We start from the raw sequence: 56563 nt of genomic DNA on the forward strand, positions 1-56563 counted from the left end.
GTGAAACGATGCATCGCCGATGGTAGTGTGGGGTTTCCCCATGTGAGAGTAGGTCATCGTCAAGATTAAATTCCAAACCCCCTGTCTGCTAACGCAGACAGGGGGTTTGTTTTTGTGGGCAAAAAAATCCAAGGGATTAGGGCTCTTTATTTTTAAAGAGCGTTTCCTGTGTTTGTGAAAGTGTTTTTGGCAGATCTGCCAGCATCTCCGATAACGCAGTAATGCTTTGGGGGGGCTGGGTATGCAATGGTCTAGCGCATAGCTATCATGCCTCCCTCATTGTGAGGTGATACGTGAATGCTAACGTTGTTGGAACTCCTTAAAGATGGTCGATTTCACTCGGGGCAGGCCTTGGGTCAAGCCCTCGGTATAAGCCGAAGTGCTGTATGGAAGCAGTTGCAGCACTTAGAGTCAGACTTGAACTTATCTATTCATAAGGTTCGCGGTCGTGGTTATCAATTAGCTTCACCGCTAGTGCTGCTTGATTCCGAGCAGATCCCCTCTACACCTTGGCCAGCGTTCATTCATCAGACCCTGGACTCAACAAACGCCGAGGCCTTGCGTTGTGTGGGCCGAGGTGAGGTCGCTCCTTTTATTGTTTTGGCGGAGCAGCAAAGTGCGGGGCGAGGTCGCCGAGGTCGTAAGTGGGTCAGTCCGTTCGCAGAAAATATCTACTACAGTCTCGTGCTGCGCATTGAGGGGGGGATGCGTCAGCTTGAAGGACTTAGTTTAGTTGTCGGTCTGGCTGTATTAAATGCGTTACGCGATATCGGCACTATTAATGCCGGCCTCAAATGGCCAAATGATGTGCTCGTGGGTAGCAAAAAAATCGCTGGCATTCTGCTTGAGTTAGTCGGTGATCCAGCGGACGTCTGTCATGTTGTGTTGGGCATTGGCATCAACGTCAATATGAAGTCGGCCGAAGAGGTTGATCAGGCATGGACGTCTATTCGTTTGGAAACTGGTCGCTCTATTAATCGTAATGAATTCATTGTCATTCTTAATAACAGGCTGCATCAATATTTGCAGCAGCATGAGATGCAGGGTTTTTCTGTTATGCAGTCTGAGTGGGAAGAAAATCATCTATGGCAAGGGAGGGATGTGTCGTTAATCGCAGGTACTCACAAGGTCGACGGTAAAGTTCTTGGCATTGATCGACAGGGTGCTTTGCGTATAGATGTGGCCGGTACGGAGAAAGTATTCAGCGGTGGCGAATTGAGTTTGAGGTTGCGCCATGATTCTTGAATTGGACTGCGGCAATAGCTTTATAAAGTGGCGTGTACTTAACGGTAATGTCTCGGTCTGTGGGGGAGTTGCAGATTCAAATGCTGCGCTGGTTAGTGCTGTGTCGGCGCACGCAGGATTGGGTATACGCGGTTGTCGTTTGGTGAGCGTGCGAAGTGATGAAGAAACCGCTGATCTTATTTCTATACTTGAGACCAGCTTTGGGCTGGAAGTACTCAGCGCCCAGCCAGCGCGAGCTGTGGCAGGAGTTAGAAATGGCTACGACGACTTCAAGCGTTTGGGTTTGGATCGTTGGGTAGCACTGTTGGGTGGGTTTGAGCTGGCCAAAGGTGCGTGCTTGATACTTGATTTCGGCACAGCAGTAACCTCTGACTTTGTAGCGGCTGATGGTGCTCACTTGGGTGGGTTCATTTGTCCTGGATTCCCCTTGATGCGCAGCCAGCTGCGCACCCATACGCGGCGTATCCGATACGACAATGTTTTAGCAGAACAAGCATTACACAGTTGTACTCCAGGTCGGTCTACTGCGGAGGCCGTCGAGCGTGGTTGCTTGTTGATGTTGCGAGGGTTTGTCATAACCCAGTTGCAACTTGCGCATGAGTATTGGGGGGATGACTTTGTCGTATTCCTTACTGGCGGCGATGCTGGCCTTGTGGCAGATGTGGTGCCAGATGCGAAGCTTGTTCAGGATCTAGTCTTTGTCGGTTTGGCGGTTGCTTGTCCCATGGCGTGAGGTTTCTATGCGTTGGCTGTTTCTGCTCCTTGTCGTGCTGAATGTTTTTTACTATGTATGGCATAAGCTCGAAGCTCCATTGAAGATCAGGGAGGTCCAGTCGATATCAGAGTCTGTGGAGGGCAGGCGCACAATCCAATTGCTTAGCGAGGTGCAGCTCGCGGTCTCTTTGGCTAATTATCAGAAAGCGTCCGGTTCTAGCGGATTCTGCATTTATCTTGCTGATATTAATGATGCTGGGCAGGTGCGCAGCTTAGAGCTGAAGCTGGCAAGTCTCAATTTAAGGCTTGTGCGAGTAACTCCTCTAACCGCGGAAATTGAAGCAGTTCGCTATCGTGTTGCTCGGAAAAGCCCGCTGCAGGTAAGTGAGGAGTTAATGCAGGGGCTTGCTAATGAATTCAATGGCTTAATATACAAAAAAAGCAGGTGCTAGGGGTTGCGGCTCTCCCTTTCTTTGCATAGAATGGCGCCCGCTCCACAGTGAACATCTAAAGGTGAACACGAAGTGGAGTGAGTCGATTTTCTAACTTGATGATTTTGTTAAGAAAAGTGATTGACAAAGAGTTGGGATGCTGTAGAATCCCGCTCAGCTCAGGAGGGGTTCCCGAGCGGCCAAAGGGATCAGACTGTAAATCTGACGTCTACGACTTCGAAGGTTCGAATCCTTCCCCCTCCACCATATTTGTACAAATCAGCATGATTTGCGGGTGTAGTTTAGTGGTAGAACCTCAGCCTTCCAAGCTGATGATGCGGGTTCGATTCCCGCCACCCGCTCCATTTGTGCTGGCTTGAAGGTAGATTTTGCTCTTGTAGCTCAGTTGGTAGAGCACACCCTTGGTAAGGGTGAGGTCAGCGGTTCAAATCCGCTCAAGAGCTCCATATAACAAGGCAGATATGAAAATATCTGCCTTTGTTTTAGCGGGTTGTAAAGCTTGTCTGGGGTGTTTGCTGGTGGTGCTCTGTTTTTGCGCTGCTGCTCCAGTTGGCAATTGCTGTTGTGAGTGGCTTGCATACAGTTGCTTGCAGTTTCTGCTGGGTCCGCTTGGGCCTTTCTGCAAAAGTAATTGCTTTGGTTGTTGAAAAGTCTCTCTCGGGTCGGCATAATCGGCGGCTCGATAATGTTTTAGGTCAGTAGCTCAATTGGCAGAGCGACGGTCTCCAAAACCGTAGGTTGGGGGTTCGATTCCCTCCTGACCTGCCAGATTCTCTCATTGCATCTGGCTTTCTTTTCACAGGATCCTCTTTGATGACTCCCAAGGCTGAAGTTCAAGGCTCTCGCTTCGATCTACTCAAGTGGCTAGCAGTTGTTGCCCTTGTCGTGGTTGGCGTTGTTGGGAATCAGTATTATTCTGGTTCGCCGATCCTGTATCGCGTCATCGCTCTCCTTGTTATTGCTGCTGTTGCTGCCTACATTGGGTTGCAGACCGCTAAAGGCAAGTCGTTCGCTGTCCTGGTAAAGGAAGCTCGTGCTGAAATTCGTAAAGTCGTATGGCCAACTCGCCAAGAAACTACGCAGACCACGTTGATCGTGGTGGCTGTTGTTCTTGTTATGGCGTTGCTGTTGTGGGGTTTAGATTCCCTGCTCGGTTGGCTCGTTTTCTTGATTGTTGGCTAAGGGTGTCCCGTGGCTAAGCGTTGGTACGTTGTGCATGCTTATTCGGGTTACGAAAAGCATGTTATGCGCTCTTTGATTGAGCGTATTAAGCTGGCAGGCATGGAAGATGGCTTCGGCGAGATTCTGGTTCCCACTGAAGAAGTGGTTGAAATGCGTAATGGCCAGAAGCGCAAAAGCGAGCGGAAATTCTTCCCTGGTTATGTGCTAGTTCAAATGGACATGAACGAAGGTACTTGGCACTTAGTCAAGGATACCCCTCGCGTCATGGGCTTTATTGGTGGCACCGCTGACAAGCCAGCGCCGATCACAGATAAAGAAGCAGAAGCAATTCTGCGTCGCGTTGCTGATGGTAGCGACAAACCTAAGCCGAAGACGTTGTTCGAGCCTGGTGAAGTTGTTCGAGTCACTGACGGCCCGTTTGCCGATTTTAATGGCACGGTTGAAGAAGTAAATTACGAAAAGAGTCGCATCCAAGTGGCTGTGCTCATTTTCGGTCGCTCTACTCCGGTAGAGCTAGAGTTCAGTCAGGTCGAAAAGGTCTAGCTGAGCACGCATCCCAACCCCATGGCTTCGGCTGTGGGGTTTTGTCGTCACTGGGATAAACACGCAAGTAACCGGGGAGCCTTTTAATTTAGGCGTCTGAACCCGTAATTGGAGTGCCTCATGGCCAAGAAGATTACCGCTTACATCAAGCTGCAAGTGAAGGCCGCTCAGGCCAACCCAAGCCCACCTGTTGGTCCAGCTCTGGGTCAGCACGGTGTGAACATCATGGAATTCTGCAAAGCTTTCAACGCCCGTACTCAGGGTATTGAGCCAGGCCTGCCGACTCCTGTGATCATCACTGTATACAGCGACCGTAGCTTCACATTCGAAACCAAATCGACCCCTGCTTCGGTACTGCTGAAGAAGGCTGCCGGTTTGACCAGCGGTTCCGCTCGTCCAAACACCGTTAAGGTTGGCACTGTTACTCGTGCACAGCTGGAAGAAATCGCGAAAACCAAAAACGCGGATCTGACTGCTGCTGACATGGATGCAGCCGTGCGTACCATCGCCGGTTCTGCTCGTAGCATGGGCCTTAACGTGGAGGGTGTGTAATGGCTAAGCTGACTAAGCGCCAAAAGGCTATCGCCGGTAAAATTGAAGCTGGCAAGTCTTACAACTTCGTAGACGCTGCTGCTCTGTTGGCCGAGCTGTCGACTGTTAAGTTCAGCGAGTCTTTTGACATCGCTATCAACTTGGGCGTAGACCCACGTAAATCTGACCAGGTTGTTCGTAGCGCTACTGTGCTGCCACACGGCACTGGCAAGACTGTACGTGTAGCTGTGTTCACTCAGGGTCCAGCTGCTGAAGCTGCTCTGGCAGCCGGCGCAGATCGCGTTGGTATGGACGACCTGGCCGCAGAAATGAAAGGCGGCGACCTGAACTATGACGTGGTTATTGCCTCCCCGGACGCAATGCGTGTTGTAGGTCAGTTGGGTCAGATCCTGGGTCCGCGTGGCCTGATGCCTAACCCTAAGGTTGGTACAGTAACTCCCGACGTAGCGACTGCGGTTAAGAACGCAAAAGCTGGTCAGGTTCGTTATCGCACCGACAAAAACGGTATCATCCACACTTCCGTTGGCAAGGTCGGTTTCGACGCTGTCAAGCTGAAGGAAAACGTTGAAGCTCTGGTCGCTGATCTTAAGCGTATCAAACCAGCTTCCTCGAAAGGTATTTACGTTAAGCGCGTCACCCTGAGCACCACTATGGGCCCAGGCTTGGTCATCGACCAAGGTTCTTTGGACGCGTAAAACAAATTGGCGCAGCATGCTGCGCCAATGAAAGATTGGGGTCCCTGCCTGGCGGGGGCTATCCAAGACCGTAGGCGGTGAAAGCCTTAAACCTCAAGCCTACGCAGATGGTGCTCCCGGTTCCTTACCGAATCAGACACCAAAACGACATCCGACTCAGGTTGGATGAAACGGTAACAAGCAGGAGTTAAACCCGTGGCAATTAAACTCGAAGACAAGAAGGCCATCGTCGCTGAAGTCAACGAGGCTGCCAAAGTTGCCCTGTCCGCTGTTGTGGCTGATGCCCGCGGTGTGACAGTAAGCGCTATGACCGGACTCCGTAAAGAGGCTCGTGAAGCTGGCGTTTACGTACGTGTTGTACGTAACACCCTGCTAAAGCGCGCTGTTGCTGACACTGAATACAGTGTTCTCAACGACGTGTTCACTGGCCCTACCTTGATTGCGTTCTCCCAGGAACATCCGGGCGCTGCTGCTCGTATTTTCAAAGAGTTCGCTAAAGGTCAGGATAAGTTCGAGATCAAGGCAGCTGCGTTCGAGGGCAAGTTCCTCGCAGCTAATCAGATCGACGTACTGGCAAGTCTGCCGACCCGTGACGAAGCCATTTCTCAGCTGATGAGCGTGATTCAAGGCGCTACCAGCAAATTGGCTCGTACTCTGGCGGCACTTCGCGACCAGAAAGAAGCAGCTGCAGCCTAAGGCTCGGCAACTCCTTTCAGCGTTTATTGTTTATTTCGATGGCCGCTTAGGCTGTCACCCCAATACAGGAATTAATAGTCATGTCTCTGACTAACGACCAAATCATCGAAGCAATCGGCGAAAAATCCGTTCTGGAAATCGTTGAACTGATCAAAGCAATGGAAGAGAAGTTCGGCGTTTCCGCTGCTGCTGCTTCTGCTGGTCCTGCTGCTGCCGCTGCTGTTGTTGAAGAGCAAACTGAATTCAACGTCATGCTGCTGGAAGCTGGCGAGAAGAAAGTTAACGTGATCAAGGCTGTTCGTGAGCTGACTGGTCTGGGCTTGAAAGAAGCTAAGGCAGTAGTTGACGGCGCTCCAGCTATGGTTCTGGAAGCTGTTGCTAAAGACGCAGCTGACAAAGCCAAGGCTACCTTGGAAGAAGCAGGCGCTAAAGTCGAGCTGAAGTAAGCATCGACCTTGCGTCTCCAGCCCTGGCGTTAAGCCGAGGCTGATGGCTGGTGGCTCTTGCCACCGGCCTTTTTCCGTTACTGGCAACCGACTAGGTTGGTGCTTTTAACGTGCTGTAACCACCCTGTGCGGTGGAGCAAACCAAGGGGTTTGCACGATTTTCTGGCTGCTCCCGTCGGGAGAGGCCAAACAAGCAGGTGACCAAGCTGGGGAACGCTGATGGCTTACTCATATACTGAGAAAAAACGTATCCGCAAGGACTTTAGCAAGTTGCCGGACGTCATGGATGTGCCGTATCTCTTGGCAATCCAGCTGGATTCGTATCGTGAATTCTTGCAGGCGGGAGCGACTAAAGATAAGTTCCGCGACGTGGGCCTGCATGCGGCCTTCAAATCCGTTTTCCCGATCATCAGCTACTCCGGCAATGCTGCGCTGGAGTATGTCGGTTATCGTTTGGGCGAGCCGGCATTTGATGTCAAAGAATGCGTGTTGCGTGGTGTAACGTACGCCGTACCTTTGCGGGTAAAAGTTCGTTTGATCATTTTCGACAAAGAATCGTCGAACAAAGCGATCAAGGACATCAAAGAGCAAGAAGTCTACATGGGTGAAATCCCCCTGATGACTGAGAACGGTACCTTTGTAATCAATGGTACCGAGCGTGTAATTGTTTCCCAGCTGCACCGTTCCCCGGGCGTGTTCTTTGACCACGACCGCGGCAAGACGCACAGCTCCGGTAAGCTGCTTTATTCCGCGCGTATCATTCCTTACCGTGGTTCGTGGTTGGACTTCGAGTTCGACCCGAAAGACTGCGTGTTCGTTCGTATTGACCGTCGTCGCAAGCTGCCTGCATCGGTATTGCTGCGCGCGTTGGGTTATACCACCGAGCAAGTGCTGGACGCGTTTTACACCACTAACGTGTTCCATGTTCAAGGCGAAAGCATCAGCCTGGAACTGGTTCCACAGCGCCTTCGCGGTGAAATCGCGGCCATCGATATTACCGATGATAAAGGCAAGGTTATTGTTGAGCAGGGTCGTCGTATTACTGCTCGCCACATTAACCAGCTGGAAAAGGCCGGTATCAAGCAGCTCGTTATGCCTCTGGACTACGTCCTGGGTCGCACAACGGCCAAGGCTATCGTGCATCCGGCAACCGGCGAGATCATTGCTGAGTGCAACACCGAGCTGACCACTGAAATTCTGGCAAAAATTGCCAAGAGCCAGGTTGTTCGCATCGAAACGTTGTACACCAACGATATCGACTGCGGTCCGTTCGTCTCCGACACTCTGAAGATTGATTCCACCAGCAACCAATTGGAAGCGCTGGTCGAGATCTATCGCATGATGCGTCCGGGCGAGCCGCCAACCAAAGATGCTGCCGAGACTCTGTTCAACAACCTGTTCTTCAGCCCTGAGCGCTATGACCTGTCTGCGGTCGGCCGGATGAAGTTCAACCGTCGTATCGGTCGTACCGAGATCGAAGGTTCGGGCGTGTTGTGCAAAGAAGACATCGTCGCGGTATTGAAGACTCTGGTCGACATCCGTAACGGTAAAGGCATTGTCGATGACATCGACCACCTGGGTAACCGTCGTGTTCGCTGTGTAGGCGAAATGGCTGAAAACCAGTTCCGCGTTGGCTTGGTGCGTGTTGAGCGTGCAGTCAAAGAGCGTCTGTCGATGGCTGAAAGCGAAGGCCTGATGCCGCAAGACCTGATCAACGCCAAGCCTGTGGCTGCCGCGGTGAAAGAGTTCTTCGGTTCCAGCCAGCTGTCTCAGTTTATGGACCAGAACAACCCGCTGTCCGAGATCACCCACAAGCGCCGTGTTTCTGCACTGGGCCCGGGCGGTCTGACGCGTGAGCGTGCGGGCTTTGAAGTTCGTGACGTACACCCGACTCACTACGGCCGTGTATGCCCGATTGAAACGCCAGAAGGCCCGAACATCGGTCTGATCAACTCCTTGGCTGCCTATGCGCGCACTAACCAGTACGGCTTCCTCGAGAGCCCGTACCGTGTGGTGAAAGACGCACTGGTGACCGACGAGATCGTCTTCCTGTCTGCCATCGAAGAAGCTGATCACGTGATCGCTCAGGCTTCGGCCACGATGAACGACAAGAAAGTCCTGGTCGACGAGCTGGTAGCTGTTCGTCACTTGAACGAGTTCACCGTTAAGGCGCCGGAAGACGTCACCTTGATGGATGTTTCGCCGAAGCAGGTAGTTTCGGTTGCAGCGTCGCTGATCCCGTTCCTGGAACACGATGACGCCAACCGTGCGTTGATGGGTTCCAACATGCAGCGTCAAGCTGTACCAACCCTGCGCGCTGACAAGCCGCTGGTGGGTACCGGCATGGAGCGTAACGTAGCGCGTGACTCCGGCGTTTGCGTCGTAGCTCGTCGTGGCGGTGTTATCGACTCTGTTGATGCCAGCCGTATTGTGGTTCGTGTTGCTGATGATGAAGTTGAAACTGGCGAAGCCGGTGTCGACATCTACAACCTGACCAAATACACCCGCTCCAACCAGAACACCTGCATTAACCAGCGTCCGCTGGTTCGCAAAGGTGATCGTGTTCAGCGTAGCGACATCATGGCTGATGGCCCGTCCACCGATATGGGTGAGCTGGCATTGGGTCAGAACATGCGCATCGCGTTCATGGCCTGGAACGGTTACAACTTCGAAGACTCCATCTGCTTGTCGGAACGAGTTGTTCAAGAAGATCGCTTTACCACGATCCACATTCAGGAACTGACCTGTGTGGCGCGTGACACCAAGCTTGGGCCTGAAGAGATCACTGCGGACATCCCTAACGTGGGTGAAGCTGCACTGAACAAACTGGACGAAGCCGGTATCGTTTACGTAGGTGCTGAAGTTGGCGCTGGCGACATTCTGGTTGGTAAGGTCACTCCGAAAGGTGAGACTCAACTGACGCCAGAAGAGAAGCTGTTGCGTGCAATCTTTGGCGAAAAAGCCAGCGACGTTAAAGACACCTCCCTGCGTGTACCTACCGGTACCAAAGGTACTGTTATCGACGTACAGGTCTTCACTCGCGATGGCGTGGAGCGTGATGCTCGTGCACTGTCCATCGAGAAGACTCAGCTGGACGAGATCCGCAAGGACTTGAACGAAGAGTTCCGTATTGTTGAAGGTGCTACTTTCGAGCGTCTGCGTTCTGCTCTGGTTGGCCGTATAGCCGAGGGCGGTGCCGGTCTTAAGAAAGGTCAGGAAATCACTCATGAAATCCTGGACGGTCTTGAGCATGGTCAGTGGTTCAAACTGCGTATGGCTGAAGATGCTCTGAACGAGCAGCTCGAAAAGGCTCAGGCTTACATCATCGATCGCCGTCGTCTGCTTGACGACAAGTTCGAAGACAAGAAGCGCAAACTGCAGCAAGGCGATGACCTGGCTCCAGGCGTGCTGAAAATCGTCAAGGTTTACCTGGCAATCCGTCGTCGCATCCAGCCGGGTGACAAGATGGCTGGTCGTCACGGTAACAAAGGTGTGGTCTCCGTGATCATGCCGGTTGAAGACATGCCGTACGATGCCAATGGCACTCCGGTCGATGTTGTTCTCAACCCGTTGGGCGTACCTTCGCGTATGAACGTTGGTCAGATTCTCGAAACTCACCTGGGCCTCGCAGCCAAAGGTTTGGGCGAGAAGATCAACCTCATGATTGAAGAGCAGCGCAAGGTCGCTGACCTGCGTAAGTTCCTGCATGAGATCTACAACGAAATTGGCGGTCGTCAAGAAAGCCTGGATGACTTCTCTGATCAGGAAATTCTTGATCTGGCGAAGAACCTTCGCGGCGGTGTGCCGATGGCTACCCCGGTGTTCGACGGTGCCAAAGAAAGTGAAATCAAGGCAATGCTTCGTTTGGCTGACCTGCCAGACAGCGGCCAGATGACACTGACTGATGGTCGTACCGGCAACCAGTTCGAGCGTCCGGTAACCGTTGGCTACATGTACATGCTGAAGCTGAACCACTTGGTAGACGACAAGATGCACGCTCGTTCTACCGGTTCTTACAGCCTGGTTACTCAGCAGCCGCTGGGTGGTAAGGCGCAGTTCGGTGGTCAGCGTTTCGGGGAGATGGAGGTCTGGGCGCTGGAAGCCTACGGCGCGGCATACACTCTGCAAGAAATGCTCACAGTGAAGTCGGACGATGTGAACGGCCGTACCAAGATGTACAAAAACATCGTGGATGGCGATCACCGTATGGAGCCGGGCATGCCCGAGTCCTTCAACGTGTTGATCAAAGAAATTCGTTCCCTCGGCATCGATATCGATCTGGAAACCGAATAACACGTGACGCGAATCGAGAGCGGGGCTTTTTGCCCGCTCTCTGCTCCGCCAGGAGGAAAGGCCTTGAAAGACCTACTGAATTTGCTGAAAAACCAGGGTCAAGTCGAAGAGTTCGACGCCATCCGTATTGGATTGGCATCGCCTGAGATGATCCGTTCGTGGTCGTTCGGTGAAGTTAAAAAGCCGGAAACCATCAACTACCGTACGTTCAAGCCTGAGCGTGACGGCCTGTTCTGCGCCAAAATCTTTGGCCCGGTAAAGGATTACGAGTGCCTGTGCGGTAAGTACAAGCGCTTGAAGCACCGTGGTGTGATCTGTGAGAAGTGTGGCGTTGAAGTCGCACTGGCCAAGGTCCGTCGCGAGCGCATGGCTCACATCGAACTGGCTTCGCCAGTGGCTCACATCTGGTTCCTTAAATCGCTGCCGTCCCGTATCGGCTTGCTGATGGACATGACCCTGCGTGATATCGAACGTGTTCTCTACTTCGAGAGCTATGTCGTTATCGATCCGGGCATGACCACTCTGGAAAAAGGTCAGCTGCTGAACGATGAGCAGTACTTCGAAGCGCTGGAAGAGTTCGGCGACGACTTTGACGCCCGTATGGGTGCTGAAGCTGTCCGCGAGCTGCTGCACGCTATCGATCTGGAGCACGAGATTGGCCGTCTGCGCGAAGAAATTCCGCAAACCAACTCCGAAACCAAAATCAAGAAGCTGTCCAAGCGCTTGAAGTTGATGGAGGCCTTCTTGGGCTCCGGCAACCTTCCAGAGTGGATGGTTCTGACCGTTCTGCCGGTTCTGCCGCCAGATCTGCGTCCTTTGGTTCCGTTGGATGGTGGTCGTTTCGCGACTTCCGACCTCAACGATCTGTACCGTCGAGTGATCAACCGTAACAACCGCTTGAAGCGCCTGCTTGATCTGTCCGCTCCGGACATCATCGTGCGTAACGAAAAGCGCATGTTGCAAGAAGCGGTCGACGCACTGCTCGACAACGGCCGTCGCGGTCGTGCTATTACAGGTTCCAACAAGCGTCCTCTGAAATCCTTGGCTGACATGATCAAGGGTAAGCAAGGCCGTTTCCGTCAGAACTTGCTCGGTAAGCGTGTTGACTACTCGGGTCGTTCGGTAATTACCGTAGGTCCGACCCTGCGTCTGCACCAGTGCGGTCTGCCTAAGAAAATGGCTCTCGAGCTGTTCAAGCCGTTCATCTTCGGCAAGTTGGAAATGCGTGGTCTTGCTACCACCATTAAAGCCGCCAAGAAGATGGTTGAGCGCGAGCTGCCGGAAGTTTGGGACGTTCTCGCTGAAGTTATCCGCGAACACCCAGTGCTCCTCAACCGTGCACCGACCCTTCACCGTTTGGGCATCCAGGCGTTTGAACCGGTACTGATCGAAGGTAAGGCTATCCAGCTGCACCCTCTGGTCTGTGCTGCGTACAACGCCGACTTCGACGGCGACCAAATGGCCGTGCACGTACCGCTGACACTGGAAGCCCAGTTGGAAGCGCGTGCGTTGATGATGTCGACCAACAACATTCTGTCGCCAGCCAACGGTGAGCCAATCATCGTGCCGTCGCAGGACGTTGTATTGGGTCTGTACTACATGACGCGTGAAGCGATCAACGCCAAAGGCGAAGGTCGTGTGTTCGCTGACTTGCAGGAAGTTGACCGTGTATTCCGTGCTGGCGAAGCTGCTTTGCATGCCAAGGTCAAGGTTCGCATCAGCGAAACCGTAAACGACCGTGATGGCGGCAGCGTGAGCAACACCCGTATCGTCGACACTACTGTCGGTCGTGCGCTGTTGTTCCAGGTTGTACCAAAAGGTCTGTCGTACGACGTCGTCAACTTGCCGATGAAGAAAAAAGCGATCTCCAAACTGATCAACCAGTGCTACCGCGTGGTTGGTTTGAAAGAGACCGTGATCTTCGCTGACCAGTTGATGTACACAGGTTTTGCTTACTCGACCATCTCCGGCGTTTCCATCGGTGTTAACGACTTCGTTATCCCGGATGAAAAGGCTCGCATCATCGCGGCTGCAACCGATGAAGTGAAAGAGATCGAAAGCCAGTACGCCTCCGGCCTGGTAACTCAGGGCGAGAAGTACAACAAAGTAATCGACCTTTGGTCGAAAGCTAACGACGAAGTTTCCAAGGCTATGATGTCGAACCTCTCGAAAGAGAAGGTTATTGACCGTCACGGCGTTGAAGTTGAGCAAGAGTCGTTCAACTCGATGTACATGATGGCCGACTCCGGTGCTCGGGGTTCTGCTGCGCAGATCCGTCAGCTGGCCGGTATGCGTGGTCTGATGGCCAAGCCAGACGGTTCCATCATCGAAACGCCGATTACTGCGAACTTCCGTGAAGGTTTGAGCGTACTTCAGTACTTCATCTCGACTCACGGTGCTCGTAAGGGTCTGGCGGATACCGCCTTGAAAACAGCTAACTCCGGTTATCTGACGCGTCGTCTGGTAGACGTAGCCCAAGACTTGGTGGTAACAGAAGTTGACTGTGGTACCGAACACGGTCTGCTGATGACTCCGCACATCGAAGGCGGTGACGTTGTTGAGCCATTGGGTGAGCGCGTTCTGGGTCGAGTAATCGCCCGTGACGTCTTCAAGCCGGGTACTGAGGAAGTTATCGTTCCTGCAGGCACTCTGGTAGACGAGAAGTGGGTTGAATTCATCGAGCTGAACAGCATCGACGAAGTTATCGTACGCTCGCCAATCAGCTGCGAAACTCGTTTCGGTATCTGCGCCAAGTGCTACGGTCGTGATCTGGCTCGTGGTCACCAGGTGAACATCGGTGAAGCTGTCGGCGTAATTGCTGCACAGTCGATCGGTGAGCCGGGTACACAGCTGACCATGCGTACGTTCCACATTGGTGGTGCGGCAAGCCGGACCTCTGCTGCTGACAGCGTTCAGGTGAAAAATGGCGGTACCGTCCGTCTGCACAACCTGAAGCACGTTGAGCGAGTAGATGGCTGTCTGGTAGCGGTGTCGCGTTCCGGTGAGCTGGCAATCGCTGATGACTACGGTCGTGAGCGTGAGCGTTACAAGCTGCCATACGGCGCCGTTATTTCGGTTAAAGAAGGTGACAAGGTTGACGCTGGCTCTATCGTAGCCAAGTGGGATCCGCACACTCACCCAATCGTTACCGAAATGAAAGGTACCGTGACCTACGTGGGCATGGAAGAGGGCATCACGATCAAACGTCAGACTGACGAATTGACCGGTATGACCAACATTGAAGTGCTTGATGCCAAAGATCGTCCAGCTGCCGGCAAGGACATTCGTCCAGCCGTTAAGATGGTGGGTGTTGATGGTAAGGATCTGCTGTTGCCAGGTACTGACGTACCGGCCCAGTACTTCCTGCCAGCTAACGCCTTGGTCGGTGTAGCGGATGGCGCGGAAATCGCGATCGGTGATGTTATCGCTCGTATTCCGCAAGAAACTTCGAAAACTCGAGACATCACCGGTGGTCTGCCGCGGGTTGCTGACTTGTTCGAAGCCCGTCGTCCGAAAGAAGCCTCGATTCTGGCTGAAGTCAGCGGCACCATCGCGTTCGGTAAAGAAACCAAAGGCAAGCGTCGTCTGGTTATTACCCCGAACGATGGTACTGATCCGTACGAAGAGCTGATTCCAAAGTGGCGTCACCTGAACGTCTTCGAAGGCGAGCAAGTGAACCGCGGCGAAGTTATTTCCGACGGTCCTAGCGATCCACATGACATCCTGCGTCTGCTGGGTGTGAGTGCGCTGGCCAAGTACATCGTTAACGAGATCCAGGACGTTTACCGTCTGCAAGGCGTGAAAATCAACGACAAGCACATCGAGACCATTCTGCGTCAGATGCTGCGTAAAGTTGAGATTGCCGAGTCTGGCGATTCCACCTTCATCAAGGGCGACCAGATGGAGTTGACGCAGGTATTGACCGAGAACGAGCGTCTGGGCAACGAAGACAAGTTCGTGTCCAAGTTCACTCGCGTCCTGCTGGGTATCACCAAGGCCTCGTTGTCGACTGAATCGTTCATCTCCGCGGCCTCTTTCCAAGAGACTACCCGCGTACTGACCGAAGCAGCGGTAACCGGCAAGCGCGATTACCTGCGCGGCCTGAAAGAAAACGTAGTCGTTGGTCGTTTGATCCCGGCAGGTACCGGTCTGGCTTACCACAGCGAGCGCAAGCGCCGCCGTGATGCTGACAAACCGTTGCGCGTAAGCGCCAGTGAAGTGGAAGCTGCACTGACCGAAGCACTGAACTCGAGCGGTAACTGAGTTCTGCGGTAAATGATGGGCGGGCCCCGGCAGTTCCGTTCATCGAATCCTGGCAAAATGTCTGGGTTTGGTGAGTGGAAGTGTCGGGGCCTTGCCTTGACTGGGGGCAAGATCCTCTTTAGACTCTTGTACCCCTAAATTTGGCGGGAATTCGTTCCTGCCATTTTGCTTTTCTTGCAAGACAATAGCGTCGCAAGACAACAGTGGAGCTAGTAGATGGCAACTATCAACCAGCTGGTACGTCAGCCGCGTAAGCGTATCGTCGAGAAATCCGACGTACCTGCGCTGCAAAACTGCCCGCAACGTCGTGGCGTATGCACCCGTGTGTATACAACTACGCCGAAAAAACCTAACTCGGCACTGCGTAAAGTATGCCGTGTGCGTCTGACCAACGGTTTCGAGGTTTCCTCGTACATCGGCGGTGAAGGCCACAACCTGCAAGAGCACAGCGTGGTACTGATTCGTGGCGGTCGTGTAAAAGACTTGCCAGGTGTTCGTTATCACACCGTTCGCGGCTCTTTGGATACTTCCGGCGTTAAAGGTCGTAACCAAGGTCGTTCGAAGTACGGTACCAAGAAGCCGAAGTAGTATTCGGTTGCTGGTAAATAATGCAGATTTCTTTTTTTCTGAGTCGATAAGAGTAAGGTCGGACGTGCATCCACTGGGTGTAATGGTTCCGAGCTAACCTGAAGACCGTTTGAGGGCTTATCCATGCCAAGAAGACGCGTAGCAGCCAAGCGCGATGTGCTTGACGATCCAAAATACGGAAGCCAAATTCTGGCCAAGTTCATGAACCACGTGATGGAAAGCGGCAAAAAAGCCGTTGCCGAACGTATCGTTTATGGCGCGCTGGAAAAGGTTAAAGAACGCAAGAACAGCGATCCCCTGGAAATCTTCGAGAAAGCTCTCGACGCCATCGCTCCGCTGGTCGAAGTGAAGTCGCGCCGTGTAGGCGGTGCTACTTACCAGGTTCCGGTCGAAGTTCGCCCGTCCCGTCGTAACGCCCTGGCAATGCGCTGGTTGGTAGACTTCGCCCGCAAGCGCGGCGAGAAGTCTATGGCTCTGCGCTTGGCTGGCGAACTGTTGGACGCTGCCGAAGGCAAAGGCGCAGCAGTTAAGAAGCGTGAAGACGTGCACCGTATGGCTGAAGCCAACAAAGCTTTCTCGCACTACCGCTTCTAATTTCAGCGCAACTCATTTTGCGAGGGCTTTATGGCTCGTACTACTCCGATTAATCGCTACCGTAACATCGGTATCGTTGCTCACGTGGATGCTGGTAAAACCACCACCACCGAGCGCGTCCTTTTTTACACTGGCAAAAGTCACAAAATGGGCGAGGTGCATGACGGCGCCGCGACCACAGACTGGATGGTTCAGGAGCAGGAGCGTGGTATTACCATTACTTCTGCTGCTATTACCGCCTTCTGGCAGGGTTCCGTTAAGCAGCACAAAGACCAGTATCGTTTCAACGTAATCGATACACCGGGCCACGTTGACTTCACTATTGAAGTTGAGCGTTCCCTGCGTGTACTCGACGGCGCGGTCGTTGTGTTCTGCGGTACTTCGGGTGTTGAGCCTCAGTCGGAAACCGTATGGCGTCAAGCCAACAAATACGGCGTTCCACGTCTTGTTTACGTAAACAAGATGGACCGTGCTGGTGCCAACTTCCTGCGCGTGATCGGTCAGATCAAGCAGCGTCTGGGTCACACTCCGGTGCCAATCCAATTGGCTATCGGTTCAGAAGACAACTTCCAGGGTCAGATCGATCTGATGTCCATGGAAGCTGTTTACTGGAATGATGCTGACAAAGGTATGACTCCACGTCGTGAAGCAATTCCTGCTGAATTGCTGGAATTGGCTGAAGAGTGGCGCGGTAACATGGTTGAGGCTGCTGCCGAAGCCAGCGAAGAACTGATGAACAAGTACCTCGAGGGTGAAGAACTCACCAACGAGGAAATCAAGGCCGCTCTGCGTCAGCGTACTATCGCTGGTGAGATCGTTCTGGCTGTTTGTGGTTCTTCGTTCAAGAACAAGGGTGTTCCCCTGGTTCTCGACGCCGTTATCGACTACTTGCCTGCCCCGTCCGAGATTCCTGCCATCAAGGGTACTGACCCGGATGACGAGACTATCGAGCTGGAGCGTCATGCAGACGACAACGAGCCGTTCTCGGCTCTGGCGTTCAAGATTGCTACTGACCCATTCGTGGGTACTCTGACCTTCGTCCGCGTTTACTCGGGCGTGTTGAACTCCGGTGACGGCGTAATCAACTCGGTTAAAGGTAAGAAAGAGCGCGTGGGTCGTATGGTGCAAATGCACGCAAACGCCCGTGAAGAGATCAAGGAAGTACGCGCTGGTGACATCGCGGCCTTGATCGGCATGAAGGACGTCACCACTGGTGAAACCTTGTGCGCCGCTGACAAGCCAATCATTCTGGTTCGTATGGACTTCCCGGAGCCGGTTATTTCGGTTGCCGTTGAGCCTAAGACCAAGGATGACCAGGAAAAAATGGGTATCGCACTGGGCAAGCTTGCTCAGGAAGATCCATCTTTCCGCGTAAAAACTGATGAAGAAACTGGTCAAACGATCATTTCTGGCATGGGCGAGCTGCACTTGGACATCCTGGTTGACCGGATGCGCCGTGAGTTCAACGTCGAAGCCAACATCGGTAAGCCTCAGGTTTCGTATCGTGAGCGCATCACGAAGAGCTGTGAGATCGAAGGCAAGTTCGTTCGTCAGTCCGGCGGTCGTGGTCAGTTTGGCCATTGCTGGATCCGTTTTGCACCTGCTGACGAAGGTCAGGAAGGTCTGCAGTTCGTGAACGAAGTGGTAGGTGGTGTGGTTCCTAAGGAATACATCCCGGCTATCCAGAAGGGTATCGAAGAGCAGATGAAGAACGGTGTTGTTGCCGGCTATCCGCTGATCGGCCTGAAGGCTACCGTGTTTGATGGTTCTTACCACGACGTCGACTCCAACGAGATGGCGTTTAAGGTGGCTGCTTCCATGGCTACCAAGCAATTGGCCTCCAAAGGTGGTGGTGAGTTGCTTGAGCCGATCATGGCGGTAGAGGTTGTTACACCTGAAGACTATATGGGTGACGTGATGGGCGACTTGAATCGTCGTCGCGGCATGATCCAGGGTATGGAAGATACGGTCTCCGGCAAAGTAATTCGTGCTGAAGTACCGTTGGGTGAAATGTTCGGTTATGCGACCGACGTTCGTTCCATGTCTCAGGGTCGCGCAAGCTACTCTATGGAATTCAAAAAATACGATACAGCTCCGTCGCACATCGTCGAAGCTGTTACTAAAAAACAAGGCTGATTTAGTTCAGTCCTTTAGGCAAGGAGTTAATTGTCGTGGCTAAAGAAAAATTTGATCGTTCCCTACCGCACGTCAACGTTGGCACTATCGGTCACGTTGACCATGGTAAAACCACACTGACCGCAGCTCTGACTCGTGTTTGCTCCGAAGTTTTCGGTTCGGCAATCGTTGACTTCGATAAAATCGACAGCGCGCCAGAAGAAAAAGCTCGTGGTATCACGATCAACACTGCGCACGTTGAGTACAACTCGCTGATCCGTCACTACGCTCACGTTGACTGCCCAGGTCACGCTGACTATGTGAAGAACATGATCACCGGTGCTGCTCAGATGGACGGCGCTATCCTGGTTTGTTCGGCCGCTGATGGTCCGATGCCACAAACCCGTGAGCACATCCTGCTGTCCCGTCAGGTTGGCGTTCCGTACATCGTGGTCTTCCTGAACAAGGCTGACCTGGTAGACGACGCTGAGCTGCTGGAACTGGTTGAGATGGAAGTTCGTGACCTGCTGTCGACTTACGACTTCCCAGGCGACGACACTCCGATCATCATCGGTTCGGCTCGTATGGCGCTGGAAGGCAAAGACGACAACGAAATGGGCACCACTGCCGTTCGTAAACTGGTTGAAACTCTGGATACTTACATTCCAGATCCAGTTCGTGTTGTCGACAAGCCGTTCCTGATGCCAATTGAAGACGTGTTCTCGATCTCCGGTCGCGGTACTGTTGTGACTGGTCGTATCGAGCGCGGTATCGTTCGCGTTCAAGATCCGCTGGAAATCGTTGGTCTGCGTGACACAACTGTTACCACTTGCACCGGCGTTGAAATGTTCCGCAAGCTGCTTGACGAAGGTCGTGCGGGCGAGAACTGCGGCGTTCTGTTGCGTGGTACCAAGCGTGACGACGTTGAGCGTGGCCAGGTTCTGGTTAAGCCAGGTTCGGTTAAGCCGCACACCAAGTTCGAAGCTGAAGTTTATGTTTTGAGCAAGGAAGAAGGCGGTCGTCACACTCCGTTCTTCAAAGGCTACCGTCCTCAGTTCTACTTCCGTACAACTGACGTAACTGGTAACTGCGAACTGCCGGAAGGCGTTGAGATGGTAATGCCGGGCGACAACATCAAAATGGTTGTTACCCTGATCAAAACTATCGCAATGGAAGACGGCCTGCGTTTCGCAATCCGTGAAGGCGGTCGTACTGTAGGCGCTGGCGTTGTAGCCAAAATCATCGAGTAATCGTTGATCGCTTAAAAAGGCCCCCGCTCAGCGGGGGCTTTTTTATTGAGTTGACACCCGCTGGGGCCGTCTATAGAATTGCGCCTCCTTTTAACGGGCGTATTGCGCTCGGTGGGAACAGCAATCGGAGTCTGAAATCCAATGCAAAATCAGCAAATCCGTATCAGGTTGAAGGCTTTTGACCATCGCCTGATCGACCAATCAACCCAGGAAATCGTGGAAACCGCGAAACGTACTGGTGCTCAGGTTCGTGGTCCTATTCCACTGCCTACTCGTAAAGAGCGGTTCACTGTTCTGGTTTCCCCGCACGTCAACAAAGACGCGCGTGACCAGTACGAGATCCGTACTCATAAGCGCGTACTGGACATCGTTCAGCCAACGGATAAAACCGTTGATGCACTTATGAAGCTAGATCTGGCGGCCGGTGTGGAAGTACAGATCAGCCTCGGCTAAGACTTGGGTCTTAGTCGTGTAACGCTCTGAAATGGGCGGCCATAGCGGGTGAAAGCCCCGTACACTCATGAGGTTTACAACATGACTATTGGTGTAGTCGGTCGTAAATGCGGTATGACCCGTATTTTCACCGAAGAAGGTGTCTCCATTCCGGTCACGGTCATTGAGATCGAGCCGAATCGCGTCACCCAGTTCAAAACTGAAGAAACCGATGGCTATCGTGCAGTGCAAGTCACTGTCGGCGAGCGTCGCGCTTCGCGCGTAACAGCTGCTCAGGCGGGTCACTTCGCCAAAGCAAACGTTGCTGCTGGTCGTACCGTAATGGAATTCCGCCTTGAAGAAGGCGAGTACCAGGCAGGCGATCTGATCAACGCTGAAATCTTCACCGCAGGTCAGATGGTCGATGTGACCGGTCAGTCCAAAGGTAAAGGCTTCCAGGGTACGATCAAGCGTTGGAATTTCCGTGGCCAAGATAACACTCACGGTAACTCCGTTTCCCACCGCGTCCCGGGCTCTATTGGCCAGTGCCAGACTCCTGGTCGTGTATTCAAGGGCAAAAAAATGTCCGGTCATATGGGCGCTGAGCGCGTGACCGTGCAGTCCCTCGAAGTAGTGCGCGTCGACGCTGAACGCAATCTGTTGTTGGTCAAGGGTGCTGTTCCTGGCGCTACTGGCGGCAACCTGGTTGTACGTCCGGCGGCCAAGGCTCGCGGTTAAGGGGAAGCTGACATGCAATTAAATGTAAATGACGCTCAAGCGATCGAAGTTTCCGAACTGACATTCGGCGGCGAGTTCAATGAGACGCTGGTTCACCAAGCAGTCGTGGCCTACATGGCCGGCGGCCGTCAAGGTAGCAAGCAGCAAAAAACCCGTTCCGACGTTCGTGGTGGCGGTAAGCGCCCTTGGCGTCAGAAAGGTACTGGCCGTGCTCGTGCTGGTACTATCCGTAGCCCAATCTGGCGCGGCGGTGGTACTACTTTCGCAGCTCGCCCACAAGATCACTCTCAGAAGCTGAACAAGAAGATGTATCGCGCAGCAATGCGTTCCATCCTTGCTGAGCTGGTGCGTACTGATCGTCTGGTCGTGGTTCAGGACTTCGCTGTTGAAGCGCCGAAAACCAAAGATCTGCTGAACAAACTGACTGGCATGGGTCTGACAGACGTCTTGATCGTGTCTGAAGTTGTTGATCAGAACCTGTACCTGGCTGCTCGTAACCTGCCACACGTTGATGTTCGTGACGTGCAAGGTTCCGATCCAGTTAGTCTGATCGCATACGACAAGGTGTTGATCACCGTGTCGGCCGTGAAGAAATTCGAGGAGCTGCTGGGATGAACCAGGAACGCGTATTTAAAGTTCTGCTTGGCCCGCACGTTTCCGAGAAGGCTACGGTTCTGGCAGACAAGAAAGGCCAGTTCGTTTTCAAGGTTGCTACTGATGCAACCAAGCTGGAAATCAAGAAGGCCGTCGAAAGCCTGTTCAGCGTGAAAGTTGAGCGTGTTACTACCCTGAATGTTCTGGGTAAGAGCAAGCGCACCGCTCGCGGCGTGGGCAAGCGTAATGACTGGAAGAAGGCAGTAATCTCCCTTCAGCCAGGCCAAGATCTCGATTTCAGCAGCAGTGCTGAGTAAGGAAGGGGTGCATCATGGCAATCGTTAAATGCAAACCGACTTCCCCTGGCCGCCGTCATGTGGTCAAGGTGGTCAACCAGGAGCTGCATAAAGGCGCTCCTCACGCACCGCTGCTCGAGAAAAAATCGAAGTCTGGTGGTCGTAACAATAATGGCCGTATTACCACTCGTCACATCGGTGGTGGTCATAAACAGCATTACCGTATGGTCGACTTCCGTCGCAACGACAAAGATGGCATTCCAGCCACTGTTGAGCGTATCGAATACGATCCAAACCGTACTGCTCACATTGCTCTTATGTTGTACGCAGACGGCGAACGCCGTTACATCATCGCCCCTAAAGGCGTGAGCGCTGGCGACCAGCTGATCTCGGGTGCTTTGGCTCCGATCAAGCCAGGCAACCAGTTGCAACTGCGCAGCATTCCAGTTGGTAGCACCGTACACGGCATCGAATTGAAGCCGGGCAAAGGCGCACAGATCGCTCGTTCCGCTGGTGCTTCGGCTCAGCTGGTCGCTCGTGATGGTGTCTACGTGACCCTGCGTCTGCGTTCCGGTGAAATGCGTAAAGTATTGGCTGAATGCCGTGCAACGCTGGGCGAAGTCTCGAACTCCGAGCACAGCCTGCGTTCGCTGGGTAAAGCTGGTGCCAAACGCTGGCGTGGCGTTCGCCCAACCGTTCGTGGTGTTGCCATGAACCCGGTTGACCACCCACATGGTGGTGGTGAAGGTCGTACCTCTGGTGGTCGTCATCCGGTATCGCCATGGGGCTTCCCGACTAAGGGCGCGAAGACTCGTGGTAATAAGCGTACCGACAAAATGATCGTCCGTCGTCGCAAGTAAATAGAGGGATACGACAGTGCCACGTTCTCTGAAAAAAGGTCCTTTTATTGATCTTCACCTACTGAAGAAGATCGAAGTGGCGGCGGAAAAGAACGATCGCAAACCGGTGAAAACCTGGTCGCGTCGTTCGATGATCCTGCCACAAATGGTCGGTCTGACCATCGCTGTGCATAACGGTCGTCTTCATGTCCCAGTTCTCGTGAACGAAGACATGGTTGGCCATAAACTAGGCGAGTTTGCCGGTACCCGCACTTATCGTGGGCACGTGGCAGACAAGAAAGCCAAGCGTTAAGGGGTAAGGAACGATGGAAGTAGCCGCTAAGTTGTCGGGCGCTCGAATCTCCGCCCAGAAAGCCCGCTTGGTCGCCGACCAGATCCGCGGGAAGAAGGTGGGCGAAGCGCTCAACCTGTTGGCTTTCAGCAACAAGAAAGCCGCCGAGATCATCAAGAAAGTGCTGGAGTCGGCCGTAGCCAACGCCGAGCATAACGAAGGCGCAGACGTTGACGACCTTAAAGTCGCTACCGTTTTCGTCAACGAAGGGCGTTCGCTGAAGCGCATCATGCCGCGTGCCAAAGGCCGCGCTGATCGCATCGTCAAGCGGTCTTGCCATATCACTGTCAAGGTTGCTGACAAGTAACGGAGTCGAAGAGATGGGTCAGAAAGTACATCCCATTGGCATTCGCCTGGGAATCGTCAAGGAGCACACCTCCGTCTGGTACGCAGACGGTCGGACTTATGCGGACTACTTGTTCGCAGATCTGAAGGTGCGTGAATACCTCCAAGACAAACTAAAAAGCGCGTCCGTAAGCCGTATCGATATCCATCGTCCGGCCCAAACTGCACGCATCACCATCCACACCGCTCGTCCAGGTATTGTTATCGGGAAGAAAGGTGAAGATGTTGAGAAACTGCGTCAGGACCTGACCAAGCAAATGGGTGTGCCTGTGCACATCAATATCGAAGAGATCCGCAAGCCGGAACTCGACGGTATGCTGGTTGCGCAGAGCGTAGCTCAGCAGCTGGAGCGTCGTGTAATGTTCCGTCGCGCGATGAAACGCGCTGTACAGAACGCTATGCGCATTGGTGCCAAAGGCATCAAAATCCAAGTGAGCGGTCGTCTCGGCGGTGCTGAAATTGCACGTACTGAATGGTATCGCGAAGGTCGTGTGCCATTGCACACCCTGCGTGCCGACATCGACTATGCCAACTACGAAGCTCACACCACTTACGGTGTGATCGGTGTAAAGGTTTGGATCTTCAAAGGCGAAGTAATTGGTGGTCGCCAAGAAGAACTGAAGCCACAAGCACCAGCGCCTCGTAAAAAAGCTGCTAAGTAAGGGGTACGCCAAATGTTACAACCTAAGCGTACGAAGTTCCGCAAGCAGATGACTGGCCACAACCGTGGCTTGGCATTGCGCGGTAGCAAAGTCAGCTTCGGCGAATATGCGCTGAAGTCTGTTGCTCGTGGTCGTCTCACCGCTCGTCAGATCGAGTCAGCGCGTCGTGCACTGACCCGTCACGTTAAACGTGGCGGCAAGATCTGGATCCGTGTATTCCCGGACAAGCCTGTAACCAAAAAGCCACTCGAAGTTCGGATGGGTAAAGGTAAGGGTAACGTGGAATATTGGGTTGCCCAGATTCAGCCAGGCAAAGTCCTGTATGAAATCGAGGGTGTTACTGAAGAGCTGGCGCGTGAGGCTTTCGCCCTGGCTGCTGCAAAGCTGCCGCTCGCCACCTCCTTTGTTAAACGGACGGTGATGTGATGAAAGCGAATGAACTTCGTGAAAAATCCGCACAGCAGCTGAACGAGCAACTGCTCGGCTTGCTGCGCGACCAGTTCAATCTGCGTATGCAGAAAGCAACTGGCCAGTTGGGGCAGTCGCATCTGCTCTCGCAAGTTAAGCGTGACATTGCTCGCGTGAAGACTGTGCTCAAACAGCAGGCAGGTAAGTAATCATGGCTGAAGCCGAAAAAACTGTCCGTACGCTGACTGGCCGTGTTGTCAGCGACAAGATGGACAAAACCATCACCGTTCTGATTGAGCGTCGCGTTAAGCACCCGATCTACGGTAAATACGTTAAGCGTTCGACTAAGCTGCACGCGCACGACGAAACCAATCAGTGCCACATCGGCGACAAAGTCACTATTCGTGAAACTCGTCCGCTGGCCAAGACTAAGTCTTGGGCATTGGTTGATGTTCTCGAACGCGCTGTGGAAGTCTAAGGACTAGGGGTCGGAGAAATTATATGATTCAGACTCAATCCATGCTCGATGTGGCCGATAACAGCGGCGCACGCCGCGTTATGTGCATCAAGGTGCTGGGTGGCTCCCATCGTCGTTACGCTGGTATCGGTGACATCATCAAAGTTACCGTGAAGGAAGCAATTCCTCGCGGTAAGGTGAAAAAAGGCCAAGTGATGACTGCTGTTGTAGTCCGCACTCGTCACGGCGTACGTCGTGCTGATGGCTCTATTATCCGCTTTGATGGCAACGCTGCTGTTCTTCTGAACAACAAGCAAGAGCCGATCGGCACCCGTATCTTTGGGCCAGTGACCCGTGAACTTCGTACTGAGAAGTTCATGAAGATCGTCTCGCTCGCCCCAGAAGTGCTGTAAGGAGATCCGACATGCAAAAGATTCGTCGTGACGACGAGATCATCGTGATCGCCGGCAAAGACAAAGGTAAGCGCGGTAAGGTGCTTAAGGTTCTCGCTAACAACCGTTTGGTTATTGGTGGTCTGAACCTGGTTAAGCGTCATACCAAGCCTAACCCGATGTCGGGCGTACAAGGCGGTATCGTCGAGAAAGAAGCTCCACTGGACGCTTCTAACGTGGCCATTTTCAACGGCGAAACCAACAAAGCAGATCGCGTTGGTTTCAAAGTAGAAGAAGGCAAAAAAATTCGTGTCTTCAAGTCGACCCAAAAAGCGGTTGATGCTTGAACACTGCTAGGTAGATGAGACCATGGCACGACTAAAAGAGATTTACCGGAAGGAAATCGCTCCGAAACTTAAGGAAGAACTTAAGCTTTCGAACGTGATGGAAGTTCCGCGCGTTACCAAAATCACCCTGAACATGGGTTTGGGCGAAGCGATCGGTGACAAAAAAGTCATCGAGCACGCTGTAGCTGATTTGGAAAAAATCACGGGTCAAAAATGTGTAGTGACCTACGCTCGCAAGTCCATCGCAGGCTTTAAAGTTCGCGAAGGCTGGCCGATCGGCGTTAAGGTTACTCTGCGCCGTGAGCGTATGTATGAATTCCTGGATCGTCTGCTGTCGATCTCCCTGCCTCGGGTACGCGACTTCCGCGGCCTGAATGCCAAGTCCTTCGATGGTCGTGGTAACTACAGCATGGGCGTTAAAGAGCAGATCATCTTCCCGGAAATCGACTACGACAAAATCGATGCCCTCCGCGGTCTGGACATTACCCTGACCACCACTGCTCGGACAGATGATGAAGGTCGCGCCTTGCTGCGTGCTTTCAAATTCCCGTTCCGCAACTGATTGGAGTAGGACCATGGCTAAGATGAGCATGAAAAACCGCGAGCTGAAACGTCAGCTCACGGTTGCCAAGTTCGCCAAGAAGCGTGCTGAGCTGAAAGCTATCATCGTGGATCTGAACGCAAGTCCAGAAGCCCGTTGGGAAGCTCAAGTTGCTCTGCAAAAGCAGCCACGTGACGCAAGCGCTGCGCGCATGCGTAACCGCTGCCGTCTGACTGGTCGTCCGCATGGTGTTTACCGCAAGTTCGGCCTGGGCCGTAACAAATTGCGTGAAGCAGCAATGCGTGGCGACGTACCAGGTCTGGTTAAAGCCAGCTGGTAAGGCGCACAGGCAAAGTTGCCGCTGTCGGGGTCTAAAGATCCTGACAGCCGGTGACCTTGAATATGAATCAAGCCCCTATTGGGGCTTGATTCATTTCTGACGTGTGTCTAGAATGACCGGCTCGCCTGAGCCCGTGCTTTTTGAGCATTGAGTACTCGGCGAAAGTTGTAGCCGCAAGGCTAATTTTTTTTGTATCAGGAGCATCTAGCCCATGAGTATGCAGGACCCGTTAGCGGACATGCTAACTCGAATCCGTAATGCCCAGATGGCTGAAAAGTCCGTCGTAAGCATGCCGTCTTCCACGTTGAAGGTAGCTGTAGCCAAAGTTCTTAAAGACGAAGGTTACATCGCGGATTATCAGATCAGCAGCGAAACAAAACCTCTGCTGTCTATCGAGCTGAAGTACTTCGAAGGCCGTCCGGTTATCGAAGAAGTTAAGCGCGTTAGCCGTCCAGGCCTGCGTCAGTACAAGTCCTCCGATGATCTGCCGAAAGTTCGTGGCGGTCTTGGTGTGTCTATCGTCTCCACCAACAAAGGTGTGATGACGGATCGTGCTGCGCGCGCTGCCGGTGTCGGCGGCGAAGTTCTTTGCACTGTGTTCTAAGGGGGGATAAGCATGTCACGCGTCGCTAAGAACCCCGTTAAGCTGCCAGCTGGTGTCGAAGTAAAATTCGCCGGCCAACAGCTTTCGGTGAAGGGTGCCAAGGGCACTCTAGAACTGAACATCCATTCGTCCGTTGAAATTGTTGAAGAAGCTGGTGAGCTGCGTTTCGCTGCTCGCAATGGCGATCAACAAACACGTGCAATGGCTGGTACCACTCGTGCGTTGGTAAACAACATGGTCCAAGGCGTAAGCCAAGGCTTCGAGCGCAAGCTCCAGCTGGTCGGTGTTGGTTACAAAGCGCAAGCAAAAGGCACAGTGCTGAACCTGGCTCTTGGCTTCTCGCACCCAGTGGATTACGAATTGCCGGAAGGCATCACCGCTGAGACCCCAAGCCAAACCGACATCCTGATCAAGGGTATCGATAAGCAACTGGTAGGTCAGGTGGCCGCTGAGATCCGCGGTTTCCGTCCACCAGAGCCTTATAAAGGTAAGGGTGTACGTTACGCGGACGAAGTCGTCCGTCGTAAAGAAGCCAAGAAGAAGTAGGGCATAGCAAATGACCGACAAAAAAGTTACTCGACTGCGTCGCGCTCGCAAAGCACGTCTGAAAATGCACGAACTCGAAGTCGTGCGTCTCTGCGTGTTCCGCTCGTCTCAGCATATATACGCCCAGGTCATCTCGGCCGACGGCAGCAAAGTCCTGGCAAGCGCCTCGACTTTGGACAAAGAACTGCGTGATGGTGCCACTGGCAACATCGACGCGGCCACAAAGGTTGGCCAGCTGGTCGCTACGCGTGCAAAAGCCGCTGGCGTCTCGCAGGTGGCTTTCGACCGCTCTGGCTTCAAGTACCACGGCCGCGTGAAAGCGCTGGCTGAGGCTGCTCGTGAAGCTGGGCTGGAGTTCTAAGTTATGTCAAATAACGACCAAAAGCGCGACGAAGGCTACATTGAGAAGCTGGTTCAAGTTAACCGCGTAGCCAAAACCGTTAAAGGCGGCCGTATCTTCACTTTCACCGCGTTGACCGTGGTTGGTGATGGTAAAGGGCGTGTTGGCTTCGGCCGTGGCAAGTCACGTGAAGTGCCTGCTGCGATCCAGAAGGCAATGGAAGCTGCTCGCCGCAACATGATTCAAGTGGACCTGAACGGTACCACTCTGCAGTACGCCATGAAATCCGCCCACGGCGCTTCCAAGGTTTACATGCAGCCTGCTTCTGAAGGTACCGGTATCATCGCTGGCGGCGCTATGCGTGCTGTCCTCGAAGTTGCTGGTGTTCAGAACGTACTGGCCAAGTGCTACGGCTCGACTAACCCGGTAAACGTGGTTCACGCCACTTTCAAAGGTTTGAAAGCTATGCAATCTCCTGAGTCTATTGCCGCTAAGCGTGGCAAAAGCGTTAAGGAGATCTTCTGATCATGGCTACCGTTAAAGTAACGCTGATCAAAAGCATGACCGGCCGCATCCCTAATCACAAACTGTGCATTAAGGGTCTGGGTCTGCGTCGCATCGGTCACACTGTAGAAGTACTTGATACTCCCGAGAATCGCGGGATGATCAACAAGGCTTACTACATGCTGCGTGTAGAGGGTTAATCGATGAAACTCAATGATCTGAGTCCAGCGCCGGGTTCCCGTCGCGAAAAGCATCGTCCGGGCCGTGGTATCGGTAGTGGTTTGGGTAAGACTGGTGGCCGTGGTCACAAAGGTCAGTCCTCCCGCTCCGGTGGCACTATTGCTCCAGGCTTTGAAGGCGGTCAACAGCCGCTGCATCGCCGTCTGCCTAAGTTCGGTTTCGTTTCCCTGAAAGCCATGGATCGCGCAGAAGTGCGTTTGTCCGAACTGGCTAAAGTGGAAGGCGATATCGTTACTGTGCAGACCCTGAAAGATGCCAACGTGATCAACGTCAACGTACTGCGTGTGAAAATCATGCTGTCCGGTGAAGTGACTCGCGCTGTCACAATCGGCAAGGGAATCGGCGCCACCAAAGGTGCGCGTTCGGCTATCGAAGCAGCTGGCGGCAAGTTCGAGGAATAAATGGCTAAGCAAGGTGCTCTCTCAGCGCTCAGCAAAGGCGGGTTGTCCGAGCTCTGGGCTCGTCTGCGTTTTCTATTCTTGGCGATTATCGTCTACCGAATAGGCGCACACATCCCAGTTCCAGGTATCAACCCGGACCGGCTGGCGGACCTGTTTCGACAGAATGAGGGGACCATACTTAGCTTGTTCAACATGTTTTCCGGCGGTGCGCTGGAGCGGATGAGTATTTTTGCGCTGGGGATCATGCCGTACATTTCGGCATCGATCATCATGCAGCTTATGTCCGCTGTCAGCCCACAACTGGAGCAGTTGAAGAAGGAAGGTGAAGCTGGTCGTCGCAAGATAAGCCAGTACACCCGCTACCTCACTGTCGCTCTTGCTCTTGTCCAAGCCATTGGCATGTCCATTGGTTTGGCAGGGCAGGGCGTCGCGTTCACTGGTGATCTAGGCTTCCATTTCGTTGCAGTTACCACGTTTGTGGCCGGTGCAATGTTCATGATGTGGCTGGGTGAGCAGATTACTGAACGCGGAGTTGGCAACGGTATCTCGATGTTGATTTTTTCGGGTATCGTCGCCGGTCTTCCGAGAGCAATTGGGCAGTCTTTCGAGTCTGCGCGTCAGGGTGATATCAATATCTTCGCTCTGGTTGCTATCGGTTTGCTGGCAGTAGCGATTATCGGTTTTGTGGTGTTCATTGAGCGTGGTCAGCGTCGTATTGCTGTTCACTACGCCAAGCGTCAGCAGGGCCGTAAGGTGTTTGCTGCACAGACGAGCCACCTACCGCTGAAAGTGAATATGGCCGGTGTTATTCCGGCTATTTTTGCGAGCAGCATTTTGCTGTTCCCGGCTTCGCTGGGTGCCTGGTTTGGTCAGTCTGAAGGTATGGGCTGGTTGCAGGACATCTCGCAGTCGATCGCTCCTGGTCAGCCGTTGAATATTCTGCTGTTTAGTGCAGGGATTATTTTCTTCTGCTTCTTCTATACGGCGTTGATGTTCAATCCGAAAGACGTAGCGGAAAACCTGAAGAAGTCCGGTGCCTTTATTCCGGGTATCCGTCCAGGTGAGCAGTCGGCACGCTATATTGATGGCGTTTTGACTCGTTTGACTCTGTTCGGTGCTCTTTATATGACGGCCGTGTGCTTGTTGCCCCAGTTCCTGGTGGTTGCAGCAAACGTTCCGTTCTACCTTGGCGGGACCTCGTTGCTGATCGTTGTCGTGGTTGTTATGGACTTCATGTCCCAAGTACAATCGCACCTCGTTTCACACCAGTACGAATCCCTGATGAAGAAAGCCAACCTGAAGGGCTACGGCAGCGGAATGCTTCGCTGAAGTGTCCATAAGGTGATAGGAGTTGGTGATGAAAGTTCGTGCATCGGTGAAAAAGCTGTGCCGTAACTGCAAGATTATTCGCCGCGAAGGTGTTGTTCGAGTAATTTGCAGCGCGGAACCACGTCACAAACAGCGCCAAGGCTGAGTGTGATCTGTTTGAAGCCCAGCAGCTAGTGCGCTGCTGGGTTGATTATTTGTTATTACAGCGATATTATCTCGCGCCCTATTTCTTGGCTTCCGGGGCGTAGGTAGCTGTCAATTGGAGTCCCACTGAATGGCCCGTATTGCAGGCGTTAACATTCCAGATAACAAGCACACTGTTATCTCGCTGACCTACATCTATGGTGTTGGTCGCACTACCTCACAGAAAATCTGTGCGGATGCTGGTGTAAACCCAGCCGCTAAGATCAAGGATCTGAGCGACGAGCAGATTGAGTTGCTGCGTGGCGAAGTGGCGAAGTTCACCACTGAAGGTGACCTGCGTCGTGAAGTCAACATGAAAATCAAACGCTTGATGGACTTGGGCTGCTACCGCGGTCTGCGCCATCGTCGTGGTCTTCCAGTACGCGGTCAGCGTACCAAGACCAACGCGCGTACTCGCAAAGGTCCGCGTAAGCCGATCCGCAAGTAATCGCACCAGCGAATCGACAGGAATTTAGTCATGGCAAAACCTGCTGCTCGTCCTCGTAAGAAAATTAAAAAGACAGTGGTTGATGGCATCGCCCACATCCACGCGTCTTTCAACAACACCATCGTGACCATCACCGACCGTCAGGGTAATGCGCTTTCTTGGGCAACCTCCGGTGGTTCGGGTTTCCGCGGTTCTCGCAAGTCCACCCCGTTCGCTGCTCAAGTAGCTGCTGAACGTGCTGGTCAAGCTGCGCTGGAATATGGCCTGAAAAACCTTGACGTTAACGTTAAGGGCCCAGGTCCAGGTCGTGAGTCCGCTGTCCGTGCTTTGAACGGCTGTGGCTATAAGATCGCCAGCATCACCGACGTGACGCCTATCCCGCACAACGGGTGCCGTCCGCCGAAGAAGCGCCGCGTGTAATCCAGGAGACTGTAAAGAATGGCTCGTTACATTGGTCCAAAATGCAAACTGGCACGTCGTGAAGGCACCGATCTCTTCCTGAAGAGTGGTGTGCGCGCTATCGAATCGAAGTGCAATATTGAAGCTGCTCCAGGCATCCACGGCCAACGCCGCGGTCGCCAATCCGACTACGGTACCCAACTGCGTGAAAAGCAGAAGGTCCGTCGTATCTACGGCGTTCTCGAGCGTCAGTTCAGCGGCTACTACAAACAAGCTGCTGGCAAAAAAGGTGCAACCGGTGAAAACCTGCTGCAACTGCTCGAATGCCGCCTGGATAACGTCGTATACCGTATGGGTTTCGGTTCTACTCGTGCCGAATCTCGTCAGTTGGTATCGCACAAGTCGATCAGCGTTAACGGTCAAACCGTAAACGTTCCGTCCTACCAGGTTCGTGCTGGTGACGTGGTCGCTATCCGCGAGAAAGCAAAGAACCAGCTTCGCATTGTCCAAGCTCTCGATCTGTGTGCCCAACGTGGCCGCGTAGAATGGGTAGAAGTAGACACTGAGAAGAAGTCGGGCGTTTTCAAGAACGTTCCTGCTCGCAGTGATCTGTCCGCCGACATCAACGAAAGCCTGATTGTCGAGCTCTACTCCAAGTAAGGGCTAGAAAATAGGTGCATCCATGCAGATTTCGGTAAATGAGTTCCTGACACCTCGCCATATTGATGTGCAAGTTGTCAGTCCAACCCGCGCTAAAATCACTCTCGAGCCTCTCGAGCGTGGTTTTGGCCACACCCTGGGCAACGCGCTGCGACGCATCCTGTTGTCCTCAATGCCAGGCTGTGCAGTAGTCGAGGCCGAGATTGATGGTGTGCTCCACGAGTACAGCGCCATCGAAGGTGTACAGGAAGACGTAATTGAAATCCTGTTGAACCTTAAAGGTCTGGCTATCAAGCTGCACGGCCGTGACGAAGTTACGCTGACCTTGTCGAAGAAGGGTTCGGGGGTGGTTACCGCTGCCGATATTCAGCTGGATCATGATGTCGAGATCGTTAATCCCGATCACGTAATCGCCAACCTGGCGTCTAACGGCGCCTTGAACATGAAGCTCACCGTAGCTCGTGGTCGTGGTTATGAACCAGCAGACTCGCGTCAGAGCGATGAAGATGAAAGCCGCAGCATTGGTCGCTTGCAGCTTGACTCTTCGTTCAGCCCGGTTCGCCGTATCGCATACGTGGTGGAAAACGCCCGTGTCGAGCAGCGTACTAACCTGGACAAGCTGGTTATTGATCTGGAGACCAACGGTACACTGGATCCTGAAGAGGCTATTCGTCGTGCTGCAACCATCCTGCAACAGCAGTTGGCTGCATTCGTCGACCTCAAAGGTGACAGCGAGCCAGTGGTTATCGAACAGGAAGACGAGATCGATCCGATCCTGCTTCGTCCGGTTGACGATCTGGAACTGACCGTGCGTTCGGCCAACTGCCTTAAGGCGGAGAACATTTACTACATCGGTGACCTGATTCAGCGCACCGAAGTAGAACTGTTGAAGACTCCGAACCTGGGCAAGAAATCCTTGACTGAAATCAAGGACGTTCTGGCCTCCCGTGGTCTGTCCCTCGGCATGCGCCTCGACAACTGGCCGCCTGCAAGTCTTAAGAAGGACGACAAGGCGACTGCCTGATCGTCGTAATCACCGAACGTTGTGTTTGGTAAGGAATGAACCATGCGTCATCGTAAAAGTGGTCGTCACCTGAGCCGCACTAGCTCGCACCGCAAGGCTATGTTTCAAAACATGGCAGTGTCGTTGTTCGAGCACGAGCTGATCAAAACGACTCTGCCGAAAGCCAAAGAATTGCGTCGCGTTGCTGAGCCGCTGATTACTCTGGCCAAGATTGATTCTGTTGCTAACCGCCGTCTGGCTTTCGACCGTACTCGTTCGAAAGCTATGGTTGGTAAGCTGTTCAACGATCTGGGCAAGCGTTATGCAACTCGTGAGGGTGGCTACCTGCGCATCCTTAAGTGCGGTTTCCGCGCTGGCGACAACGCGCCTATGGCGTACGTCGAGTTGGTTGATCGTCCAGTTGGCGGTGAAGCTGTATCCGCTGAGTAAGACGTCAGTCTCTACAGAGAACCGGGCCTAGTGCCCGGTTTTTTGTGCGCGTCATTTTGCGATTGGTATTTTCTATCGGTCATCTAAGATCAATGCATTTGCCCGCATAGGGATCATGGTCAATACTCGTCCTCAGCCGATTAGCCGGCAGCATCAAGACTGACTGAGGAAGGATTAGCATGAGCCAGACCAAAACGCTTACGACCGCCAGCGGCGCCCCTGTTGCTGACAACCAGAACTCCCGATCGGCTGGGCCACGTGGCCCGCTGTTGCTCGATGATTTTCATCTGATTGAAAAACTCGCGCACTTCAACCGCGAAAATATTCCCGAGCGTCGCGTGCACGCAAAAGGTTCAGGGGCCCATGGCACCTTTACCCTGACCCGTGATATTGCCCAGTACACCTGTGCCAAGCTGTTCGATACAGTTGGCAAGCAAACGCCCACCTTTATGCGTTTTTCCACCGTAGGTGGCGAGCGCGGCTCCGCTGATACCGAGCGCGACCCGCGTGGTTTTGCGATCAAGTTCTACACCGAAGAAGGGAACTGGGACATCGTGGGCAACAACACCCCGGTGTTTTTCATCCGTGACCCGCTTAAATTTCCTGACTTTATCCACACTCAAAAACGTCTGCCGCAAAGCAACCTGAAAAGTGCGCAAATGATGTGGGACTTCTGGTCGCACTCTCCAGAGTCACTGCACCAGGTCACCATCCTGTTTTCCGATCGCGGAATACCTGATGGCTACCGCCACATGCACGGTTTCGGTAGCCACACCTATAGCTTGATCAATGCAGCGGGTGAGCGGCACTGGGTGAAATGGCACTACAAGACCAAGCAAGGCATTAAAAACCTGCCACCTGCTGAAGCTGCACGTCTAGCAGGTACCGATCCCGATTATGCACAGCGCGACTTGTTTGAAGCGATTGAGCGCGGTGATTTCCCTAAGTGGCGTGTCTGCATGCAAGTCATGACTGAAGCGCAAGCCGCGTCCCATCATGACAACCCATTCGATGTCACCAAAACCTGGTCGCAAAAAGACTTTCCGCTGATCGAAATTGGTGAGTTGGAGTTAAATCGCAACCCGTTGAACTATTTTGCTGAAGTTGAGCAGGCGGCATTCGGCCCAAGCAACATGATTCCCGGTGTGGGCCTGTCGCCAGACCGTATGCTGCAAGGACGGGTGTTCGCTTATGCGGATGCGCATCGCTACCGTGTGGGTACCAACCATCAGCATTTGCCGGTCAACGCACCACGTGTGCCTGTGCACACCTATCAGCGCGATGGATCGATGGCTTACGGTAACAACGGCGGCGCTGCACCGAACTATGAGCCTAACAGCTACGCCGATGCACCCAAGCAGGCGCCTCAATTTGCAGAGCCACCGCTGGCACTCAGTGGTGCAGCCGATCGTTACGACCACCGTGTCGACTCGGACTACTACAGCTATGCCGGTGCTCTGTTCCGGTTAATGAGTGACGAGCAGAAGGCCCTGCTGATCAACAACATCGCAGGCACCATGGCCGATGTTTCAAGTGATGTCGTCGAGCGTCAGTTGCAGCATTTTTACAATGCCGACCAGGCCTACGGTGAAGGCGTCGCCAAAGCGCTGGGCGTAACTGGGAACTAACTCTAAGTGAGAAGCAGAACCGCCCTCAATTGGGCGGTTTTTTGCGTTATTTAGGCTCATTTTCTATGCGTAATCGCTGTTTTATTGCGATTGATCCGTGACCTCTTGGTCGGCTTGGTTCAAACTACAGGCTTTCAAGCAGGGAGATGTGCGGCGATGCAAGGGCACCCGGACGTAATCGATTACCTCAACACGTTGCTCACCGGTGAGCTGGCTGCACGTGACCAATACTTTGTCCATTCCCGCATGTACGAGGATTGGGGCTTCACTAAGCTTTACGAGCGTATCAACCATGAAATGGAAGAAGAGGCACAACACGCTGATGCGTTGATGCGCCGGATTCTGATGCTCGAGGGTACGCCGCGCATGCGTCCCGATGATCTGGACGTAGGCACTACAGTGCCCGAGATGTTCGCCGCTGACCTGCGCCTTGAATACAAAGTGCGCGCAGCACTCTGTAAAGGCATTGCGTTATGTGAGCTGCACAAAGACTACGTCAGCCGAGACATGCTGCGTATTCAACTGGCAGACACTGAAGAAGACCATACCTACTGGCTGGAAAAACAGCTGGGCCTGATCAAGTCGATTGGTCTGCAGAACTACCTACAATCGCAGTTCTGATCGGCATAAGCCTCAACAAAAAGCCCCTGACATCTCTCGATGGCAGGGGCTTTTTCGTACCGCAATTTAAGCCTTGTCGCGAATCAACAGTGGCTTGAGGTAGAAGCCCGTATGCGACTGCTTCATCTCAGCTACTTCTTCAGGTGTCCCGGTGGCAATAATCTGCCCACCCTTGGAGCCGCCTTCCGGGCCTAGATCGACCAGCCAGTCAGCTGTTTTGATCACATCCAGATTGTGCTCGATCACCACCACCGTATTACCGTGATCACGCAAACGATGCAGCACATCCAGCAACTGTTGGATATCAGCAAAGTGCAGGCCGGTTGTGGGTTCATCGAGGATGTACAGCGTTTTGCCGGTATCACGCTTGGACAGTTCACGAGACAGCTTCACCCGTTGCGCCTCACCGCCTGACAGCGTTGTGGCGGATTGCCCCAGCTTGATATACGACAAACCTACGTCCATCAGCGTTTGCAGCTTACGCGCGAGCGCAGGCACGGCATCGAAGAACACACGGGCTTCTTCGATTGTCATCTCGAGCACTTCGTGGATGCTCTTGCCCTTGTATTTTATTTCAAGGGTTTCGCGGTTGTAGCGTTTGCTCTTGCACACATCACAAGGCACATAGATGTCAGGCAGAAAGTGCATTTCCACCTTGATCAAACCATCACCCTGGCATGCTTCACAGCGTCCGCCCTTCACATTGAAGGAAAAGCGCCCTGGGCCGTAGCCCCGCGACCGTGACTCAGGCACGCCTGAAAACAATTCACGGATCGGGGTAAACAGGCCGGTATAGGTCGCCGGGTTGGAGCGGGGTGTGCGCCCAATCGGGCTTTGATCAATGTCGACAACCTTGTCCAGATGCTCCAGACCTTTAATGCTGTCGTGTGCAGCGGCTTCCAACGTAGTAGCGCCATTCAAGGCGGTAGCGCTTAGCGGGTAAAGCGTGTTGTTGATCAGCGTGGATTTGCCCGACCCTGACACGCCAGTGACACAGGTCAGCAGGCCAATCGGGATTTCAAGATCCACATTGCGCAGGTTGTTGCCGCGCGCACCTTTGAGTGAAAGCGTCAGCTTTTTGTTGCGCGGTGTGCGTTTGGCTGGCACGGCGATTTTCACACGGCCAGACAAATATTTGCCTGTCAGCGAGTCAGGATGCGCCATCACTTCTGCTGGCGTGCCTTGTGCAACGATATGGCCGCCATGAACGCCAGCACCTGGGCCAATATCGACCACGTAGTCCGCCAGGCGAATAGCGTCTTCATCGTGTTCAACCACAATCACGGTGTTGCCGATATCGCGCAGATGTTTGAGGGTGCCCAGCAAGCGATCATTGTCGCGCTGATGCAGCCCAATCGAGGGCTCATCGAGAATGTACAACACGCCCACCAGCCCCGCGCCGATCTGGCTGGCCAGACGAATTCGTTGTGCTTCACCGCCGGACAATGTATCGGCGCTGCGATCCAGCGACAGATAATCAAGGCCCACATTCACAAGGAACTGGAGACGCTCGCGGATCTCCTTAAGGATTTTGTCCGCGATTTCACCGCGCCGTCCAGTAAGGCTAAGCGTGCTGAAATATTCGGTCGCATCGCCAATCGGCATGCTGGTTACGGCAGGCAGTGTTTTCTCGCCCACCCAGACGTGACGGGACTCGCGACGTAAGCGAGTACCACGGCAATCAGGGCAAGACTGGGTGCTCAAAAACTTCGCCAGCTCTTCACGCACGGTGGCCGACTCGGTTTCACGGTAACGCCGCTCAAGATTCGGCACGATGCCTTCAAAAGGATGAGCGCGTTTCACTATGTCGCCGCGATCATTCAGATAGCGAAAATCCACATTCTGCGAGCCGCTGCCATACAAAATGACTTTTTGCTTGTCGGCGGGTAACTCACCAAACGGTACTTCCAGACTGAAATCGTAATGCTTGGCCAGCGCTCCGAGCATCTGGAAGTAGTAAACGTTTCGTCGATCCCAGCCGCGTATGGCGCCCTCTGCAAGCGTCAACTCGCTATTGACCAGTCGCTTGATATCGAAAAACTGCTTTACCCCCAAGCCGTCACAGGTTGGACAGGCACCCGCAGGGTTGTTGAACGAAAATAGTTTGGGCTCCAGCTCACTGATCGCATGACCACAGATAGGGCAAGCGAAGCGTGCAGAGAAGATCATCTCTTCGCCAGGCTCGTCGTCCATCGGGGCGACGAGGGCAATGCCGTCGGCCAGCTTAAGAGCGGTTTCAAACGATTCGGCAAGACGTTGCTGCAAGTCGGCGCGTACTTTAAAGCGGTCAACTACTACATCAATCGTATGTTTTTTCTGCTTGTCGAGTTTGGGCAACTCGTCCAGCTCGCACAACTTGCCGTCAACGCGAGCGCGCACGAACCCCTGAGCACGCAGCTCTTCGAAGACAGAAAGGTGCTCACCCTTACGTTCACGGATCACCGGGGCCAGCAGCATCAATTTGCTGCCCTCAGGCTGCGCCAGCACCAGATCAACCATTTGGCTGACGGTCTGGGCTTCCAGCGGAATGTCGTGATCCGGGCAGCGCGGAATACCGACGCGGGCGTATAGCAAGCGCAGGTAGTCGTAAATTTCAGTGATGGTGCCGACCGTCGAGCGCGGGTTGTGAGAGGTCGACTTCTGTTCGATGGAGATTGCCGGTGACAACCCCTCGATGGTGTCGACGTCAGGTTTTTCCATCATCGAAAGAAATTGTCGGGCATAGGCCGACAGGGACTCGACATAACGGCGCTGGCCTTCGGCGTACAACGTGTCAAACGCCAGGGATGATTTGCCGGAGCCAGACAGTCCGGTGATGACGATCAGTTTGTCCCTTGGCAGGGTCAGGTCGATGTTCTTCAGGTTGTGGGTTCGTGCCCCACGTATCAGGATCTTGTCCACTGCGGCCTCGCTTGGCGGGCATTACGTAAACGAATGAGTATACGGTTCTGTGCGAAAAGTGTGCAGGCCCTTAATGGCACGATGTCATTAAAGGCCTTTTATAACTTTTACGTGACAAAGCGTCGCGGCTCTCTCGTGTGTGTGCTGTTAACCGATGGGACTGATAGAATCGCCGCCGGTTCACATGAGGTTTATCCATGCACGATCCCCACAGCGAACGCATGAGCAGCGGCGAGACCCGGGCAGCAAGCGGTCTGGCCCTTGTGTTCGCCTTCCGTATGCTTGGCATGTTTATGGTATTGCCGGTGTTGGCGACCTACGGGATGGATCTCGCCGGTGCGACGCCTGCCCTGATTGGCTTGGCAATTGGCGCATATGGTCTGACTCAGGCGCTTTTTCAGATTCCATTCGGTGTCATTTCAGATCGTATCGGTCGCCGACCTGTGATCTACCTTGGCTTGATCGTTTTCGCTCTCGGCAGTGTGCTGGCGGCTAACTCCGACTCGATTTGGGGCGTGATTGCAGGACGAATCCTGCAGGGTGCGGGCGCGATCTCCGCAGCAGTGATGGCGCTGCTCTCTGACCTGACCCGCGAACAGCATCGCACCAAAGCCATGGCCATGATCGGCATGACCATTGGTTTATCGTTTGCTGTCGCGATGGTCGTAGGGCCATTGCTGACCAGCGCATTTGGGTTGTCAGGCCTGTTTCTGGCTACCGCTGCAATGGCGCTGGTGGGTATTGTGATCGTGATGTTCATGGTGCCGCGCTCAACCGGCACCCTGCAGCACCGCGAATCGGGTGTGGCCAAGCAGGCATTGCTGCCAACGCTGCGCCATCCCGACTTGCTGCGACTGGACTTGGGCATCTTTGTATTGCATGCCATGTTGATGTCCAGCTTTATTGCTTTACCGCTGGCGCTGGTTGAGAAGGCCGGTCTGCCTAAAGAGCAACACTGGTGGGTGTACCTGACCGCGCTGCTGATTTCGTTCTTCGCCATGATCCCGTTCATCATCTATGGCGAAAAGAAACGCAAAATGAAACGAGTTTTGCTCGGCGCCGTGGGTACGTTGATGCTCACTGAGCTATTCTTTTGGCAGTTCGGCGACAGCTTGCGAACATTGGTGATTGGCACTGTGGTGTTTTTTACCGCGTTCAACCTGTTGGAAGCATCACTGCCTTCGCTTATCAGCAAGGTGTCACCGGCAGGCGGCAAGGGCACGGCTATGGGGGTTTATTCCACCAGCCAATTCCTTGGTTCAGCATTGGGCGGCATACTCGGCGGCTGGTTGTTTCAGCATGGCGGTTTGTCGGTTGTGTTCCTGGGAGGCGCAGGTCTGGCTGCACTCTGGCTGGCCTTTGCTGTTACCATGCGCGAACCACCCTATGTAACAAGCCTGCGCTTGCCGTTGTCACCTGAAGCGTTGCGCGAAGCAGGTCTGGCTGAGCGTTTGAAGGCTGTTACGGGCGTTACAGATGCAGTGGTCGTCGCCGAAGAGGCTGCGATTTATATCAAATTGGACACCGAACTATTGGATCGCGCGACACTCGAGCAGTTGGTTAACCCAGCGCCGACGTGCGAAGCCTAGGAGAACGTTATGGCCCGTGGGGTTAACAAAGTTATATTGGTCGGCACATGCGGCCAGGATCCCGAAGTTCGCTACTTGCCTAACGGTAATGCCGTGACCAACCTGAGTCTGGCAACCAGCGAACAATGGACTGACAAACAAACCGGCCAAAAAGTCGAAAAGACTGAATGGCACCGTGTATCGATGTTCGGCAAAGTCGCCGAAATCGCTGGCGAATACCTGCGTAAGGGTTCGCAGGTGTACATCGAAGGCAAACTGCAAACCCGCGAGTGGGAAAAAGACGGTATCAAGCGTTACACCACTGAAATCGTGGTCGACATGCAAGGCACCATGCAACTGCTGGGTGGCCGTCCACAAGGCGACCAACAGAACCAGGGCGGCGGTAACAACTACCAGCAGCCACAGCAGTCCGCTCCGCGTCAGCAGGCTCAACGCCCTGCGCCGCAGCAGCAACAGCAGCAGTCGCGTCCTGCACCGCAACAGCAGGCACCGCAGCCAGCTCCGGATTTCGACAGCTTTGATGACGACATCCCGTTCTAGGTCTTGCCTTGGGCTTAACAGCTTCAGCGTTACCTAAATAGCCCCAAGAGTTCTGCTCTTGGGGCTTTTTGTTTGCCTCAAAAATAATCCCCGTAAACGGGGATTATTTTTTACATAAACACAACCAGCCGTTTATTTTTCAGCGCTGTCCGGTAATGCATAAGCAATGATGTAATCACCTACGTCAGGGGAGTGGCTCATGCCCCCTGCAGAGATCACCACGTATTGTTTGCCGGTAACCGGTGATTTGTAGATCAGCGGTGCGGCGACTGCACCGACAGGCAAGCGGGCTTTCCACACTTCTTTACCGGTTGCCGAGTCGAGCGCACGCAGGTAGTAGTCTTGAGTCCCTGCAAAGAACACCAGGCCTGAGGCTGTTGAGGTTGGACCACCCAGTGTTGGCATGCCCAGCGGTATCGGCATGTGGGTTTTAATTCCCATAGGGCCGGTATCCTGGACGGTGCCCATAGGCACTTGCCACACCAGTTTCTGGGTATTGAGATCAATCGCACTCATGCTGCCGAACGGGGGTGTATTGCACGGCACGCCCAGTGGCGATTGCAGAATGTCGATTCTCACGCCGCCATAGATACCGGCGACTTGTGGGCGAATGGTTCCCATGAAACCGGGCACTTCGTCAGTCGATACTTTGAACTTGCTGGTGTCTTCCTTCGTCACCAGCGACATCCGCAGGGGCACACGCATGTCATTAACAAACATCATGCCTGTATTTTCGTCGATGGAAATGCCCCCCCAGTTCATGCCGCCCAACAAGCCTGGCCATTCGATGTACGGTTTCTCGGACGGAGGTGTAAACGGGCCTACGTAAACGGAGTCCTTGAACATGATCCGGCAGTACAGTTGATCGAAAGTCGTCACGCCCCACATGGACTTCTCAGTCAGTGGCTCAACACCAATAGTTGGCATTCCGATCGAAAACGGTTGAGTCGGTGACAGGTGCTCGCCTTCAGCAGCAGGTGAGGTTGGAACCGGACGTTCTTCAACTTCGGTAACAGGTTTACCTGTACGACGGTCCAGAACAAAAATATTGCCTGTTTTGCTGGTCTGGATCAAAACCGGCGTTTTCTCGCCGTCAGCGTTCTTCCAGTCATACATGACTGGCTGAGAAGGCAGGTCGTAATCCCACACATCGTGATGAACGATCTGGTAAACCCACTTGGCTTTACCGGTCGATGCATCCACAGCTACAACCGCCGAGCCATATTTTTCCTTGGCTGCGTTGCGATCACCGCCCCAGTAGTCCGGTGGGCCATTGCCAGTTGGCAGGTAGACCAGGTTCAACTCTTTATCGTAAGTAGGAATGGTCCATACGTTAGGCGTTTCCAGCGTGAACTGATGGTCGTCGGCAGTAGCGTCCTTACCCTCAGGTGCGCCTATGTCCCATGCCCAGATCAAATCACCGGTCAGCACGTCAAATGCACGCACGGCCCCTGAAGGCTCGCCCGCTACGATGTCACGCACCCAGCCGCCGACCACGGTCAGATGACCCATCACAACCGGCAGAGAGGTTGGGTGATAGCGTTTGCTCTTCTCGGTCGGGCCCATGCCTTTCTTGAGATCGACGTAACCGTTCTCACCAAAGCTCGAACACAGGGCGCCGGTGTGCGCGTCAAGCGCAAACAGACGGGCATCCACCGACGACACCAGAATGCGCTGACGGCATTGTTGGTCGTTGTCGTGCGAAGCCTTGACCTCAGCACTCAGGCTGTCGTCTTTATCGATGTCGTAATAACCCACGCCGCGGCAGGTGACGTGTTCTTCGGTTTTGGCTTTAGGGTCGAACTTCCAGATAGGCGCCCCAGTATCACCATCCAGTGCGGTGATCAGATTCTCCGGTGTGCATGAATACAGCACGTTGCCAATCTGCAACGGCGTGTTTTCGTCTACACCTGCGCCAGCGCCGGTCGTTCTGCGCCCGGTTCTGTATGTCCAGGCGACCTGAAGGTCCTTGACGTTTTCTGGGGTGATCTGTGTGTAAGGCGCAAACCGGGTACCCGATGCGCTGCGACCATAGTATTCCCAATTTTCAGGCGTATCGGCAGTAGGTTGCTTCGGCTCGGATACCTTCGACGCGACCACAGGATTTGAAATCGCACCGTGAGGGTAAAACGCAGCAATAAAGGTGGCGATCAACGCGGCAAACACCGCAAAGCCAAATCGGTTAGCCACGCGCTGAGTAGTCACGGATGTACCCGGGAACGTCGCGCCCACCCACAAACTAAGTGTCAGGATAATGGCTGGAACCACAAGGCGTGGCAGCAGTTCCCAATAACTGAACTGACCTACCTCATAAAATGCCCAGACGCATGTAGCAAGGAATATAAGTGCCGAAAATATAATGCTGAAACGTTTACGCCATAACAATAACGGGGCTAGTACCAAATAAGCCAACCCGGCTATTAGATAATAACTTGATCCGTCCAGAGCCAATAACAAGACCCCGCCGTATATCAATGTCAGTGCAACAGCAAAAACGAAGAGAGATAATACTATTCTCGCGAGCGAGCTTATTGCCCGTCTTTTAGTGGGTGATTGATGGTCATCCGTCATTTTCATGAATGCTCTATGGGTGAATACAAAACTGTTCGTCGTCGGTGCGAACAGCCCGGCCGAATGATTGATTCGGACGTAAATGGTTGGGCGTAAATCCTCTGGTACCTCGTCATTCAGGCATTAAAGCGCTGAAAACAAGGCCGTTACCCGGTGAGTCGGTTGCTGAATGCGCAGTTGCATGCAAAGGACTGAAGGTTCTACGAAACCTGGAGCGCAGCATCAGTGCTCTATAGGGGGGGGTTTATGACTTTGTTTGCGCCCAGCAGGCTTATTTTAATCGGAGGATGTCTCGAATAAATCCAGCGTATTGGAAAACAATATTGATGAAACAGTAACAATCAAGTCGCCATGAGCGACTCAATAGGTGCAGTACGTCATCGGTTCAGGTTCGTGATTGTTAGGCTCTGTACGTAAAGTATTGTCGCAAGCACCGCATAGCGCAGGCCAATGATACCATCGCCGCAAAACTTGTTGCGAGCTTGTCGAAGCGCGTCACGATGCGACGGTTCTCCTTCAGCCAGCCAAACATGCGTTCGATGATGTTGCGCTGCCGATATTTGGGGCGATCAAAAAGTCGAGGCAATCCTGGCTTGGTTTTGCGCTTCATGCTTCGCAACGGAATGACTGGCTGCATGCGATAACGATCACAATACTGGCGCAGCGCTTCAGCGTCGTAACCCTTGTCAGCCAGCAACCAGCGGCAACGCTTGCGTGGGCGACCGCGCAGGCTGGGTATGCAAGCCTGATCGAGTAGCGGTTGGGCATAGGCTATATCGCTGGCTTGTCCGCCTGACAACAGGAAACGCAGAGGCACACCATTGGCGTCGCACAGCATGTGAATCTTGGTCGTCAGGCCACCCCGGCTGCGCCCGAGCGCGTGGTCTTGCGGTTCTTCAAATCCCCTTTTTTCCCGGCACCTGATGAGGCCCGGGTTGCTCGTACGGCAGTGGAGTCGATCATCCATGTTTCCAAGTCAATCAAACCCTGCTCATTCAATCGGATATGAAGACGCTTGAGCATCTGATCAAAAGCTCCGCAATCACGCCATCCCCGGAACCGTTGATAGATCGTTGACCAAGGGCCTAATCGTTCGGGCATGTCTCGCCAGGCTGCGCCAGAGCAAAGCACCCAGAGAATACCGTTTAGCATCAGGCGATCATCGGCCCGAGGGCGCCCGGTGCGCTGATTTTTGGTGAAGATATCTGCAACCAGATCCCAGGCTGCGTCGGGGAGTTCATACCGCTTTGCCATCTTGGCCTCCTGGCTTTAATGGCGGTGTATTTTACAGAAAATCGTATTTCTTGGGTTTACGTACAGAGCCTAGTTCAAGAGCTGGCTTTAAGGCGAATTGTTACGAACGCACCAACAATGTTTCTTGCAGAGTTGGATGTATTCCAAAAAAGCGAATGCTTAAACTTATACGTTGCGACTAACGTCAGGCGACGTTATCCAATCCAGTCCTTACACCCTGACGCAAGCAGTTATAAAGCGACTTGCAAAGCAGCTTTGATCATCTGCGTTTTTTCAACGGAGCACCTTTCGAATGTTTTTTTCTTTCCGCGCGCTGACGACCAGCCTGTGCAGCGGTTTGTCGTTCTGTATGTTGGCCCCAGCTCCAGCGTTGGCGGATTCTACGAACTTGATGAGTCGCTCAACACTCACCGGCGATTGGGGAGGGGAGCGACAGAAGCTGCTCGACAAGGGGATTAAGCTGACGGGTGAATACAGCTCCGAGACGATTTCGAACCTGCACGGCGGAATAAAGCGCGGCACTCGCTATGCACAACAAATACGCATTGGCGCGCAGTTTGATCTGAGCAAGTTACTCGACACTCCGGATGCTGGCGTGGTGCAGATCATTATCAATGACCGTCGTGGCCATAGCGCCACGGAAGACTTGCTCGGTAACCGCTTGTCAGCCCAGGAAAACTATGGGGGTGAATACACCCGGCTGACCGAGTTCAGCTATCAACGCAATCTGTTTTCCAAAGACCTGTCGGCCAAGGTCGGATATATGGTCATGGGCACCGAATTTGGGGGCATGCCCATTTTGACCAACTTTGTGAGCGCCGGTTTTTGTGCACACCCGTTAACCATGTCCAGCGGCAGTGGATGGGGTAACTATCCGACGGCACACTGGGGGGGAGAACTGCGTTACGACGTTAACCCGTCTCTAACGCTGCAAACCGCTGTGTTTCAAGTCAACCCGGAGCACAACGCACGCCCTTCTGAAGCGTTTTCCATGCCCAGCAACGACACCACCGGGGCTATTTTGCCACTTGAGGCGATTTTTAATAATCATGCCTTTCTGGATGGTCAGTACAAAGTCGGTTGGTATTACGACACGTCCAATTACCAGAAAATTGGCAGCACAGAAAAGAGCAGCAACCGTACCGGGGCATACGTGTTGTTTGATCAGGCTATCTGGAAGGACGAGCAAGACCCTGAAAGCGTATTGCGCCTTTTCGGGCAAGCGGCCACCAGTAACGCTGCGACTTCACCGATGCGTCGTTGGTATTCGGTGGGTCTGGTCAAGCAGAAGCCCTTTGCAAACCGTCCCAAAGATACTATCGCCTTTGGTTATGGCCGCGCCGTGATCAATTCGCGCACGCGCGATGAGCAAGAAGCGGCTGCAATCAATTTTGGGGAGTCAGACATGATCGCCAGCCTCGACAACGGCGAGCAGATGCTTGAACTCAACTATGGCGCGCAAGTCACTCCCTGGCTGTTGGTGCGACCGGACATGCAGTACTACATCGAACCGGGCGCGTTCTTCGGTAAAAAAAGAGGAAACGCATTGGCTGTAGGGCTACAGATCAAAGCGACTTTTTAACAGACGGGCTGGCGCTTTGTGCGTTATGAACCTGAAAGCGCAGGCCATGAAGCGATCTCCGCGACTCAGGCAAGCACACATTGCCCATTGACCGTGCGCCACAGCTCGAGCGGATTGCCCTCCTGTAGTGCTTCAGGCATCAAGGCCGCAGGCAGGTCCTGATAACACACCGGCCGTAAGAACCTGTCGATGGCACTGGCGCCGACGGCGCTACTTCGACTGTCCGAACTGGCCGGGAACGGGCCGCCATGCACCATCGCGTGAGAGACCTCGACGTTGTTCGGATAACCGTTCACCAGGATGCGGCCCGCCTTGCGCTCAAGGACGGGCAGCAGTTTTCTGGCCAGCGAATGATCAGCGTTATCCAATTGCATTGTCGCCGTCAGCTGTCCTGACAGGTGCTCGGCGATCGCCAGCATTTCATTTTCATTCTTGCAGGCGACGATCAGCGAGCTGGGGCCGAATGTTTCGTCACCAAGCCGTTCTGTTGTGAGAAAGGTGGCTGCATCGGTTACGAACATTGTGGCCTGCGCGGCACTTGGTTTTTCTGCAGAGCACCCTTGCCCCAGCGTTGTAACACCGTTGATGTTGCCCATCTCCTCGATGCCCGCGAGGTAGGCATGATGAATGCCCGGCGTCAGCATGGTTGCTGCCGCCTTTTTACGCAGGGCGTCCAGGGCCGTGTTGCAAAACTGGGTCAGCGGCTGACCTTCCAGGGCAATCACCAAACCTGGATTTGTACACAATTGCCCGGCACTCATCGTCAGGGCCTCAACGAATCCACGGCCGATTTCGCTGGCGCGCATCGACAGCGCATGCGGCAACAGGAACACAGGATTGATGCAGCTCATTTCGGCGTACACAGGAATCGGTTCGCTGCGTTGCGCCGCTGTACGCATCAGCGCCAGGCCGCCTTGTCGCGAACCCGTGAAGGCGACTGCCTTGATCGCGGGATGGCTGACCAGAGACTGACCGAATGGATGACCGTCGCCGATGAGCAGGGAAAACACGCCCTCTGGCAAGTTGTGGGCAGCGGCGGCCTGTTGAATCACTTGGCCTACCAGTTCAGACGTACCCAAGTGCGCCTCGTGCGCCTTGACCACTATCGGGCAGCCAGCGGCCAGAGCTGCGGCGCTATCGCCGCCGGCAACCGAAAACGCCAAGGGAAAATTGCTTGCCCCAAATACAGCCACCGGGCCGAGCGCGATCTTGTGCAGCCTCAGGTCGGGGCGAGCGGGGATGCGCGTCGGCAACGCGCAGTCCAGGGTGGCGCCGAGGTAGTGGCCGTCGCGTACCACTTGGGCAAATAGCCGCAACTGGCTCACGGTGCGGCCCCGTTCGATGATCAGGCGCGCTGCCGGCAATCCGGTTTCGAGAGACGCGCGCCCGATCAGCGTGACCCCTAACGCCAGGATGCCCGTGGCGATCGCTTCCAGAAACTGAGCACGCTGTTCTGCCGTGGTCGCGCGGTAGCGATCGCAGGCCTGCTGTGCCATCGTGCAGGCTTGCTCAATGTCAGCGATACCGCCGACGCCGAAGTGAGGCCCCAGCGTTTCATGGGTGGCAGGATTGATTGCAGACAGCGATCCTTTGTCGCCAAGCACTGCCGACTGACCGATGAGCATTTTGCCGGTAATCATCATGTGTCCTATTGGTTGCTGTGCCATCGTCAGGCCCGATTTTTCTGAAATTGAAGTGCGCAGGCGGTTTGTTCTATGTGTAGCGGTAGCGGCCCAGCACAGCCTGCGGGTCCATCAAATACTGCATAGCCCTGCTGATTTTCTGTACCTCAGGGGCCGTGTACTTGCTGTAATAAGCTGCATTCACAGGCCCGACGCCATGCTCTGCACTGAAGCAGCCGCCGTTTTCGGACACCAGCTTATAAATGCCGCTACGCACAGCGACGACCTTGGCGATGCCGTACTGGGCGATGTGGGCGTGCGGCACCAGCACAATCAAATGGCAGCCGCCGTCGGCAAAATGGCCGAAATCGTAAAGCTGCAGCAGCGGATGTTCGCGCTGTAACCACTGTGCAGCCTGATCACGGAAAGCGACCAAGCGTGAGCGCGAAAACGCTACGTCGAACGAGAGTGGGATACCTTCCTTGGCGATGGCCAATGGCAGGTTGTCTCGCAGTGGCCAAAAGCTGCTGCTGTTTCCCAATACGGCGTCGTGAACCCGGCCGCTTTCATACAGCTCTTCCAGCACCTGTTCGGTTCGTTGCGCAAAAAGGCTGTGCAAGCCAGGCATGCTGCTGGCGATCTCAATCAGGGCATAGCAGCTTGCCGACGATTGGCCGAACGGGTGGCGCAGCGTGGGGAAGTTGCGCAACGTAATGGCGAGCGCCGCGTCGGAGATCACCTCAAACGCGCACAGCAGATCGCCAAATTGATGCTCGAAAGCCTGCAACACTTCAAGCGCTGTCCCATGGTCAGGCAAGGCCACAAATACGCTTTGCGTCGACTGATCGATGCGCTTGAGCTCAAGCGTCGCCGCCGTAATGATCCCGAAAGCACCACCGGTGCCGACAAACAATTGCTTGAGGTCAAGCCCGGTATTGTTCTTGCGCAAAGGGGCGAGCAGCTGCACCACGGTGCCGTCGTCATCAGCCAACACCACTTCGATGCCGAGCAGGTTATGACGCACGTCGCCATGCTTGAGCAAGCGGCTGCCACCGGCATTGGCGCCGATTAATCCGCCAATGGCCGGGTCGCTGCCGATATCAATAGGGAAATACAGCGAATGGCTTTCCAGTGTGCGATTCAGTTGTGACAAGAGTGCGCCGGCTTCGACAATCACCGTGCGATTCAAGGGATCAATCTCGCGCACTTGGCGCATGCGGGTAAGGGAGACGATCACTTGCTTGCCGGAGTTATCGGTGACCGCACCGCCCACCAATCCGCTGCGGTTGCCTTGGGCGACCAGCCGTATGCGATGGCGCACCGCTAAGCGCATAAGCACGCTGACAGAGTGGGTATCGCGCGGGAAGACAACCGCCGCCGCTTTGCCACGGCAATGAGCGACGTCGATTTCATAGGGTGCGCAGGCCGCGCCGGTCAGCAGCGACGCCTGCCCCAGCATTTCGGCGACTTCGGCCAGAAACGCGTCGAGCCCCGAGGCTTGTCGGTCCACGGTATGTTCCAGGTCGCTCATTGCGCCGCCACCATGCGTTTGAGCAATTGGCTGCGTACCAGCACCAGTGCGACCACCGACAATACGCCTCCCAGCAACGTGTTATGACGAAAAACCAGCGACACCGCGACGGCGATGGCAGCGCCAATCAGCAACATCACAGAGAGTTTTCGCACCAAAGCCTGATCGCTGCTGGTTTCGCCGATGAAACCGAGAGGCGAAAGCCGGGTAGCCCCCATGCCAATCACAAACACGCACGCCAGCACGGGTGCAGCACCCAGCTCCTGCCCCCACACTTGCAAGGCAGCGGTAGAGACCGAAGCCAGCAGGGCGCCAATCATCAGGTACAGGTCGACGCCCATTGCGATCCAATGCCCAGGGCGGTAATTGAACAGCCAGAACAGGTGCGCAATGCTGAGAATACCGCTGAGTACATACGCGGTCTCCCAGCGCACGCCTGCCTCCCCCGGGCCGAAGCGGCCGTACAGCAGGAATACGATGACCGGAATGAATGCACTGGCATTCGACAAATAGGCACGACCTAACTGGCTGACAGACATGCGGGTTTCCTTGAAGAGAGGTGCAATGAAATGCCTGAGTCCCGGGCTTAGCTCTTATGCCAGCGGAACATGAAGGTGGCGGCGGTGAGAAACAACGTGGTCCAACCTGCCATGGCCAACAAGGGCAGCCACAGCGAAGGCAAGGGGGCGCCGTCGAGCATCACTTGGCGCAGCACCGAGACAAATTGGTTAATCGGAATCACCGAGAGAATGTTTTTGATCCAGGCTGGCGCATCGTTCAACGGGATGGTCAGGTTGCCGAAGAACAGGGCCGGGTAATGGATCAGATGGCAAAGCAATTCGGTTTCCTTGACCGATGAGGTACGGCTGGCCAGCAGGGTGCCGAGGCACAGCAACATGGCACCGCCCAGCAGAATGACCGGCAACGCACGCAAGGACTGCACACTCCACAACGAGATGTCGATGCCGTACCCGTACCGCGCTACCAGCAGCAAGGTGCCGACAGAAATCAGCATCATGAGCACCCGCGACACGAGGATAGAGGCCAGAAAGACCAGCTTTGGCACTGGAAAGCAGGCGTAGATCTTGAGTGCATTGTGTTCACGCAAGCTTGCAATCGATAAGGCGGTGGACATGATGCCCAGTGACATCAAACAGATGACCAAAATGCCGGTTGTGAAAAACTGGCCGTAGTCGAAGGGCTTGGCGCCGGAGGCCGTATCTTCGAAACGCACCAGGTCTTTCGAGACAATCCCGCGCTTGGCCGCTGAGCACCTGACCGCGGCGATCTCGATCACGCGCGCCGCGGCCCGGACCGCCAGCTGACCCTTGAAGTCATAGCGCACCTGCAAGGGTTCGTCGCCAGCCGCAAAGACGATGCGCACCGTGTCTGCTGCGAGGGGGGCGGTGCTGCTGACGGTTGAAAAATTGGCCTTTACGGGATCTCCGCCAGCAAAGGCCTGCTGAATCGCCAACTGGCAACTGTTGTCCGAAGTGGCTTGGGCGTCAGCATCCAAAAACTGGATATTGACCGTGCCGAGTGAGCCAGGATGACCGAACGCCATCAGCATCACGGTCAGCAGCAGGATAGGAAAGGCCAGCGCCCAGAACAGCGCCGACTTGCTGCGAAAAAACCCCAGCAGCTCGTTGCGCGTCAATATCGCCAGTATGTTAAACATGCTGTTCTCCCTGAGCGCACAGGTGCAACATGTCGCGGTAATGGGTGGGGCCGAACTCAAAGTGCTGGAACGCAACATTGCCGATCAGGCGGCGTATCGACTGATCCAATGCTTGTGTGCCATAGACGCTGATTTCAGTGTTTGATGGCCTCGACAGCCGCAACGTGGCGCTTTCGCGTTCCAACTGGCGATAGATGGCGTTGACATGATCACTGTCGTCCAGTTGCAGATAAGCATGGAAGGCGCCGACCAGGCGGTTCTTCAATGCTTCTTTATCGCCTCGATACTCCACCCCGCCGTTACACACCCACACCACATCGCTGGCGGCATCCAGTTCTTCCTCCGAGTGGCAAATCATGATGATGGTCAGGCCCGCCAGGTCGTAGCGCAGCAGGTGTGCGACGCGCTCGATATACGCTCGGTCGAGCCCGGTAAACGGTTCGTCAAGGATTGCAATTTCCGGGCGGTGTGCCAGTGCCACGAACAAATCGAGCCGCTGCTTCTGGCCACGTGAGAGTGCCCGATAGGGAAGTGTGCGCAGCGCTTCGATATCCAGTGCCTGCGCCACCAGCGGGTCTTGCTTGCCGTACAGGGCCTGATGCAAATCGAGGATTTCCCTGACGTTCGACGAGTCTTCGTATTCGACCCGCTGCAATTGCACCCCCAACCGCTTGCGGTGCCGGGTGCTTTGCAGAAAACGCGACGCCGCAACCCCCAAAATCTGCGCCTCTTCCAGATGCGCCTGACGGAAGCCGAGCAAGGCTTCGATCAGGGTGGTTTTGCCTGCGCCATTGGGGCCGATGATGGCGGTATGGCGGCCGCGGCGGAACTGCAGGTCGCGGACCTCGAAGTGGAAACTGCCGGCGTTGACCCGGATAAGTTTGGCCCCCGCCGCATAGGGTTCATCCGTGCACGTGGGTGCCAACTGCACCTCACGGTGCAGGGCAGGTTCGGACAGCCCGTGTTTTTCGTCCGTCAGCAGAATTTGACTGTTCATGTTCAATCGAACAACGCGACTTGGACATCGCGTTGGCCTTTGAAGGGATTGCGGCCATGGGCGACGGCAATGTTATCGATCAACAGCATGTCACCGCTCTGCCAGGGAAACGCAATCTCCTGCGCCTCCGACGCGTCGTATATCGGAACGATTTCATCGTCCGGGATCGGCGTTCCGTCGCCCAGCCGCACATCGTAAGGGCGTGCCGGTTTGTCCTGATAGGCGTGCTGAATGTAGGCGTAACCCGGCTTGCCGAGGGAACGGGCATTGTTGTGTTGGGTCGACAGTTGATTGAACCAGATCGCTTCGCCGGTCAGCGGATGTTTCAACATGGCATCCCCGGTATGCGAGACCGTGATGCTGCCATCGTCGAGCCACTGGTAGTCGAGGCGGGTATCACGGCACAGCTGTTCGACCTGCTGCGGATCATCAGTCAGGAACGCTTCATCCCAAGGGCGGTGGTATTCGCGCATATGGGTGTTGCGCGGTTCATTCTCGGGCGTGCTGGGGGCACGGAAGTTGCGCAAGTATTGAATGCGCGCGGCGCTGAAGCGTTCGATCAAGTGCGGCGGCAGGCGGCGGGTAACGGCTCGCATGTCGCACAGAATGGTTTCGCCGCCTTCTGCTGAGGGCTGTTTACAAAAGAAGGCCAGTTTCTGTGGGTAGTGCGCCATGTAAGCCTTTTCCTGATGCAGACCGATTTTCAGGGTGGCCGGGATGCGTGTCGATTCGTAGACTCTGCCCTCGATGTTCTTGCATGGCGTGGCGCCGCCGATATAACCGAACGCATGCTCAGGATAGCTTTGTGCAATTGCCTGGAAGTCCGCGTTTTCGCGCAATGGAAAACCACGGAACAACAGGCAACCGAATTCCAGCAGCATGCTGTCAAAGGTCGCCTGATGAAGGCGATACCACGTCGTAAAAGCCTCGCGGTCATCGCTTAGCGTAGTGTCGACAGGCGTTATGACGAGCGGCATGTGCTCGGGTGACAGGAAGCCACACTGTACCCGCGCGCTGCCCAGCCTTTGCTGAAAGTGCTCAACCCGATCTAAACGATGATCCATAGCCTTTTCCCCGACGAATTGCGTATCAAGCCAGCAAAGGCTTTTTGATGAGGATTTCGAAACCCAGTGCGCCCATGCCGGAGCTGGGGCTGGTGACTACCGTGCAATGATCCAGACCCGCCTCGATGACCAGCGCGCGCGCTTCTTCCAGGGTGACTTTCTCTTCAACATGGGTCGGTGGATAACCCACTGAAGCGCGCATTTGAGTGAATTTTTCGAGCAAGTCGGGGGCGACATCGCGGCGCATGTCGTGCACCAGGCCGACTCCGCCCGGTTGCAGCACGCGATACATCTCCGTCAGGCTTTTCAGCTTGTCCGGCAAGTGATGCAAGGTGGCGCGGCTAACGGCCATAGTCAGGCTGTTGTCCGCGAATGGCAGGTCCAGGGCGTCGCCCACCTTGAGTTCGATGGTGTCGCTCAGGCCCAGGGCTTCGATGCGCGGTCGGCCGCCTTCGAGCATGGTTTCGTCCAGATCCAGACCGATGAAATGCCAGCCCTTCAGTACGTGGTCGGCGGCCAGACGCACCGGGACCACGACCGTGGCGGTGCCGATATCGACCAAGGCGCCCGGCGGCAAGTCGCGGGCAATCTGGCGGATGCGGGTGACGAACAATACATCCCAGGGTTCCAGAGCTTGCGAGGCAAAGCGGTCGTATTCGTCAGCAGGGCGTAGATTTTTCAATAACATGGGTACGTTCTCGTCTTGGATGGCGTTAGAAGAAGATTCAGCGTTGAACTATCAAGTGCGTCTGGCTTATTTCTTGTCTTACAGCCACCCCACGGGAACGGTGGCCAACAACTTGCGCGCGGCTTTGCTGTTGACACCGAAAGCAGGGCGGTCGCGCCGCTCGATGGCATGCGCGACCATGGCCGCCACCCGGCCACAGAGCCCGAGGCCGACACCCCAGCGGGCTTGCGTCACGCCGAGATCGAGTAGGGCTGCAGCGGTGATGAAATCAATATTCGGCCGTAGGCCTTTGCGCTCCAGAACGTGGGCACAGACAACGTCGAAAATTTCCAGATAGCGCCCCCCGAAACCCCATTCGGCAAACAGGGTCCGGATGTGCGGCGGCCGTGGGTCCTGCACAAACAGCGGATGGCCGAAGCCAAACAACAGGTTGCCCGGCTGATCCAGCTCGTGGTCGACCGCTTGGCGTATGTCCGCAAGGCTGGCGTGCGCACTGATGGTCTTGAGCCAGGTCATCGCTTCTTCTGCTGCGCCGACATGGTTCGGTCCGCTGGCCATGAAACCGGCCGCCACGGCCTGCGCAAGGGTGACGCCGGTGCCGATGGCGGTACGGGGTACCAGCACCGTCGGCGTGATGTAGCCGAAACCGGCGTGCCAGGCCACCAGCAGAGCATCGACGACACGAACTGATAATGAGTCGATGTGGGGCGCGCCCATAGCCGTCAATACGGCCTCGGCGTGTTGCGTCGATGCTGCGCCGCAGGCGGCATAACCCAGCGCCGCGTGCAGAAAGTGCGGCGTTGAGGCAACGCTGACCAAGCCTTGGATAAAGTCCAGATGTGTAGGCAAACCGCGCGCGGTGGCTTCGATCAGGGCAATATTTTCCAGCGCTGCCAGATCACCGAGAAGGCCACAGGCGGCCGCTTGAACGATGCCGGCACCGCTGTCGGCCACGGCTTCGATACCACGCCGATAGGCAGGCGCCTGCGACAGATGGCTGGCAATACGCACCAGAACGGCGTCAACGGCCTGGCTCTCGGTTGGGGTAGGCAGGCTGCCAAACCACGCCAGCCATAGCGCCGTGGGGAAGTCGACGATGCCGATCAGGTCATTGAGGTTACGACCCCTGACCCACAGCCCTTCATTGGGCTCAATCGTGGCGCCGTCGATATTGGTGCCGCGATACAGAGTGCGCGGTCCGCCAAACAGGCTCTGCGGTGGTGTGGGTATCAGTGGCTCGGCTTGTACCAGTTCATCAAGCGCAATGCTGCAATGGGCGACCAGCAGATTTTCTATGGCCTGTGCGTGTTGCGTGACCGTCGGCAGGATGTTGGCGAAAAAATAGTGCGCGGTTTTGACCTTGCCCCGGTAAAAAGCGGTTTCTTCGGCACTCAGTGGCTGGCGCAATTCATGCTCAGCCAGGCAGGCCGATTCCAGCAAAACCCAGGCGCTGGCGGTGAGGCCGAGCATTTCCAAAAAGCGGGTATAGAACTGGCTGGTTTCGTGTGTGCGGCCTGCCCGTACGTGCTCATTGATATGGGTTAGCGCCTGCTCTACGGCGACCATGGCGTTTTCCAGCGCCGGGAACTGGTCGTGCAGCTCAGAACCGACACCCGTTGTGTTGTTCAAGAAGGCATCCAGCTCTTCGCGCAGATACTTGATCAAGCGTGAGTTCCTGCCGAATCCGAGCTTGTCGCGCACCAAGTCCTGGGACTGGATGTAGTTGGTCCCTTCCCAGATCGACAGGATTTTCACGTCGCGCGCATTTTGCTCAACAGGGTAAGCATCGGTGTAGCCGATGCCGCCATGCACTTGTATCGCCAGCTCGCAGATTTTCCAGGCCTGATCCGAGACGAACGCCTTGCAGATCGGCGTGAACAGCAGCACCAGCTTGCGGTATTTTTCGACCTGAGCTTCGTCCAGTACCGGCTCGGCTTCCAGGGCAAAAGCCTGGCTCGATGCGCCGGTCAACTTACCGAGCAGCCCACGGCAGCCTTCTACCCGCGCCTTCATTTCCAGCAGCATGCGCTGTACGTCGGCGTGTTCGATGATGGCCACAGGCGGTGCGCTGGCGTCGGAAGTGCGACTGATGGCACGCCCCTGAAACCGTTTACCGGCGAATTCGGTTGAATGCAGATAGGCGCTGGAGGCCAGACCCAGGCCAATAATCGCCGTGCTCATACGCGCCTGATTCATCAAGGGCACCAGTTGCAGCAAGCCAGCATTCTTGCGGTCGCCCAGCAGTACAGCGCGGGTGGTGCCGCTGCGACCAAACACCAGTTGGGTATTGGCGCAGCCCTTCAATCCCATTTTGCGCAGCAATGACGTGCACTCGACATGGTTGTCTTCCAGCTCGCCCGTTTCCGGATTTGGCCAGAAGCGCGGCACCAGCAGGCAGGACAGCGAGTAGGAGGTCGAGGTGGTGGTATTGATGCGACCCAACACAAAATAAACGGTGTTTTCGGTCAGCGAATGCATACCAGCCGAGATGTAAACCTTTTCGCCGCTCACGGCGTATTCGCCGTTTTCAAGGGGCTTTGCAAGGGTGGTGACAGCCGTCAGGTCGCTGCCGGCCTGCTGCTCGGTGGCGCAGAAACACGCGTCCCAGTCGTAATGCTGAAGTTTGCGCAGGTACGTTGCCTTTTGCGCGGCGGTACCGTGCAGCTTTAACAGCTTGATGGCCGGAAAATTGAAACCGCCGTAGGTCATGAATGCCGGATTGGCGCCCATGAACATTTCCTGGATGGCTTGCCGGATCAGGGGTGGCAAGGCCGGTTGCTGGGATTCGCTGTCGTTGCCCAGCACCTGAATCCATTCAT

At 54.6% G+C, this 56563-nt stretch carries 58 protein-coding genes, 4 tRNA genes and 1 pseudogene (1 of these 63 cut by a window edge); 52 read left to right on the forward strand and 11 right to left on the reverse strand.

The features are described from left to right. Positions 1-297: 297 nt before the first annotated feature. From birA to bfr, 49 genes are all read left to right on the forward strand, one after another. Positions 298-1245 (forward strand): bifunctional biotin--[acetyl-CoA-carboxylase] ligase/biotin operon repressor BirA, encoded by a 948-nt coding sequence (gene birA, locus GHN86_RS15355; RefSeq protein WP_153379996.1) that lies wholly within the window; start codon positions 298-300, stop codon positions 1243-1245. Then, positions 1235-1978: a pantothenate kinase gene (locus GHN86_RS15360; RefSeq protein ID WP_153379994.1), complete on the forward strand. Its 744-nt coding sequence runs from the start codon at positions 1235-1237 to the stop codon at positions 1976-1978. Before birA ends, GHN86_RS15360 begins: the two co-directional genes overlap by 11 nt. Positions 1979-1985: 7 nt before the next feature. After that, on the forward strand, positions 1986-2411 hold the full coding sequence (locus tag GHN86_RS15365; protein ID WP_153386879.1) for a hypothetical protein: 426 nt from the start codon (positions 1986-1988) through the stop codon (positions 2409-2411). Positions 2412-2572: 161 nt separating this feature from the next. Further along, positions 2573-2657: transfer RNA gene (locus tag GHN86_RS15370), tRNA-Tyr, on the forward strand. Between the two features lie 24 nt (positions 2658-2681). Then, positions 2682-2755 (forward strand) — tRNA-Gly (locus tag GHN86_RS15375). Positions 2756-2781: 26 nt separating this feature from the next. Further along, positions 2782-2857: transfer RNA gene (locus GHN86_RS15380), tRNA-Thr, on the forward strand. Positions 2858-3103: 246 nt separating this feature from the next. Further along, positions 3104-3179 (forward strand) — tRNA-Trp (locus tag GHN86_RS15385). 45 nt (positions 3180-3224) lie between these two features. Further along, the gene (secE, locus tag GHN86_RS15390; RefSeq protein ID WP_153386881.1) at positions 3225-3593 is read left to right on the forward strand and encodes a preprotein translocase subunit SecE; all 369 of its coding nucleotides are present in this window, start codon (positions 3225-3227) and stop codon (positions 3591-3593) included. Positions 3594-3602: 9 nt separating this feature from the next. Then, complete coding sequence (gene nusG / locus GHN86_RS15395) at positions 3603-4136, forward strand: transcription termination/antitermination protein NusG (RefSeq protein ID WP_094992107.1); 534 nt, start codon at positions 3603-3605, stop codon at positions 4134-4136. 120 nt (positions 4137-4256) lie between these two features. Further along, positions 4257-4688, forward strand: a complete 432-nt coding sequence (gene rplK, locus GHN86_RS15400; RefSeq protein WP_003210097.1) for a 50S ribosomal protein L11 — start codon at positions 4257-4259, stop codon at positions 4686-4688. Beyond that, positions 4688-5383, forward strand: a complete 696-nt coding sequence (gene rplA / locus GHN86_RS15405) for a 50S ribosomal protein L1 (protein WP_122785688.1) — start codon at positions 4688-4690, stop codon at positions 5381-5383. The genes rplK and rplA overlap by 1 nt, the downstream gene beginning before the upstream one ends. A gap of 195 nt (positions 5384-5578) precedes the next feature. After that, on the forward strand, positions 5579-6079 hold the full coding sequence (gene rplJ, locus GHN86_RS15410; RefSeq protein WP_122785687.1) for a 50S ribosomal protein L10: 501 nt from the start codon (positions 5579-5581) through the stop codon (positions 6077-6079). 80 nt (positions 6080-6159) lie between these two features. After that, complete coding sequence (gene rplL, locus GHN86_RS15415; protein ID WP_048378431.1) at positions 6160-6525, forward strand: 50S ribosomal protein L7/L12; 366 nt, start codon at positions 6160-6162, stop codon at positions 6523-6525. 219 nt (positions 6526-6744) lie between these two features. Continuing rightward, positions 6745-10818: a DNA-directed RNA polymerase subunit beta gene (gene rpoB / locus GHN86_RS15420; protein WP_153379990.1), complete on the forward strand. Its 4074-nt coding sequence runs from the start codon at positions 6745-6747 to the stop codon at positions 10816-10818. Between the two features lie 63 nt (positions 10819-10881). Continuing rightward, positions 10882-15081, forward strand: a complete 4200-nt coding sequence (rpoC, locus tag GHN86_RS15425; RefSeq protein ID WP_153379988.1) for a DNA-directed RNA polymerase subunit beta' — start codon at positions 10882-10884, stop codon at positions 15079-15081. Positions 15082-15297: 216 nt separating this feature from the next. After that, entirely contained in the window at positions 15298-15669 is a 372-nt protein-coding gene (gene rpsL / locus GHN86_RS15430) for a 30S ribosomal protein S12 (protein ID WP_002555494.1), read from the forward strand. Between the two features lie 123 nt (positions 15670-15792). Then, the gene (gene rpsG / locus GHN86_RS15435) at positions 15793-16263 is read left to right on the forward strand and encodes a 30S ribosomal protein S7 (RefSeq protein ID WP_019824369.1); all 471 of its coding nucleotides are present in this window, start codon (positions 15793-15795) and stop codon (positions 16261-16263) included. A 30-nt stretch (positions 16264-16293) separates the two neighbouring features. Further along, positions 16294-18399, forward strand: coding sequence for an elongation factor G (gene fusA, locus GHN86_RS15440; RefSeq protein WP_153379986.1), 2106 nt, complete (start codon positions 16294-16296; stop codon positions 18397-18399). A 35-nt stretch (positions 18400-18434) separates the two neighbouring features. Beyond that, complete coding sequence (gene tuf / locus GHN86_RS15445) at positions 18435-19628, forward strand: elongation factor Tu (RefSeq protein ID WP_042561351.1); 1194 nt, start codon at positions 18435-18437, stop codon at positions 19626-19628. A gap of 141 nt (positions 19629-19769) precedes the next feature. After that, positions 19770-20081 (forward strand): 30S ribosomal protein S10, encoded by a 312-nt coding sequence (rpsJ, locus tag GHN86_RS15450; RefSeq protein ID WP_003186070.1) that lies wholly within the window; start codon positions 19770-19772, stop codon positions 20079-20081. A gap of 81 nt (positions 20082-20162) precedes the next feature. Further along, on the forward strand, positions 20163-20798 hold the full coding sequence (gene rplC, locus GHN86_RS15455) for a 50S ribosomal protein L3 (protein WP_003444377.1): 636 nt from the start codon (positions 20163-20165) through the stop codon (positions 20796-20798). A 12-nt stretch (positions 20799-20810) separates the two neighbouring features. Then, a complete protein-coding gene (gene rplD, locus GHN86_RS15460; protein ID WP_019409903.1) occupies positions 20811-21413 on the forward strand; it encodes a 50S ribosomal protein L4 in 603 nt (200 codons plus the stop codon). Further along, the gene (gene rplW / locus GHN86_RS15465) at positions 21410-21709 is read left to right on the forward strand and encodes a 50S ribosomal protein L23 (protein ID WP_003444375.1); all 300 of its coding nucleotides are present in this window, start codon (positions 21410-21412) and stop codon (positions 21707-21709) included. The genes rplD and rplW overlap by 4 nt, the downstream gene beginning before the upstream one ends. A gap of 14 nt (positions 21710-21723) precedes the next feature. Next, positions 21724-22548, forward strand: coding sequence for a 50S ribosomal protein L2 (gene rplB, locus GHN86_RS15470; protein WP_048401541.1), 825 nt, complete (start codon positions 21724-21726; stop codon positions 22546-22548). Between the two features lie 16 nt (positions 22549-22564). Further along, a complete protein-coding gene (gene rpsS, locus GHN86_RS15475) occupies positions 22565-22840 on the forward strand; it encodes a 30S ribosomal protein S19 (RefSeq protein WP_003232420.1) in 276 nt (91 codons plus the stop codon). A 13-nt stretch (positions 22841-22853) separates the two neighbouring features. Next, positions 22854-23186, forward strand: coding sequence for a 50S ribosomal protein L22 (rplV, locus tag GHN86_RS15480; protein WP_003444373.1), 333 nt, complete (start codon positions 22854-22856; stop codon positions 23184-23186). Positions 23187-23199: 13 nt separating this feature from the next. Further along, entirely contained in the window at positions 23200-23886 is a 687-nt protein-coding gene (rpsC, locus tag GHN86_RS15485; RefSeq protein WP_003176422.1) for a 30S ribosomal protein S3, read from the forward strand. Between the two features lie 12 nt (positions 23887-23898). Beyond that, the gene (gene rplP, locus GHN86_RS15490; RefSeq protein WP_003444372.1) at positions 23899-24312 is read left to right on the forward strand and encodes a 50S ribosomal protein L16; all 414 of its coding nucleotides are present in this window, start codon (positions 23899-23901) and stop codon (positions 24310-24312) included. Beyond that, on the forward strand, positions 24312-24503 hold the full coding sequence (rpmC, locus tag GHN86_RS15495) for a 50S ribosomal protein L29 (RefSeq protein WP_003444371.1): 192 nt from the start codon (positions 24312-24314) through the stop codon (positions 24501-24503). The genes rplP and rpmC overlap by 1 nt, the downstream gene beginning before the upstream one ends. Positions 24504-24505: 2 nt before the next feature. Further along, positions 24506-24772 (forward strand): 30S ribosomal protein S17, encoded by a 267-nt coding sequence (rpsQ, locus tag GHN86_RS15500; protein ID WP_003176419.1) that lies wholly within the window; start codon positions 24506-24508, stop codon positions 24770-24772. A 23-nt stretch (positions 24773-24795) separates the two neighbouring features. Next, positions 24796-25164: a 50S ribosomal protein L14 gene (rplN, locus tag GHN86_RS15505; RefSeq protein WP_002555479.1), complete on the forward strand. Its 369-nt coding sequence runs from the start codon at positions 24796-24798 to the stop codon at positions 25162-25164. Between the two features lie 11 nt (positions 25165-25175). Continuing rightward, a complete protein-coding gene (gene rplX / locus GHN86_RS15510; protein WP_003444369.1) occupies positions 25176-25490 on the forward strand; it encodes a 50S ribosomal protein L24 in 315 nt (104 codons plus the stop codon). Between the two features lie 22 nt (positions 25491-25512). After that, positions 25513-26052: a 50S ribosomal protein L5 gene (gene rplE / locus GHN86_RS15515; protein ID WP_153379984.1), complete on the forward strand. Its 540-nt coding sequence runs from the start codon at positions 25513-25515 to the stop codon at positions 26050-26052. A 13-nt stretch (positions 26053-26065) separates the two neighbouring features. Beyond that, positions 26066-26371, forward strand: a complete 306-nt coding sequence (gene rpsN, locus GHN86_RS15520; RefSeq protein ID WP_019409906.1) for a 30S ribosomal protein S14 — start codon at positions 26066-26068, stop codon at positions 26369-26371. 211 nt (positions 26372-26582) lie between these two features. Further along, entirely contained in the window at positions 26583-26975 is a 393-nt protein-coding gene (gene rpsH, locus GHN86_RS15525) for a 30S ribosomal protein S8 (RefSeq protein WP_122782089.1), read from the forward strand. Between the two features lie 12 nt (positions 26976-26987). Next, positions 26988-27521, forward strand: coding sequence for a 50S ribosomal protein L6 (gene rplF / locus GHN86_RS15530; protein ID WP_016779180.1), 534 nt, complete (start codon positions 26988-26990; stop codon positions 27519-27521). A 10-nt stretch (positions 27522-27531) separates the two neighbouring features. Then, the gene (gene rplR / locus GHN86_RS15535; RefSeq protein WP_122782088.1) at positions 27532-27882 is read left to right on the forward strand and encodes a 50S ribosomal protein L18; all 351 of its coding nucleotides are present in this window, start codon (positions 27532-27534) and stop codon (positions 27880-27882) included. A 3-nt stretch (positions 27883-27885) separates the two neighbouring features. Next, positions 27886-28386, forward strand: coding sequence for a 30S ribosomal protein S5 (gene rpsE, locus GHN86_RS15540; protein ID WP_003186035.1), 501 nt, complete (start codon positions 27886-27888; stop codon positions 28384-28386). Positions 28387-28388: 2 nt separating this feature from the next. Beyond that, complete coding sequence (gene rpmD, locus GHN86_RS15545) at positions 28389-28565, forward strand: 50S ribosomal protein L30 (protein WP_003444363.1); 177 nt, start codon at positions 28389-28391, stop codon at positions 28563-28565. 3 nt (positions 28566-28568) lie between these two features. Continuing rightward, a complete protein-coding gene (gene rplO, locus GHN86_RS15550) occupies positions 28569-29006 on the forward strand; it encodes a 50S ribosomal protein L15 (protein ID WP_003444362.1) in 438 nt (145 codons plus the stop codon). Continuing rightward, positions 29007-30335, forward strand: a complete 1329-nt coding sequence (secY, locus tag GHN86_RS15555) for a preprotein translocase subunit SecY (RefSeq protein ID WP_003444361.1) — start codon at positions 29007-29009, stop codon at positions 30333-30335. It abuts the gene before it with no gap. A gap of 28 nt (positions 30336-30363) precedes the next feature. Then, complete coding sequence (gene rpmJ / locus GHN86_RS15560) at positions 30364-30480, forward strand: 50S ribosomal protein L36 (protein WP_002555468.1); 117 nt, start codon at positions 30364-30366, stop codon at positions 30478-30480. A gap of 129 nt (positions 30481-30609) precedes the next feature. Further along, positions 30610-30966 (forward strand): 30S ribosomal protein S13, encoded by a 357-nt coding sequence (rpsM, locus tag GHN86_RS15565; protein WP_016779184.1) that lies wholly within the window; start codon positions 30610-30612, stop codon positions 30964-30966. A 30-nt stretch (positions 30967-30996) separates the two neighbouring features. Next, positions 30997-31386, forward strand: coding sequence for a 30S ribosomal protein S11 (rpsK, locus tag GHN86_RS15570; protein ID WP_007924177.1), 390 nt, complete (start codon positions 30997-30999; stop codon positions 31384-31386). Between the two features lie 18 nt (positions 31387-31404). After that, entirely contained in the window at positions 31405-32025 is a 621-nt protein-coding gene (rpsD, locus tag GHN86_RS15575; protein ID WP_003444359.1) for a 30S ribosomal protein S4, read from the forward strand. A 22-nt stretch (positions 32026-32047) separates the two neighbouring features. Beyond that, positions 32048-33049, forward strand: a complete 1002-nt coding sequence (locus GHN86_RS15580) for a DNA-directed RNA polymerase subunit alpha (protein WP_003176403.1) — start codon at positions 32048-32050, stop codon at positions 33047-33049. A 42-nt stretch (positions 33050-33091) separates the two neighbouring features. Beyond that, a complete protein-coding gene (gene rplQ / locus GHN86_RS15585; protein WP_016779185.1) occupies positions 33092-33478 on the forward strand; it encodes a 50S ribosomal protein L17 in 387 nt (128 codons plus the stop codon). Positions 33479-33657: 179 nt separating this feature from the next. Beyond that, on the forward strand, positions 33658-35106 hold the full coding sequence (locus GHN86_RS15590) for a catalase (RefSeq protein WP_153379982.1): 1449 nt from the start codon (positions 33658-33660) through the stop codon (positions 35104-35106). Positions 35107-35262: 156 nt separating this feature from the next. Beyond that, the gene (gene bfr / locus GHN86_RS15595) at positions 35263-35727 is read left to right on the forward strand and encodes a bacterioferritin (RefSeq protein WP_106116893.1); all 465 of its coding nucleotides are present in this window, start codon (positions 35263-35265) and stop codon (positions 35725-35727) included. Between the two features lie 66 nt (positions 35728-35793). Here the strand turns inward: bfr and uvrA are convergent, their stop codons facing one another. Continuing rightward, positions 35794-38628: an excinuclease ABC subunit UvrA gene (gene uvrA / locus GHN86_RS15600; RefSeq protein ID WP_323369405.1), complete on the reverse strand. Its 2835-nt coding sequence runs from the start codon at positions 38626-38628 to the stop codon at positions 35794-35796. Between the two features lie 197 nt (positions 38629-38825). On the opposite strand from uvrA, the gene GHN86_RS15605 reads away from it, so the two are divergent. Both GHN86_RS15605 and GHN86_RS15610 read left to right on the forward strand, forming a co-directional pair. Next, the gene (locus GHN86_RS15605) at positions 38826-40217 is read left to right on the forward strand and encodes an MFS transporter (protein WP_153386883.1); all 1392 of its coding nucleotides are present in this window, start codon (positions 38826-38828) and stop codon (positions 40215-40217) included. Between the two features lie 9 nt (positions 40218-40226). Then, a complete protein-coding gene (locus tag GHN86_RS15610) occupies positions 40227-40757 on the forward strand; it encodes a single-stranded DNA-binding protein (protein ID WP_153379978.1) in 531 nt (176 codons plus the stop codon). A gap of 132 nt (positions 40758-40889) precedes the next feature. Here GHN86_RS15610 and GHN86_RS15615 read toward each other — a convergent pair whose 3' ends face one another. Further along, positions 40890-43328: a membrane-bound PQQ-dependent dehydrogenase, glucose/quinate/shikimate family gene (locus GHN86_RS15615; protein ID WP_153380005.1), complete on the reverse strand. Its 2439-nt coding sequence runs from the start codon at positions 43326-43328 to the stop codon at positions 40890-40892. Between the two features lie 400 nt (positions 43329-43728). After that, positions 43729-44582, reverse strand: a pseudogene (locus GHN86_RS15620) (IS5 family transposase). 292 nt (positions 44583-44874) lie between these two features. Here GHN86_RS15620 and GHN86_RS15625 point away from each other — a divergent pair. Next, positions 44875-46164: a carbohydrate porin gene (locus GHN86_RS15625; RefSeq protein ID WP_153379976.1), complete on the forward strand. Its 1290-nt coding sequence runs from the start codon at positions 44875-44877 to the stop codon at positions 46162-46164. Between the two features lie 65 nt (positions 46165-46229). Here GHN86_RS15625 and GHN86_RS15630 read toward each other — a convergent pair whose 3' ends face one another. The 8 genes from GHN86_RS15630 to GHN86_RS23690 all read right to left on the reverse strand — a co-directional run. Further along, positions 46230-47807: an aldehyde dehydrogenase (NADP(+)) gene (locus tag GHN86_RS15630; protein WP_153386888.1), complete on the reverse strand. Its 1578-nt coding sequence runs from the start codon at positions 47805-47807 to the stop codon at positions 46230-46232. Positions 47808-47877: 70 nt separating this feature from the next. Next, positions 47878-49317 (reverse strand): FAD-binding oxidoreductase, encoded by a 1440-nt coding sequence (locus tag GHN86_RS15635; RefSeq protein WP_153379972.1) that lies wholly within the window; start codon positions 49315-49317, stop codon positions 47878-47880. Further along, positions 49314-49856, reverse strand: coding sequence for a permease (locus tag GHN86_RS15640; protein ID WP_153386894.1), 543 nt, complete (start codon positions 49854-49856; stop codon positions 49314-49316). Before GHN86_RS15640 ends, GHN86_RS15635 begins: the two co-directional genes overlap by 4 nt. Before the next feature lie 47 nt (positions 49857-49903). After that, positions 49904-50995, reverse strand: coding sequence for an ABC transporter permease (locus tag GHN86_RS15645; protein ID WP_153379968.1), 1092 nt, complete (start codon positions 50993-50995; stop codon positions 49904-49906). Next, positions 50988-51992 (reverse strand): ATP-binding cassette domain-containing protein, encoded by a 1005-nt coding sequence (locus GHN86_RS15650; protein WP_153379966.1) that lies wholly within the window; start codon positions 51990-51992, stop codon positions 50988-50990. The genes GHN86_RS15645 and GHN86_RS15650 overlap by 8 nt, the downstream gene beginning before the upstream one ends. Positions 51993-51994: 2 nt before the next feature. Further along, on the reverse strand, positions 51995-53056 hold the full coding sequence (locus tag GHN86_RS15655) for a TauD/TfdA family dioxygenase (protein WP_153379964.1): 1062 nt from the start codon (positions 53054-53056) through the stop codon (positions 51995-51997). Between the two features lie 25 nt (positions 53057-53081). Further along, positions 53082-53744: a class I SAM-dependent methyltransferase gene (locus tag GHN86_RS15660; protein WP_153386896.1), complete on the reverse strand. Its 663-nt coding sequence runs from the start codon at positions 53742-53744 to the stop codon at positions 53082-53084. A gap of 78 nt (positions 53745-53822) precedes the next feature. Continuing rightward, positions 53823-56563 carry the 3' portion of a citrate/2-methylcitrate synthase gene (locus GHN86_RS23690; RefSeq protein ID WP_228384924.1) on the reverse strand. Its footprint extends 262 nt past the window's final position, so the window shows 2741 of its 3003 coding nt (coding positions 263-3003); its start codon lies beyond the right edge, outside the window — the gene reads right to left on this strand; the stop codon is at positions 53823-53825.

The organism is Pseudomonas helleri (assembly GCF_009600315.1).
In the GTDB taxonomy this organism is placed as follows: Bacteria; Pseudomonadota; Gammaproteobacteria; order Pseudomonadales; family Pseudomonadaceae; genus Aquipseudomonas; species Aquipseudomonas helleri_A.

What these genes read in the sequence shown, in the direction of transcription:
- rpsC (WP_003176422.1), top strand. Translation starts at nt 23,200, where the DNA reads ATGGGTCAGAAAGTACATCCCATTGGCATTCGCCTGGGAATCGTCAAG.
- rplP (WP_003444372.1), top strand. Translation starts at nt 23,899, where the DNA reads ATGTTACAACCTAAGCGTACGAAGTTCCGCAAGCAGATGACTGGCCAC.
- GHN86_RS15580 (WP_003176403.1), top strand. Translation starts at nt 32,048, where the DNA reads ATGCAGATTTCGGTAAATGAGTTCCTGACACCTCGCCATATTGATGTG.
- GHN86_RS15650 (WP_153379966.1), bottom strand. Translation starts at nt 51,992, where the DNA reads ATGAACAGTCAAATTCTGCTGACGGACGAAAAACACGGGCTGTCCGAA.
- GHN86_RS15625 (WP_153379976.1), top strand. Translation starts at nt 44,875, where the DNA reads ATGTTTTTTTCTTTCCGCGCGCTGACGACCAGCCTGTGCAGCGGTTTG.
- rpoB (WP_153379990.1), top strand. Translation starts at nt 6,745, where the DNA reads ATGGCTTACTCATATACTGAGAAAAAACGTATCCGCAAGGACTTTAGC.
- rpsK (WP_007924177.1), top strand. Translation starts at nt 30,997, where the DNA reads ATGGCAAAACCTGCTGCTCGTCCTCGTAAGAAAATTAAAAAGACAGTG.
- birA (WP_153379996.1), top strand. Translation starts at nt 298, where the DNA reads ATGCTAACGTTGTTGGAACTCCTTAAAGATGGTCGATTTCACTCGGGG.
- GHN86_RS15360 (WP_153379994.1), top strand. Translation starts at nt 1,235, where the DNA reads ATGATTCTTGAATTGGACTGCGGCAATAGCTTTATAAAGTGGCGTGTA.
- rplA (WP_122785688.1), top strand. Translation starts at nt 4,688, where the DNA reads ATGGCTAAGCTGACTAAGCGCCAAAAGGCTATCGCCGGTAAAATTGAA.
- GHN86_RS15615 (WP_153380005.1), bottom strand. Translation starts at nt 43,328, where the DNA reads ATGACGGATGACCATCAATCACCCACTAAAAGACGGGCAATAAGCTCG.
- rpsH (WP_122782089.1), top strand. Translation starts at nt 26,583, where the DNA reads ATGAGTATGCAGGACCCGTTAGCGGACATGCTAACTCGAATCCGTAAT.
- GHN86_RS15660 (WP_153386896.1), bottom strand. Translation starts at nt 53,744, where the DNA reads ATGTTATTGAAAAATCTACGCCCTGCTGACGAATACGACCGCTTTGCC.
- GHN86_RS15655 (WP_153379964.1), bottom strand. Translation starts at nt 53,056, where the DNA reads ATGGATCATCGTTTAGATCGGGTTGAGCACTTTCAGCAAAGGCTGGGC.
- rplO (WP_003444362.1), top strand. Translation starts at nt 28,569, where the DNA reads ATGAAACTCAATGATCTGAGTCCAGCGCCGGGTTCCCGTCGCGAAAAG.
- rplD (WP_019409903.1), top strand. Translation starts at nt 20,811, where the DNA reads ATGCAATTAAATGTAAATGACGCTCAAGCGATCGAAGTTTCCGAACTG.
- rpsE (WP_003186035.1), top strand. Translation starts at nt 27,886, where the DNA reads ATGTCAAATAACGACCAAAAGCGCGACGAAGGCTACATTGAGAAGCTG.
- secY (WP_003444361.1), top strand. Translation starts at nt 29,007, where the DNA reads ATGGCTAAGCAAGGTGCTCTCTCAGCGCTCAGCAAAGGCGGGTTGTCC.
- GHN86_RS15635 (WP_153379972.1), bottom strand. Translation starts at nt 49,317, where the DNA reads ATGAGCGACCTGGAACATACCGTGGACCGACAAGCCTCGGGGCTCGAC.
- GHN86_RS15640 (WP_153386894.1), bottom strand. Translation starts at nt 49,856, where the DNA reads ATGTCTGTCAGCCAGTTAGGTCGTGCCTATTTGTCGAATGCCAGTGCA.
- GHN86_RS15630 (WP_153386888.1), bottom strand. Translation starts at nt 47,807, where the DNA reads ATGATGATTACCGGCAAAATGCTCATCGGTCAGTCGGCAGTGCTTGGC.
- rpsL (WP_002555494.1), top strand. Translation starts at nt 15,298, where the DNA reads ATGGCAACTATCAACCAGCTGGTACGTCAGCCGCGTAAGCGTATCGTC.
- rpmC (WP_003444371.1), top strand. Translation starts at nt 24,312, where the DNA reads ATGAAAGCGAATGAACTTCGTGAAAAATCCGCACAGCAGCTGAACGAG.
- rpsQ (WP_003176419.1), top strand. Translation starts at nt 24,506, where the DNA reads ATGGCTGAAGCCGAAAAAACTGTCCGTACGCTGACTGGCCGTGTTGTC.
- rplV (WP_003444373.1), top strand. Translation starts at nt 22,854, where the DNA reads ATGGAAGTAGCCGCTAAGTTGTCGGGCGCTCGAATCTCCGCCCAGAAA.
- rplB (WP_048401541.1), top strand. Translation starts at nt 21,724, where the DNA reads ATGGCAATCGTTAAATGCAAACCGACTTCCCCTGGCCGCCGTCATGTG.
- rpsN (WP_019409906.1), top strand. Translation starts at nt 26,066, where the DNA reads ATGGCTAAGATGAGCATGAAAAACCGCGAGCTGAAACGTCAGCTCACG.
- rpsM (WP_016779184.1), top strand. Translation starts at nt 30,610, where the DNA reads ATGGCCCGTATTGCAGGCGTTAACATTCCAGATAACAAGCACACTGTT.
- GHN86_RS15590 (WP_153379982.1), top strand. Translation starts at nt 33,658, where the DNA reads ATGAGCCAGACCAAAACGCTTACGACCGCCAGCGGCGCCCCTGTTGCT.
- rplR (WP_122782088.1), top strand. Translation starts at nt 27,532, where the DNA reads ATGACCGACAAAAAAGTTACTCGACTGCGTCGCGCTCGCAAAGCACGT.
- rpsG (WP_019824369.1), top strand. Translation starts at nt 15,793, where the DNA reads ATGCCAAGAAGACGCGTAGCAGCCAAGCGCGATGTGCTTGACGATCCA.
- rpmJ (WP_002555468.1), top strand. Translation starts at nt 30,364, where the DNA reads ATGAAAGTTCGTGCATCGGTGAAAAAGCTGTGCCGTAACTGCAAGATT.
- GHN86_RS15645 (WP_153379968.1), bottom strand. Translation starts at nt 50,995, where the DNA reads ATGTTTAACATACTGGCGATATTGACGCGCAACGAGCTGCTGGGGTTT.
- bfr (WP_106116893.1), top strand. Translation starts at nt 35,263, where the DNA reads ATGCAAGGGCACCCGGACGTAATCGATTACCTCAACACGTTGCTCACC.
- rplX (WP_003444369.1), top strand. Translation starts at nt 25,176, where the DNA reads ATGCAAAAGATTCGTCGTGACGACGAGATCATCGTGATCGCCGGCAAA.
- rplF (WP_016779180.1), top strand. Translation starts at nt 26,988, where the DNA reads ATGTCACGCGTCGCTAAGAACCCCGTTAAGCTGCCAGCTGGTGTCGAA.
- GHN86_RS15365 (WP_153386879.1), top strand. Translation starts at nt 1,986, where the DNA reads ATGCGTTGGCTGTTTCTGCTCCTTGTCGTGCTGAATGTTTTTTACTAT.
- rplQ (WP_016779185.1), top strand. Translation starts at nt 33,092, where the DNA reads ATGCGTCATCGTAAAAGTGGTCGTCACCTGAGCCGCACTAGCTCGCAC.
- fusA (WP_153379986.1), top strand. Translation starts at nt 16,294, where the DNA reads ATGGCTCGTACTACTCCGATTAATCGCTACCGTAACATCGGTATCGTT.
- GHN86_RS15605 (WP_153386883.1), top strand. Translation starts at nt 38,826, where the DNA reads ATGCACGATCCCCACAGCGAACGCATGAGCAGCGGCGAGACCCGGGCA.
- secE (WP_153386881.1), top strand. Translation starts at nt 3,225, where the DNA reads ATGACTCCCAAGGCTGAAGTTCAAGGCTCTCGCTTCGATCTACTCAAG.
- rplN (WP_002555479.1), top strand. Translation starts at nt 24,796, where the DNA reads ATGATTCAGACTCAATCCATGCTCGATGTGGCCGATAACAGCGGCGCA.
- rplE (WP_153379984.1), top strand. Translation starts at nt 25,513, where the DNA reads ATGGCACGACTAAAAGAGATTTACCGGAAGGAAATCGCTCCGAAACTT.
- rplK (WP_003210097.1), top strand. Translation starts at nt 4,257, where the DNA reads ATGGCCAAGAAGATTACCGCTTACATCAAGCTGCAAGTGAAGGCCGCT.
- rplC (WP_003444377.1), top strand. Translation starts at nt 20,163, where the DNA reads ATGACTATTGGTGTAGTCGGTCGTAAATGCGGTATGACCCGTATTTTC.
- rpsD (WP_003444359.1), top strand. Translation starts at nt 31,405, where the DNA reads ATGGCTCGTTACATTGGTCCAAAATGCAAACTGGCACGTCGTGAAGGC.
- rpmD (WP_003444363.1), top strand. Translation starts at nt 28,389, where the DNA reads ATGGCTACCGTTAAAGTAACGCTGATCAAAAGCATGACCGGCCGCATC.
- GHN86_RS15610 (WP_153379978.1), top strand. Translation starts at nt 40,227, where the DNA reads ATGGCCCGTGGGGTTAACAAAGTTATATTGGTCGGCACATGCGGCCAG.
- rplL (WP_048378431.1), top strand. Translation starts at nt 6,160, where the DNA reads ATGTCTCTGACTAACGACCAAATCATCGAAGCAATCGGCGAAAAATCC.
- rpsJ (WP_003186070.1), top strand. Translation starts at nt 19,770, where the DNA reads ATGCAAAATCAGCAAATCCGTATCAGGTTGAAGGCTTTTGACCATCGC.
- rplW (WP_003444375.1), top strand. Translation starts at nt 21,410, where the DNA reads ATGAACCAGGAACGCGTATTTAAAGTTCTGCTTGGCCCGCACGTTTCC.